General features: G+C 51.5%; 34 protein-coding genes (1 of these 34 running past the window's edge). 14 read left to right on the top strand and 20 right to left on the bottom strand.

The annotated features are described in order from the left end of the window. From J7619_RS01435 to J7619_RS01425, 3 genes are all read left to right on the top strand, one after another. Positions 1-427, top strand: the end of a protein-coding gene (locus J7619_RS01435; RefSeq protein WP_291193179.1) for a YbcC family protein. Its footprint begins 2,117 nt before the window's first position; only the last 427 of its 2,544 coding nucleotides appear in the window; its start codon lies beyond the left edge, outside the window; the stop codon is at positions 425-427. A gap of 3 nt (positions 428-430) precedes the next feature. After that, on the top strand, positions 431-2,293 hold the full coding sequence (locus tag J7619_RS01430) for a proton-conducting transporter membrane subunit (RefSeq protein WP_291193178.1): 1,863 nt from the start codon (positions 431-433) through the stop codon (positions 2,291-2,293). A gap of 328 nt (positions 2,294-2,621) precedes the next feature. Further along, on the top strand, positions 2,622-3,863 hold the full coding sequence (locus J7619_RS01425; RefSeq protein WP_291193176.1) for a PQQ-binding-like beta-propeller repeat protein: 1,242 nt from the start codon (positions 2,622-2,624) through the stop codon (positions 3,861-3,863). A gap of 96 nt (positions 3,864-3,959) precedes the next feature. Here the strand turns inward: J7619_RS01425 and J7619_RS01420 are convergent, their stop codons facing one another. From J7619_RS01420 to J7619_RS01410, 3 genes are all read right to left on the bottom strand, one after another. Next, positions 3,960-5,477 carry a SusD/RagB family nutrient-binding outer membrane lipoprotein gene (locus J7619_RS01420; RefSeq protein ID WP_291193174.1) on the bottom strand — a complete coding sequence of 506 codons (1,518 nt, stop codon included), beginning with the start codon at positions 5,475-5,477 and terminating at the stop codon, positions 3,960-3,962. 22 nt (positions 5,478-5,499) lie between these two features. Next, complete coding sequence (locus tag J7619_RS01415; protein WP_291193172.1) at positions 5,500-8,664, bottom strand: SusC/RagA family TonB-linked outer membrane protein; 3,165 nt, start codon at positions 8,662-8,664, stop codon at positions 5,500-5,502. 201 nt (positions 8,665-8,865) lie between these two features. Then, positions 8,866-9,942, bottom strand: a complete 1,077-nt coding sequence (locus J7619_RS01410) for a dihydrodipicolinate synthase family protein (RefSeq protein ID WP_291193170.1) — start codon at positions 9,940-9,942, stop codon at positions 8,866-8,868. A 290-nt stretch (positions 9,943-10,232) separates the two neighbouring features. Here J7619_RS01410 and J7619_RS01405 point away from each other — a divergent pair, with 290 nt between their 5' ends. Continuing rightward, positions 10,233-13,418, top strand: a complete 3,186-nt coding sequence (locus J7619_RS01405; protein ID WP_291193168.1) for a SusC/RagA family TonB-linked outer membrane protein — start codon at positions 10,233-10,235, stop codon at positions 13,416-13,418. A gap of 25 nt (positions 13,419-13,443) precedes the next feature. Further along, positions 13,444-15,006 (top strand): SusD/RagB family nutrient-binding outer membrane lipoprotein, encoded by a 1,563-nt coding sequence (locus J7619_RS01400; protein ID WP_291193165.1) that lies wholly within the window; start codon positions 13,444-13,446, stop codon positions 15,004-15,006. A 136-nt stretch (positions 15,007-15,142) separates the two neighbouring features. Here the strand turns inward: J7619_RS01400 and J7619_RS01395 are convergent, their stop codons facing one another. From J7619_RS01395 to J7619_RS01385, 3 genes are all read right to left on the bottom strand, one after another. Continuing rightward, the gene (locus J7619_RS01395; protein WP_291193163.1) at positions 15,143-16,153 is read right to left on the bottom strand and encodes a PorP/SprF family type IX secretion system membrane protein; all 1,011 of its coding nucleotides are present in this window, start codon (positions 16,151-16,153) and stop codon (positions 15,143-15,145) included. A gap of 5 nt (positions 16,154-16,158) precedes the next feature. Continuing rightward, positions 16,159-19,524, bottom strand: coding sequence for a PKD domain-containing protein (locus J7619_RS01390; RefSeq protein WP_291193161.1), 3,366 nt, complete (start codon positions 19,522-19,524; stop codon positions 16,159-16,161). 120 nt (positions 19,525-19,644) lie between these two features. Beyond that, the gene (locus J7619_RS01385; protein WP_291193159.1) at positions 19,645-21,819 is read right to left on the bottom strand and encodes a T9SS type A sorting domain-containing protein; all 2,175 of its coding nucleotides are present in this window, start codon (positions 21,817-21,819) and stop codon (positions 19,645-19,647) included. A gap of 446 nt (positions 21,820-22,265) precedes the next feature. Between J7619_RS01385 and J7619_RS01380 the strand changes: the two genes are divergently transcribed. From J7619_RS01380 to J7619_RS01355, 6 genes are all read left to right on the top strand, one after another. Continuing rightward, complete coding sequence (locus J7619_RS01380; protein WP_291193157.1) at positions 22,266-23,909, top strand: helix-turn-helix domain-containing protein; 1,644 nt, start codon at positions 22,266-22,268, stop codon at positions 23,907-23,909. 738 nt (positions 23,910-24,647) lie between these two features. After that, positions 24,648-26,993 (top strand): T9SS type A sorting domain-containing protein, encoded by a 2,346-nt coding sequence (locus J7619_RS01375; RefSeq protein WP_291193155.1) that lies wholly within the window; start codon positions 24,648-24,650, stop codon positions 26,991-26,993. 102 nt (positions 26,994-27,095) lie between these two features. Beyond that, complete coding sequence (locus J7619_RS01370) at positions 27,096-27,791, top strand: LuxR C-terminal-related transcriptional regulator (protein WP_291193153.1); 696 nt, start codon at positions 27,096-27,098, stop codon at positions 27,789-27,791. 63 nt (positions 27,792-27,854) lie between these two features. Next, a complete protein-coding gene (locus J7619_RS01365; RefSeq protein ID WP_291193151.1) occupies positions 27,855-30,467 on the top strand; it encodes a reprolysin-like metallopeptidase in 2,613 nt (870 codons plus the stop codon). Positions 30,468-30,628: 161 nt separating this feature from the next. Then, the gene (locus tag J7619_RS01360; protein WP_291193149.1) at positions 30,629-31,477 is read left to right on the top strand and encodes an AraC family transcriptional regulator; all 849 of its coding nucleotides are present in this window, start codon (positions 30,629-30,631) and stop codon (positions 31,475-31,477) included. Positions 31,478-31,551: 74 nt separating this feature from the next. Further along, entirely contained in the window at positions 31,552-32,742 is a 1,191-nt protein-coding gene (locus J7619_RS01355; protein ID WP_291193147.1) for an MFS transporter, read from the top strand. Between the two features lie 9 nt (positions 32,743-32,751). Here the strand turns inward: J7619_RS01355 and J7619_RS01350 are convergent, their stop codons facing one another. From J7619_RS01350 to J7619_RS01310, 9 genes are all read right to left on the bottom strand, one after another. Next, positions 32,752-33,678: an alpha/beta hydrolase gene (locus J7619_RS01350; RefSeq protein ID WP_291193145.1), complete on the bottom strand. Its 927-nt coding sequence runs from the start codon at positions 33,676-33,678 to the stop codon at positions 32,752-32,754. A 1-nt stretch (position 33,679) separates the two neighbouring features. Next, positions 33,680-37,603, bottom strand: coding sequence for a PVC-type heme-binding CxxCH protein (locus J7619_RS01345; protein WP_291193143.1), 3,924 nt, complete (start codon positions 37,601-37,603; stop codon positions 33,680-33,682). Between the two features lie 28 nt (positions 37,604-37,631). Continuing rightward, complete coding sequence (locus tag J7619_RS01340; RefSeq protein ID WP_291193141.1) at positions 37,632-39,245, bottom strand: RagB/SusD family nutrient uptake outer membrane protein; 1,614 nt, start codon at positions 39,243-39,245, stop codon at positions 37,632-37,634. Positions 39,246-39,264: 19 nt separating this feature from the next. Then, positions 39,265-42,609: a TonB-dependent receptor gene (locus J7619_RS01335; RefSeq protein ID WP_291193138.1), complete on the bottom strand. Its 3,345-nt coding sequence runs from the start codon at positions 42,607-42,609 to the stop codon at positions 39,265-39,267. Positions 42,610-42,858: 249 nt separating this feature from the next. After that, a complete protein-coding gene (locus tag J7619_RS01330; protein WP_291193136.1) occupies positions 42,859-43,959 on the bottom strand; it encodes a FecR family protein in 1,101 nt (366 codons plus the stop codon). A 137-nt stretch (positions 43,960-44,096) separates the two neighbouring features. Next, entirely contained in the window at positions 44,097-44,741 is a 645-nt protein-coding gene (locus J7619_RS01325; RefSeq protein ID WP_291193134.1) for an RNA polymerase sigma factor, read from the bottom strand. Positions 44,742-44,811: 70 nt separating this feature from the next. After that, complete coding sequence (locus tag J7619_RS01320) at positions 44,812-45,954, bottom strand: ankyrin repeat domain-containing protein (protein ID WP_291193132.1); 1,143 nt, start codon at positions 45,952-45,954, stop codon at positions 44,812-44,814. Positions 45,955-46,003: 49 nt separating this feature from the next. After that, the gene (locus tag J7619_RS01315) at positions 46,004-47,641 is read right to left on the bottom strand and encodes an ABC-F family ATP-binding cassette domain-containing protein (RefSeq protein WP_291193130.1); all 1,638 of its coding nucleotides are present in this window, start codon (positions 47,639-47,641) and stop codon (positions 46,004-46,006) included. Between the two features lie 93 nt (positions 47,642-47,734). Further along, a complete protein-coding gene (locus J7619_RS01310) occupies positions 47,735-48,136 on the bottom strand; it encodes a helix-turn-helix domain-containing protein (RefSeq protein WP_291193128.1) in 402 nt (133 codons plus the stop codon). 81 nt (positions 48,137-48,217) lie between these two features. Here J7619_RS01310 and J7619_RS01305 point away from each other — a divergent pair, with 81 nt between their 5' ends. Then, positions 48,218-49,138 carry an NmrA family NAD(P)-binding protein gene (locus J7619_RS01305; protein ID WP_291193125.1) on the top strand — a complete coding sequence of 307 codons (921 nt, stop codon included), beginning with the start codon at positions 48,218-48,220 and terminating at the stop codon, positions 49,136-49,138. A 179-nt stretch (positions 49,139-49,317) separates the two neighbouring features. Here the strand turns inward: J7619_RS01305 and J7619_RS01300 are convergent, their stop codons facing one another. Next, a complete protein-coding gene (locus J7619_RS01300; protein WP_291193123.1) occupies positions 49,318-50,325 on the bottom strand; it encodes a phytanoyl-CoA dioxygenase family protein in 1,008 nt (335 codons plus the stop codon). 620 nt (positions 50,326-50,945) lie between these two features. Here J7619_RS01300 and J7619_RS01295 point away from each other — a divergent pair. Continuing rightward, a complete protein-coding gene (locus J7619_RS01295) occupies positions 50,946-51,590 on the top strand; it encodes a peroxiredoxin (protein ID WP_291193121.1) in 645 nt (214 codons plus the stop codon). Between the two features lie 81 nt (positions 51,591-51,671). On the opposite strand, the gene J7619_RS01290 is transcribed toward J7619_RS01295, so the two are convergent. Then, positions 51,672-52,562 carry an alpha/beta fold hydrolase gene (locus J7619_RS01290; protein ID WP_291193119.1) on the bottom strand — a complete coding sequence of 297 codons (891 nt, stop codon included), beginning with the start codon at positions 52,560-52,562 and terminating at the stop codon, positions 51,672-51,674. Between the two features lie 119 nt (positions 52,563-52,681). After that, positions 52,682-54,109, bottom strand: a complete 1,428-nt coding sequence (locus tag J7619_RS01285) for a PLP-dependent aminotransferase family protein (protein ID WP_291193117.1) — start codon at positions 54,107-54,109, stop codon at positions 52,682-52,684. A 99-nt stretch (positions 54,110-54,208) separates the two neighbouring features. On the opposite strand from J7619_RS01285, the gene J7619_RS01280 reads away from it, so the two are divergent. Continuing rightward, positions 54,209-55,090 carry a DMT family transporter gene (locus tag J7619_RS01280; protein ID WP_291193114.1) on the top strand — a complete coding sequence of 294 codons (882 nt, stop codon included), beginning with the start codon at positions 54,209-54,211 and terminating at the stop codon, positions 55,088-55,090. Positions 55,091-55,137: 47 nt separating this feature from the next. Here the strand turns inward: J7619_RS01280 and J7619_RS01275 are convergent, their stop codons facing one another. Further along, positions 55,138-55,653 carry a T9SS type A sorting domain-containing protein gene (locus J7619_RS01275; RefSeq protein ID WP_291193112.1) on the bottom strand — a complete coding sequence of 172 codons (516 nt, stop codon included), beginning with the start codon at positions 55,651-55,653 and terminating at the stop codon, positions 55,138-55,140. Positions 55,654-55,896: 243 nt separating this feature from the next. Next, on the bottom strand, positions 55,897-57,671 hold a 1,775-nt coding region (locus J7619_RS01270; protein ID WP_291193110.1), incomplete at its 5' end, for a T9SS type A sorting domain-containing protein.

The following is a 57,671-nucleotide window of genomic DNA, read 5'->3' as shown; positions in this document are numbered from 1 at the left end:
AGGTATTAACCTGGAATATTACTTTTCCCGGATGGACAATGACCGGCTCGGTGCAGGCAGCAAGCTCCCGCATAATATTGTGGGATTGTTTGCAGTGGCCAACGGCATTGAAGGCGATCTGAGGACGGGACTTCCCAGTCAGATGGTCGAACTGCATGACCCCGTTCGCTTATTGATGATCGTAGAGCAGAGCCCCGAGGTGGTCATGAAAGTCATCGATCAGACGCCGCAACTGCAACAATGGCTTTTCAACGGGTGGGTTCATCTGGTAGCTGTCCATCCGCAGACGCGCGCACTGGCCAGGCTGACAGGGCGCCGCTTCACCGACTACCTCCCTTTGGGTGGGCCGCCGGACCGTATCGGCGACATGGACCGTTTGCTGGAATCCAGACATGAAAATATCCCCGTTCATTTGCTCCCGTCTTAATCTATGGCCGGTACACTCATATTGTTTATTCTGCTTCCTTTCCTCGGTTTCGCCGTCAGTCTGGTCATTCCCCACAACCGCGAGCGCCTGATATCGCTAGTGGCGCTGGGCACGATTGGTGTGCATTTACTGGCTGCTGCGCTATTGACTACGGCGTGGCTTGGAGCCGGCGCGGCTACTTTGCATCAATCTGGTACAACACTTTCCACACAAGGTCTTGATGGTTTGGGACTCTGTCTTATTTTTGACAAAATCACCGCGGTCTATTTGTTGACGGGCGCGCTGTTGACTATCCTCATTGTTAAATACAGCAGGTATTACCTGCACAGGGAGCCGGGGTACAAAAGGTTTTTTCGCACAGTGCTGCTTTTTTTCCTGGGTTATAACATCATTATTTTTTCAGGAAACTATGAAGTTCTTTTCATAGGCTGGGAAGTCCTGGGCATTTCTTCATTTTTGCTGATAGCCTTCTACCGCAATCGGCTGTTGCCGGTAAGGAACGCCCTGAAAGTGTTTTCAATTTACCGGTTGGCGGATGTAGGGATCCTGCTGGCGATGTGGATGAGCCATCACCTGTGGCATGGAGCGGTCCCATTCGACCGGATTACCAGCCTGCCCCAGACGCAACTGCCAACCCCGGAGCCGGTCGTGGTGTTTATTTCAATGATGATCCTGCTTGCTGCTGCGGCCAAGTCGGCCCAGTTGCCGTTTTCGTTCTGGCTGCCAAGAGCGATGGAGGGGCCGACACCTTCGACGGCAATCTTCTACGGCTCCCTATCGGTCCATATCGGGGTCTTTTTGTTGATGAGGACCTGGCCTTTCTGGCAGGGCCAGTTGCTGGTCCGTATCCTGATCGGGGCGACCGGCCTTTTGACCAGCCTGGTAACGACGTTGATCGCGCGTGTACAGCCGACCGTAAAGGGACAGATCGCCTATGCATCTGTCTCCCAGATAGGACTCATTTTCGTGGAGGTGGCGGCCGGTTTTGAAAATGCAGCCCTGATACATTTTATGGGGAATGCGTTTTTGAGGACCTATCAACTCCTGGTGTCCCCGTCGGTTGTGAGCTTTCTTGTTGCCAACCAGCCGGGGCCCAATTTTACCAGGCGGCCGGCATTTGCCACTCAACTGCCCACACGGTTCGGTATGACGTTGTATATGCTTGCCATACAGGAGTTCAACCTGGACGCCTTATTGAACAAATGCCTGTGGGTGCCGTTGAAGTCAATCGGCAGATCTCTCGGTTTTTTTAGTGCCCGTCTGTTGGCTCTGTTCTTTATACCGGTGTACCTGGGCGGTGTATATCTGGCGCACCATCAGCAGCTGGTTCACATCCGGGTGCGCCCTGTCCTTGCTCTGGCTTTTGCCATTGTTGCCCTGGGGATGACTGCGCGTGCATTTGCCAAGCAGCGGGATATTAAACTGGGTTGGGTGCTGCTGGTCATGGCCCATTTCTGGATAGCGCTTTCGGCATCATTCAACGAAAACTTTTCTTTTGCCCAGGTCTACCTTTATCTCAGCGGGGTTGTTCTCTCGGGGGGGATCGGGTTGCTATGTCTGAACCAGCTCGGTAAAACCCGGAGGCATATTGGTTTAAGCAGATTTCACGGCTACATCGAAACACATCCCGGAACGGCAGCCATCTTTTTTCTTTCCTGCCTGGGGCTCGCCGGATTCCCCATCACGCCAACTTTTATCGGGGAGGACCTGATGTTTTCGCATATACACCAGGATCAGCCGGTGCTGGCATTTCTTGTCTCGGCAGAATTTGTGCTAAGCGGCCTCGCATTAGTCAGAATTTACGCCAGGCTATTTCTGGGGCCGGACACGGGAGGGCAAAATGAACTTACTTACGGTTCGTCCTGACACGCTCGTCGGTTAGCGAACAGCCTCATTGGCGTCGCGCCTTTTTCCAGGAGAAAACAATTGGAGAATCGAACATAGTACTGTACCGTGTTTCGGTATCGGGTCTTAATGCTGGTTCAATATAGACGAACGTTTCGTAATAGTATTTAATAAACCGTCCTTTATAACGACTTCGCAAGGCTCTCCCTTGTACATGCAATAATGCGGCCCTTCGTGTTCATCCATGCAACCCTCCGGCCCTTTACGCTGGTCTTAGTGCATGATTGTTGTCCGCTTTTTCATCTACGCGGCATTTTCGTGAAATCCCAAACCTCATAGCGTTTTGATTATGAAATTATTTTCGAAGACATTTATTGGATTCGCATTTTTTGCGGTGTGGTCTTTATCCGCTTGTAAACATCAGTCCGAAGAGGAACCTGCTCCGGGGAAGGCGCTCGTTATCCTCAGCCCGGAAACTTCCGGCAAGCGTTACGCGCTTGATGGAGAAACAGGTCGTATCAAATGGGTGCTTGACCGGAGCAGTATTTTGGGCGGGTGGATCAATGATTTAAGTGCTCCCAGCGGTAAATTGATTCTTGCGAATCGCAGTTTGTATTTGCATGCACCATTTAACAACCCGCTAACTGCCCTCGGGGATACCGTTGAATTGTTCAAGTCCGGAAATGCCCAACCCAATTTGCTGGCACTGGATGCCGCTTCGGGGAATACAAAGGCAAAATTTAGTACGTTATCAAAGCCAGGGTATTCCCTGGGGTGTTGCTCCATCTGGCAACAGGCAGATCTGATCGGGATATATCAAAACCTGGCGGTGCTGGCCCAATATAAATCGGAGACCGAAATCCCGTACATCAATGCGGTTTATGCATTCGACATGTCGCAAAACAAAGTTATTTGGGAACTTGGGGCCGATGCAAATTCAAACAGCGTCCGGGTAGATGAGGGAAAGGTGTACATCAGCAACGCGCCGAAAAATAGAACAGATGTCCTGGATATTAAAACCGGCGCGCTCATCGCGACGATAAATAGTTTCGCTTTTGCTCCGGCAGGCCAGGGAATGGTGCTGGTGCCGAAAGAGCATAAACTTTCACTTGTTAACGAGCGAACCAATAGTATAGAATGGACATTTACAGCATCCGAACCTGTGGATGTTTCCCGCGTTGCCCAGTCAAAGGACTTAATATTTGTGACAGCTTCAATGGGGAGGTTGTATGCCGTGGATAGAAAAACCGGTATCAGGAAATGGGAGTTTAAAGCGGATAATGAGAACTATCATTTTACCGGACTGACAGTGACGGACAGTGGCATTTATTTCAGTCGTCGTAATGGAAATATATATGCACTGGATAAAAATACCGGCGAGCTTTCCTGGAAAGCCATGACAGGGGACGGTATTTGGCAATATCCCCGAAACGTACAGGTGAAAAATAATTTTTTGTATGTTTTGGTGAGTGAAAAAACGCTCCTGGCCTTTGATAAAAAATCCGGCGAAAAGCGATGGGAATTTATTTCTCCTGACCTGAGCTATCCTATTCTGCATGTGTTTGACGAAAATGACCTGGATTTTCAATAGGTGTGTGATGTAATTACCGGCAATAAAAAATGTCCCCGGAAAGCAGCCAGCTTCCGGGGACATTTTTTACTTGATTACTCAATAAGCAGCCTGCAACTATTTAAGCAGCCACATCTTCTGGTTGTAGTCGTCGTTGCCGCCATATTGCGATTGAATCGCCTTAGTCAGATTATCGTAATTGTAGTTGATTTCCGTATCCGGGTACATCCATCTAACGGGTATTTTGTCCTTGTCTGTATTGTTATTGGACAGTGGATTAACCGGGAAGACCGGATAGCCGGTGCGGCGGTTTTCGAAATAACCGTCAAATCCGGCTTGAAGGAAGGTTCCCAGATATCTTTGGGTAATGATTTTTTCAAGCTGCTGCTCGTTGGTACCCGATAACTTTACCTTCGGCGAGGCCAGATAGGCGGTGATATAATCAGCCGTGATTTTGCGATTATGGTGGAAATCGGCGTTATCGGGCGTATTGTTTGCTACAAACTGCATGCCCGTGCGGATCGCATTTTCGTAATAGCTACTCGCCGGTGCTCCGCTGATCCATCCTCTCAACGACGCCTCTGCCAGCATAAATTGCAGAACCGAATAGCTGATCAGATAAATCGGTTCCGAGTTGGCCAGTTCGGAATAGCGGGCATTCAAATTGGAATAATCTTTTGAAGACGCTACGGCGGTCAGGTCCGAATACACGGCCGATGGGTTGACGGCCCGATAGGCGTCGTAACTCGAGGGGTTGATGCCGGCCGCCACCTTAACGGGCGAAGGAGCGGCATAATAAAACAGGCGGTAATCTTCCAGGTCTTTTAATTTATCAACAATCATCGTCGACATCACCGGGTAGATAAGCCCCTGGTTATTCAATTTGTACCACGGGTAGCGCTGGCCTGCCACATCGGAGTACACTCTTTGAAAGTTATCGGCCGAGCTCTCAAAGATAGGCTTCGTGGTTGCGATCGTATTGAAGCGCGATTTGATGTTCAGGTCCGGATCGCTTTCTTTGGCCGAAAGCGTCAGAAGGACCTTCAACGCAAAAGTATTTACCACTTTTCGCCACTTCGTAACATCGCCGTTATAAATGGGATCTCCCGCGAATTTTGTTCCCTGAGAGAAGGCCTGATCGGCTTCCTCGAGTTCTTTCAGGATGCCGAGAAACACTTCTTTTTGCGTGGAATAGGCTGGTCTGATGGTGCCCGTTTCCCCGTTCAATGCGTCGGCATAAGGAATGTCTCCCAGCCGCATGGTCAATTCAAAAAACCGCCATGCGCGGACAAACTTCCCAAGCCCGGTAAAAGAGTTTTTCAATGCTCCTTCCGGTGCGAGGGCAATCATTTTCTCTACGTTGGTGAGCGCCACAAATCCGCTGTATTCCTGTTTTCCCAGATTGTTGTATTGCAATGAATTGGGGAATTCGGTGTGGTTAATCGCCTTGGAAAGCAATGCGGGGTCCAGGTAGCTGACCGACGTGATATTCAGGATCAGGTTGGTGGCCAGCATTTCCGGCGACACAGACGTGGCGGCGTTGGGATTGGTGTTAATCTCCTGGAAGTCGGAGCAACTGTTCAGGGTAAACAAGCCGCCCACTAAGAGCATATATGGGATAATGAATTTCTTCATAATACGGGTCATTTGGTGTTGATCAGAAAGTAAGTTGGATGTTACCACCTACGTAGCGTACGGACGGAGAGGTGAGCTGCGTGTCGTTCGCTTTGTCAGGATCCGCAAAGCGGAAATCTTTGGTCCACATCCACACGTTTTGTCCTGTAAATGAGATGGAAGCTGATTTCGCGCCGACATACCTGGCGAAAGAAGGCGGAAGGGAGTAGCCGATAGAAAGCTCGCGCAGCTTGAAGAAGGTAGCGTTAGTCACACCACGTGTCCCGTCGCCGTATCGGCGCGCGTAGGTTTCATAGGAGACCTTCGTCGTGTTAGGGGCGTATTCCCGGGTATCGCTGGTGATGTTACCCATATTGTCAAACACAACGGAGCCGGAAGTTACCACCACGCCTTGTCCTACATACGATTTGTTTTTGTTCACCACCTCGTCGTAACGCCATTCGTTATCAGAATCGGGATGCGCACCGGTATCCCACATTTTGTAAGAGGTGTAGTTATTCAGGAATCCGCCGATCCGGCCGTCAAATGCGGCAGTAAGCGTAAACCGCTTGTAACGGACGGTGTTTGAAAGTCCCCAAATGAATTTTGGATCCGTATAACCATACAAACTGGCATAGGTGCTGGCCTGCGTAAGACCGTTAGCCTGGTGGATCAGATTGCCTTGCGGATCTCTCAGCCAGGTAGCCCCGGTGTAGGTGTCGGTACGTCCGCCAGCCTTCGTCCAGTTGTTTTTGGCAGAATATTGCGGGTCCAGTGCTTTAAAGTAGCGGTGATTATAAGACCAGTTGGCGGTCGCATCCCATTGCCAGTCGCCTTTTTTCAAAATGTTCGCATCGAGCGAAACCTCCATACCCTTGCGGACGTAAGTCTGATCGATGTTGATCAGCGTGTTGTTGAACCCGGAAGCCTGCGAGATGGCAGCAGTGGTTTGAATGTTGTAATTATACTTGTTGAAGTAAGCCACGTCCAGCTTGAAGCGTTTCTTCAGGAAATACGCCGCCGTTCCGATTTCCCAGGTACGGTTGGTTTCCGCTACGACGTTTGAGGCATTGATGATCGTGCCGGGATAAGACGCCGTATTCAAGCCGTTCCACACACCCGTGGAGGTAGAATAGGTGTTGTTGGTCGCATACACACTCAGATCCGACTTGGCGAGGGTCCAGGAGCCGCGTACTTTCCAGAAGTCAAGCCAGTCGGGCAAGGACTGAAAAAATTCACTGACCACGACGCTGGCACCCACCGAAGGATAAAAATAGCTGTTGGTTTTGGCAGGCATGGATGAACTCCAGTCGTTACGGCCGGTTACGTCCAAAAAGAAAGTGTTATTATAAGCCAGGCTAATTTTGCCCAACAAACTGTTTACCTGTTTGCGGAAACGGGGGTTAGAGGCAGCCGTGTTAGGGTCTACAACACTCACATCGGGTCTTTCGACGGAATTGTTCAGCGAATAATAGCCTGGAATAAGCAATCCGCTTCGGGTTGCGCTGTAAAGGTAGTTATTGTCATATTTAAAGATCGTACCACCGGCTAAGGCATCAATCCCCAGTTTGCCAAACGTTTTGTTGTAGGTAAAGAAGGCGTCGCCGTTAAAGCTGTAACCGTTCCTTTTGGCAATCGAATACAATCCCGACGCATCCCAGCCACGGGTAGAAAGGATGCCCGGCGGGTTTCTTTTGGTTTCATTGTTTTGGTAGAGGTCGAATCCCGGACGGACCAGTATTTTCGCTCCTTCGAACAGATCCAGCGTAGCCGTGAAACTTGCGTTCATTTTGTTCTCTTCAATTCCGTTCAGCTTTTCGTATGCCATCATGTATGGGTTGTCATACCAGGCATTGTAATGCCAGTTCTGCTTTACATTCGGTGTCAGCCAGTAGTTGTTTTTATACAAGCTAAGGTCGTACTCGGGCCCCATCCAGATCAGAATGTTGTAAATGTAGCCCTGTGCGTCGTATCCGGAACCCGCAATCTGAGGCGCCGTGATACGATTGTAACCCACCTGGCTGTTCAACCTGAACTTCTCACCGACCTTCATCTCGCCGCTCACGTTAAAGCTCGTGGTATTGGATTTGAGGTTGGGATACTGGCCCTTATTGTAAATATGGCTCATCGAAACACGGAAACTGCCGTTTTCGCCGGTTTGTGTAATGCTGACGTTGTTGTTCGAAATCAAGCCGGGTACCAAAAAGTCGCGGAAATTGTTTTTCCCTACCGACCGCAGCTCCGAAACTTCCATTTGCTTGGTAACAGGGTTCCATTGGTTGGCCATGGTGCCGTTATCCAGCTTGGCTCCCCAGATATAGTCCGTTGGGCTATATGCACTACCCAATCCGGCGCTATATGAATGCTGGACCTTAGGCAGCATCAAAAAGCCTGCATTGAACATGTTGTTGCTGTTCACCGTGACGGATAGGCCTTTCCCGGCACCGCCGCGTTTGGTGGTAACGATGACCGCGCCGCTGCCACCTCTTGAACCGTACAAAGCAGCCGCTGTCGGACCTTTCAGGACATCAATACTTTCGATATCATCCTGGTTGAGGTTTTTCAATGAGATATTCACGTACGGTACGCCGTCGATCACCAGCAAGGGCGTTTCGCCGCGAAGGTCGAGCGTGGGGGCTTCGTTAAATTCAGTACTGTTTTTAACCCAAAGCCCGGAGATCTTTCCTGTTAAAGAGGTCGCCAGGTTGGTACCCTTCACAGTTTGAATAGCAGCCCCGCTGACCTTTTGGACCGAGTACCCGAGTGATTTCTCTTCACGCTTTACACCCAACGCAGTAACGACTACTTCGCTCAGCAGCTTGACATCCTGCGACAGTACAAAATCGATCGAGCTCTGATTGCCTACGGTGACTTCTTTGGGGACAAAGCCGATAAAAGACACGGAAAGAACCGCGTTTTCGCCCTGAACGGTCAGGCTGTATTTTCCATCCTGATCGGTGATTGTCCCGTTTGTCGTGCCTTTTTCGACGATACTAACGCCTGCCAGAGCATTTCCGGCCTGGTCTTTGATCATTCCCTTTACAGGTTTGTCAATGGGGGAGAGTACCCGGTTAGCGGAGCCGCCTGACGAAGGGTAGGGAACGGACGTACCGCCATATCCCGTGGTGGCCGCAACCACAGATGCCGCGCATAAAAGGCGGCGCAGCCAGCCAATGCGGCTGGGCGAGAGGGTAAATGTGTTTCGCATTTGGTTGAAGGGAAAAGTTAAATTCAAATTAGAGAGGTTTGAGCTATGCAATTTACTGTTCATTGTCATTTTAGTACTACAATGCCGTTGCTAAAATCATAATTTATTGCATCGTGTTATTACCGCCCCGGCGGGTTGCTATTCTTATTGTTTGGGAACCAGTGGTATACATGACGGTTGCATATATACGCCTTTCGGCTTCTAACCTTTTGCCGCCTGTATACCCAGTCGCTCGCACCAGCCTGCGAACGTGCTGTGCGCGGTGTCCAGCACTTGTTGTTGCTCGGGTGTGATCACTTTGCTATTCGCCCTGCATGTGAGCGCAATGGGCAGGCCCCGTTTTTTAAGGAAATACTTTGAGCTCAGCGGATAGGATTTGGAGATCAGCGGCTCCATCTTGCTAATCTCCGCCTGTATCCAGTTTGCATCTGTGGATTTGGCCGGATTACCGGCATTTTGGCACAGCCATGTATGTATTTCGGGGTAGAAATTTCCGGAAATAGGCGACATCCCTTTCCCTCCCTTTTGCAGCGATTGCAGGGCAGTTGCGGAATGCGCGTTGTACAGTTCCATCCGGGTGCCTTTCGCCACGGCCAGTTTTTGCCCGATTTTCCCGATATCTTCGGTCGTATCCTTGTGGTAGATCATGTTTTTGTTGGAAACCAGGAACCTGAATACCTCGGGGGAAAGGATGCGTTTATACGGTGACGGACATTCGTAGGTACCTAATTTCATATTTCCGGTAAGTGCAAAAAACTGCTCGAAATTCTGCATCAGCACCGCGTCGCTCTCATTTTGCCGGGCAAAATGGCTGGATATCAGGATGACGCCGTCCACGCCGGTGTCTTCGATCTTTCTGGCAAACAGGGCTTTGTCCGCAAGGGAATCGCCAAAGGAGCCAGTTGAGACGACCGGCACCTTCCCATTGACATGCTTCACCACATGTCTGGTGAGGTCAATGCGTTCCTGGTCGTTCAGGAAATACATTTCACTGCTCAGGCAATTGGCAAAGAACCCCTTTGCACCCGCTTCGAGGTAAAAGTCGATGATGCGGGAAACGTTGTCGTAGTCGATTTGGAGGTTGCCGTCGAACGGGGTAATCATCACCGGGACAAATTTTTTCTCGTCCGCCGCAGAAGCCTGGGGAGGCGCTGCGGCCGCTGTATAGCCATGTGCCGGGGCGGATGGCATGATCCCGCTGCCAGCCATGATTCCAAACGTCGCGGGCGCCATTTTTTTCAGGAAATCCCTTCTGCTCACTTTAATCTCGGTTTTCATTGGGTGTTAAGGGTTAAGGTGGATTTGTGACGTAAAGAGTACTTGAAAATATCACAATGGGTCACCTTTTCGTCCAAATATTTTTTCTGGCTGTTCCTTTCAGAGCAGGACTTTTCCGCGTGAATCTATTTCCAGATGTCGCTCCGAAATTATTTTGGAATTTATTTCTAAAAAATTGTATTCGTCGGAGGCCTGATTGTAATGGGAAACCGTACATGTAGTTGTATCCACCTATGACTTAGTTGCTAAGCTTCTTGTGGATCCCTTCAAAACTTAACCCAATTAAGTCCATGGAACAAAAAGTTTTACCGGAACATGGTACACGCTTTGCAAGTTGTTGTAAGCGGTGTTGCCTGTTAGCCGCCCTCGTAGGCCTGTCGATCTCCGCCCGGGCGGCCGGGCCATTCAAATCCGTAAGGGTCAATATTGTGAGCAACGGGAGTATCGGCAGGCCGGTCCTGCTTCAAACCGTGAAAGGGAAAGTCACCGACGAGAAGGGCGACGGGCTGCCGGGTGTGAACATTTTGGTGAAAGGAACGCAGCAGGGCACCAGTAGCGATGCGGGTGGAAATTTTACCATCGAAGCGCCAGGACCCGATGCTGTTCTGGTGTTTTCATTTGTGGGGTACCAGCCTCAGGAAATCACCGTCGGCAGCAGTTCGATACTGGAAGTAAAGCTACTCACCGATACCAAGTCGCTGGATGAGGTGGTGGTAACGGCCCTGGGGATCAAGAAGGAAGTCAAGGCGGTGGGGTATTCGGTGACCAGGGTGGAGGGGAACGCATTTACAAAGACGAGGGAAACCAACATTGGCAACTCGCTGGCCGGCAAAGTGGCCGGGGTAAATGTTTCGGCGGCGGCGACAGGACCGGCGGGATCAAGCCGGATCACGATCCGGGGCAATACCTCGCTGACAGGCGACAATGCGCCCCTTTTTATCATCAACGGCATTCCGATGAACAATACCAAGTTTGGCAAGACCCAGGGCGATAATCCCGACTGGGGTGATAACATATCCAGTATCAACCCCGACGACGTGGAAGATATGACAGTCCTCAAAGGAGCGGCTGCCGCAGCATTGTATGGGTCGAGGGCCAAAAACGGCGCGATCATCATCACCACCAAATCGGGGAAGGGTAACAAAGGTATCGGCATCGAATTCAACTCCAATAATACCGTGGAAGTGCCGTACTTTATTTGGGACCTGCAAAAGGAATATGGCCAGGGCTATAACGGGGTGAAACCATCCGGCGTCGGCGTGGCGGCGGCGCACGGGCAAAATCACTGGGGTGCACCTTACGACGGATCGATGGTGGTGCAGCTGGATGGCGTGGAAAGACCCTATTCGTATGTCAAGGACCAGGTTTTGAAGGATTTTTATGGCAATGGGTATACTTCTTCCAATAACATAGCTTTTACCGGGGGCGGGGATAAGGGGAATTTCAGGCTCGCCGTAACAGACATGCGTAACAAAGGCATTATTCCGAATGCGAAAATGCGCCGGGATAATGTCAGCCTGAGCATTAATCAGAATGCGACCAAAAACATCGCGATCAGTGCCAATGTCGATTACATCAACGAAAAGGTAGATAACCGTTACGTGCTGGAAACGAACAATGCCAACAGCGCGGGCACCATCTTGTTCGTAAACAGCAACATGCCCACCAGCGCGCTGGCACCCGGGTACGACCCCGTTACATTCAAGGAGAAAGTGCTGGGCACCGATTTGGGTGCTACCAATCCTTATTATGCGCTGAATCAGATCAAAAACAATACGCAGAAGGACCGGTTCATCGCGGCGATCAATGCGCGATGGAACATTACCGACTGGCTGTTTGTGCAGGGGAAGGTTGGGCAGGATATGTTTTCCTATCAAATCAACAAAATTGTACCCGAAGGCACCGGTTACCGTCCCAACGGGCAGATCGATCAGATCACGACCAATTTTTACGAGCGGAATTTCGAGGGAATGATCGGGCTTAATAAGGCGCTGAACAAAGATTTCAATTTGGTGGTCAATGCGGGTGGTAACCTCATGGCGCAGCACAGCAATGGCACCAATATCAGCGGTTCAGGCATCATTACGCCCCGTTTGGAAGTCATTAACAATACTTCGGTCCGGAACACGACCACGAGTATTTTGGATAATAAAATCAACTCTTTGTTCGGTACCGCCGAGCTGGCCTACAAAAACTACCTGTTCCTGAACGTGACCGGCAGGAACGACTGGTTCTCAACCCTGAGCCCTGAGTCGAACAACTACTTTTATCCATCCGCCAGTCTCAGTTACGTATTTTCAGACGCGTTCAAAATGCCTAAGGCCATTAGTTTTGGCAAATTCAGGGTGTCGTACGCGTCAGTGGGCGGCGCCACGGATCCCTACCAGCTCAATCTGACCTACGGCGTGCTGCCTTACAGCTACGACGGCAAACCGTTGGGTACCATCAACCAGGCGGTGGTCCCGAATAAAAACCTTCGTCCGCTGAGCGTGAATGAATTAGAGGCGGGTTTGGACCTGCGGCTCTTCAATGGTAAACTGGGTTTCGACATTGCGGCCTACAACCGGTCCACCAAAAACGACATTACTACCGAAACCGTCTCGTCGGTTACCGGTTATAATGGTGCGGTGGTGACGGTGGGCGAGCTGCGCAACCGGGGTGTTGAAATGCTGTTTACCGTGCGGCCCGTTACTACGAAGAATTTCAGCTGGGATGTCTCGCTCAATGTGGCTTACAACAAAAGCAAGATCCTGAAAATCTCCAATTCGACGAACGAGTTCCTGCTGGGGACGGCCACGAAGGTTTTCCTGAAACAAGTAGTGGGGAAGGAATATTCGCAGATCGTCGGACGGACGATTAAGCGCGACGCCAATGGCCGGGATGTAATGGATGCCAAAGGCTTGCCCATTGTGCCTACGGACGTGAAGGCATTCGGTTCGGGTATTCAGCGGTACACAACCGGTATCACCAACACATTCAGCTACAAGGCGTTTACGCTGTCGGCCCAGGTGGACGGCAAATTCGGAGGGCTGATTTATTCAAATACCAACTACAACCTGGAACACCGCGGCATGTCGCCCCGCTCATTGCTCGGAAGGGCAAATGGGGTGGTGTTGCCGGGCGTAACCGAGACCGGCGAGGAGAACAAGGTGCTGGTAACGGCTGCCCAGGTCAACAACCGCGATATTATCGTACGCCGCCGCGACGCGCTGGACGATTACCTGTACAATGCCAGTTTTATCAAACTCCGGTACGTATCGCTGACCTACAACCTGCCGCGTGCATTGTATGAAAAGATCGGTTTTGTAAAAGGCGCCAGTGTCTCGCTGGTAGGCAGAAACCTTCAGACCCTGCTGAAACACACGCCGGGGATCGATCCGGAAACGAATTTATCGGCGGGTAACGACCAGGGGATCGAATCGACGCAACTTCCCCCAACGAGAAGCTACGGCTTTAACGTGAATTTGAAATTCTAATCGGAACGGATCAAACCTGTTGAAAATGAAAAAGATATTAAGCGTTCTATTGGCCGGCAGCATGGTACTTCTGTCGGGCTGCGACGGCGACTTCGAACAACTCAATAAGGACCCCAATGCAGCTACCGCAGAGGGGTTTAGCCCGGCCTACCTGTTTACCTCCGCACAGCTGTTTTCGTCTAGGGGTGATGACGGGGCTTCCCTGCATTACACCGAGCCTTTCGTGCAGCATTTCGCGACGTTGAGCGACGCGGGGACATTCGATTTCTTTGGTGACAAATATGTGTATAACAAAGGCGGGAGCGAGAGTTTGTGGAAGAACACATTCAATGCCGTGAACGGGGGTAGCAAACTCTTGGAAGCCGCGATTCAATTATCGAAGGACAAGCCCGAACTGAGCAATCTCCACAATATGGCCAGGATCTGGAAAACGGTTATTTACCACCGCCTGACGGACCTGTACGGAGATGTGCCATATTCCGAAGCCAACCAGGGCTTTTCTGCACAGAACTACAAACCCCAATATGATACCCAAAAGGATATCTACTACAATATGCTCAGCGAGCTGGAAGACGCGACGGCCAAGCTGGACGCGTCGAAGGGGGCCGTCACCGCCGACATTGTTTACGGAGGCGATGTGGGGAAGTGGAAAAAATTCGGGTACTCACTCATGTTGCGCCTGGGCATGCGGTTGCAGAAAGTGGAACCGGCAACCGCCGAAACATGGGTGAAAAAGGCCGTAGCAGGCGGGGTATTCACGTCCGTAGATGACAATATGTATGTCAGGTTCCCGGATAAGACCGGCGCGAACCAATCATTGGTGAACGGGGAAAGCTGGACGTTGTCCGTCTCGGGCGTATCTCCCGGCAAGATCAGCGCGACGATCTTCAACTACATGAAAAGCCGAAACGACCCGCGTCTGAAATACATGGTTGCCGTATATTCGGATCCTTCCAAGGCATCTACCAAAAATACGGACCCTGCCGTACAGAAAGGAATGCCGAATGGCTTCAACCTGGTCACGATCAAAAGTGATCCAAGCTGGGACAACACGAAAGACCAGCATCAGTATTCCGGCATTAACCGCGACGTTTACGCCAAGCTCGACGGCCCGCGGATGTGCCTTACCTATGGGGAGGTTCAGCTGATGCTGGCAGAAGCAACGATCCGGGGATGGATAAGCGGTGATGCCGGGGCATTTTACAAAAGCGGTGTTGCCGGGGCCATGAAAAACCTCGCGAAATACGACGCATCGGCGGTGATCACGGATGCTGAAATCGATGCCTACCTGGCGGCTAATCCTTTTGTGGGCGTTGCGGATAAGGAAAAAGCGTACGAGCAGATCAACACCCAGTATTGGGCAGCCTGTTTCATGAATGGCCTGGAAGCCTACGCGAATGTTCGTCGCTCCGGCTATCCCAGGCTGACAGCCATCAATTATCCAAGCAACGAAACCGACGGTACCTACCCGCGCAGGCTGCGGTACCCGGAGGATGAGCCGGTATTGAATGCGACCAATTACAATGCCGCGGTGGCGCGGCAGGGCACCGACAATTTTAAAACAAGGGTTTGGTGGGACAAACAGTAGTCGTAAAGCGGGAGAATGGATATAAACCCCGAAAAATGCCTGCCGCTATTCCGGCGTTTCGACCATTTCACCGGTCGCGACGCCGGGATAGCCGGTAACATAGATAGAGTTTCCGCCTGTCTGCCGCATTCCGACTCTAGTAGCGGAGGCACCTCCGCGCCCTGCGGTCACTTGTTCTTTTGCCGGCGAAACGGAACAGCGCGTCGACGCCGTACCAGACTGATATTTCAAATGAGCCGGTATCCGGCCCCAGGGATGACACAGGCAGGTCGTAACTCGCCTGGATAAGCATATTGCCATAGGCCCATCCGGCCGTTCCGATCAGCGCGTCGCGCCGGGTACTTCCCCAGATCATCCCGCGGTACCACGCGCCCACCACCAATGGCGAAAAAATCAGGTTGAAGCCGGCATCGAGTTGCCGCGAACTTCCCTGTTTCCTTACCTGCAGTCCCAGGTTCAGGGCGCTTTCCCGGCTCAGGTCGCTGCCGAGATTGTTGCCAAATAAAGCTGGAATACCTATGGGGATTTTGGAACCAAGCTGGATGTTGATCCGCTGATGGTCGATGGCGACAGGGCTATTAATGCCCATATTGTGCCAGGCACCGCTGATCCAGTAAGATGCATAGTCCTCATGCCTGGGCATATATTCGAGAATGCCACCGACCGATAAGCTAAACCGGTTTTGTTGTATAGCACTTCCGGCGAGCGGGTCCGGGCTTCCCAGGAAATCGGAAACATAGGTAAGGTCCGCCCCGTTCCATCGGTTCAAAGCCCACGCGGCCTGGACACCGCCAATCAGCCTGAGTTCCTTTTGGCCATCGAGGTACACCAGTTTCGATAACTGGCCGGAAAGCTGATCGCTTTTCAACGCATGGCCACGCTGGTCGTGAAGTACCTGCACTCCGAGGCCAATTTGCTGGTCCTCCGCATAGGTGTCGAACGAGAACGCGGCAGTTTGAAATGCCGTGCCTACGGTTGCCCACTGATTACGATAGTTGGCGATCAGCCGGGGTGTGCCGGCATCCCCGGCGAGTGCGGGATTGGCGTAAACAGGGTTTGCGTAAAATTGCGAAAATTGCGGCGACTGTGCCCGGACCGAACCACAGAAACAATAGATCACGCTTGAAAGAAGTAGAAATCTTTTCATAAATGTCAGCGGGTCAGGTAAATGTTCCCTCGTAGTTTTCCGGATTTTTTTTGATCAATGTAGCGCACGTCGGCTTCGTAAACGTACATATCGGCCGGCATTTCCTTGCCACCGAAAGTCCCGTCCCAGGATTCTCCCGGTTGCTGGCTGCCGGGTTGGACATCTTTCATTTCAAAGACGATTTCGCCCCAGCGATTGCGGATCCGCAAAAGGCTGATCCTGCTGATTCCCGCTCCGAACAAGGTATAGCGGTCGCCGATGCCGTCGCCGTTAGGGGTAAAGGCCTGCGGGACGTCTATCTGGCATTCCCTGACTACAAATGCCGCCGCACGTTCGGTCGAATCCATGCAAACCCCGCCCTTCACCGTTACCAGTTTTACATCGTATATGCCCGGATCAAAGGGGAGTGCCGGCTCCCGCGCTTCGGCAGTCCGGCCATCGCTGAAATACCATAAGTAGCGGTCGGCTGGCTCGGACTGATTGCGGATAACCACCGGCCCGGGTGCGCAGAACAATGAGTCGCCCACGAAACCAAAATCCGCCTTGGCAGGGGAAACGACGGTTATCGTAGCTTTTTTAGCTATCACCTTGCAAGCCTGTGTGTTGCCGAAGAGGCTCAACGTCGCCTGATAGGTTCCGGCGCCGGGATAGAGATGTTCGGGGGAGTGGCTGAGCGAGTCAAGCGGGCTGCCGTCCCCGAAATCCCACACAAATCCGAACTCGGGAGGCGACTGGTTGGCAAACTTAACGGATGCATTGTCGCAAGCCAGGGAAGGGCTTTCAAAGGTTCCGGAGGGTGCTTCGCTCGTTCTGATGGTCAATTGAGTAGAATCGGAACCGCAGTCGGTGTATGCGATAAGCGTCACTTTGTACTCGCTTTTACCTTTGGAAAATGCGTGCGTCGGATTGGCCGTGGTAGCAATGGTGCCGTCGCCGAACCGCCATAACCAGCGAACGGGTTTGGGGACCGACGCGTCCGTGAATTGTACCACTTCACCCGGGCACACTTCCGATTTGGAAATGGTATAGAGTGCTTTTACAGTGCTGGGATACACGCTAATGGCCACCGAATCATTGTCCGCTCCGCATTCGCCGGAGACTTTCAATCTGACTATATAGGTGCTGACCTTGTCTTTCGCTGAAAACAAGTGAGACAGCGTGTCGCCGGCGGATGCCAACGTGGTGCCATCGCCAAACGACCACACCGATGTTTTTTTGTCATGCCCCGTGGAACGATTTGAAAACAGGAGCGAGGCAGGCGTGCACCTGAGCATGGTCGAATCGACACCGATCTCGGCACGTGTTCCTGGCCGTACCGTGATTTGTTTTACATCTGTTTGCCCTCCGCAGGCATTGTCAGCCGCTACGCTGATTTGATAGACGGAATCTTTTCTGCTCGTATTTTCAAGTAGTTTAGCTGGAAGCTGGAATCCCGTGAAAACAGTCTGGCCATTTACTTTCCAGACGTATTCGATCCCAGGCTCAGCATTGCCATTCACATTGAAAGATACACTTAAAGGAGCGCAGCCGGCTGTTGTGCTTGGTATGAAAGTGATTTTCCCCGGCGGACGGGTAATGGTGACTTCGCGCGTGAGCGTATCGGCACAAGCACCTGCACGCGCGATGAGGGTAATGGTTTGTTTGCCCGGCGATAATTGAAGTTCGGGACTTTCTTCGCTCGCAACGACTGCCTTATTGACCATCCACACATAGGTTTCCGCACGCAACGACGCATTCACCGGCTTAAAGGCTTGTCCGGCACACCCGTCCTGAATTGAAAACGCTGCTTTCGGGCTGCCGATCGTTACCTTCGCGAGCGCTTCCGCCTTGCAACCGGTCTTGCTGGCGACGCTATACCGGATGTCAAATTCGCTACCCGATAATCCGGCTGTAAAAAGGGTGTCTACTTTTATACAACCCGAACAGGAAGCTGTCGTCCACTGGCCGCCTGCCGGGGCTCCGGAAAGTTTGATCCAGGAAGTGCCTTCGCAAATGGACTTATTATCGGCGGTGGCCTGAATACCTTCCACAGACACCTTCACAGATGTGGTCATCAGGCATTTACCCGTGCCGCGGGTGTAAGTGACATTGAAAGTGCCCGGTGTTTTGGGAACAAAGAAGCTCTGCCCGTTGACAGTCTCCACGGCATCCCCGCTCCATTCACCGCCCGGGAGATTGGCGGTAAGCAAAATGCGCTCGGAGCTTGTGCAAACGAGGGTATCCTTCGGAATGGATACGATTTTTACCGGTTGGGCCGGCGAAACGCTGAATGTATCGCTCGCCATTTGTGTACCGCAGGCGTTCTGGATTTTGGCGACGACAATGTAAGGCGCGGACGCAAATTTTACAGGAATTTCCTGTGCGGGCGAGAATGGGGTGCCATTGATGGTATAAACTGCCCCCGGGACCGGATTGGCTACCTTGTAGGTTATTTCTTCACAAACATCCGGCTGCGGCGTAATGGATGCGGATGTGGTGCTGATTACCTTGTATTTTCTGGTGATTTTCCGCTCACCGCAACTGTTGTTTACGGTCAGCGTAACGGTGTATTCCTTCGCCTCTTCCAGTTTGACCTTAACGGTCGCATCGTTGGGCTTGGTCTTGCCTTGATAACTGTACTTTCCACCCTCGATATTCCACGCGTAGCCGGACTCGTCCTGCGAAATACTGCCGTCGAGGTCGATGACGCCGCCGCCGGTCAGGCACACCACGGTGTCTTTTTCAATGACCGACACACCCGCAACTTTAAAATCCGGAACAGGTGGTTTGGCGAGTTTAAACTCTGTCTCGGCGGTACTGGTACCACAAACTTTGGAAGTGGCTGTCAGTTTAACTTTGTAGGTTTTTGTAGGGTCTGTAAAAGAAAGATAGGGGTAGGTATCGGTGCTGGTTCTGCCGTCGCTGAATTCCCATAGAAAGTCGACACCATAAGTGGGGCAGCTTTCGTTTCTGATCGTCACAGTGGTACCGGCGCAAGCGGCATCGATCACCGGTCGGGCTTCCGGCCTTTTCTTGAATATCAGCAAATAGCCCTTGTTATCATTTCCGCAACTTACGGCGCGGATGTTGAAGTTGTATTCGATCTCGGCATCACTGCAATTCTTGGCGAACTGCCTGAGGTCGTACACGTGCGTGGCTTTCTTTTCGCCAGTCAGCGTGACGCGCTCCATTTTGCCGTCGCCCCACCTGATTTCGTATTCTTTCGAGTCGCAAAAACCGGGTTTAAGATTTAGACAGAGTTCGTAGGTCGAGTCGCTCGGCGTTACGCAGAGTTCGCCGGTTCCTGTGCAGAACTGGAAATCGACGGGTATTTGAGCATGCGCAGAGATAGCCAGGCATAGGAATAGCAAGGTCAGTAAAAGGTATTTCAATGCAACTTCATTTTAATAACACAGAAAGACAGAGGGTTGGGATCAAAGATCCGGGCTTTAAAGATAGCATTCTGCCGGAAATAAGTCACCAATTTTTTACTGCGAACCGGGCGCAAAATATCAACGGGTTACGGCTATTTTTTCCGTGCGGACCTGGCCATCCCGCATGGTTAGTTGCAGCAGGTAAAGCCCCGGGTGCAGCTCCCTGATGGCGATACCGTCACCGGTGAATTTGTGTTTTTCGAGAACAACTTTGCCGGCAGCGTCAGTCATGCGCAGCGATTTGAGATGATCTGTCACGTCTTTGGCGAAGTAGATCCTGTCAAAAGCGGGATTGGGAAATGCGGGGGCAGCTTCCAACCCGAAATCGAGCGTACGGATTCTCGAATACGCATAGGCCCCGTCCTGACCGTCTGCGGTGTGATCGATCATTTTCAGCCGGTACAGGTTCCAGCCTGAAAGCGGCTGGTTATCCTGAAAGAAATAATCCCTGTCTACCACGCTTTCTCCCGCGGATTGCACTTCTCCGATGCGTTTCCATTGCTTGCCGTCGCTACTGCGCTCAATGTCAAACTGCCTACTATTTGTTTCGGAGGTCGTCGACCATTTCAGCATCGCCATGCGACCCTCCCTGCTGACATCAAAATCCCGTAGGGTCACCGGCAATGCCGATTCCATATTGAGCGTCGCGAGCGGATCCCCGAGAATCACTTCGCTGTCGATGTAGGATTGCGAATACCGGTATGCATCGCTGACCGTGTGGCCTTGCGACATCAACGTGAAGGCGCCGTTGCCCATAAACTGATAACCCAATCCGCTGGCACCGTTGGAAGTAATGACGATCAGCAGATCCGCATAGGCGTGCACATTGATCACATTGCCTTTTTCAAGGTACAGGCCGGCCATATAGTTGCTGCTTTTGAAGTGCCCGACGTTGCATGATGCCAGGTGCAGGAGCTGGGTGTTTAGTTGTAATAAATTGTATATGAGGTCGTAACTGTAAATTCCAAAGGCGTGGTAAGTCGGGCTTCCATGCACGTTCATGCTAAAAATTTCGTGCGATCCGTTGCCCAGCCTGTTCAGAAAGTCGCTTTTCCAGATCGGATCGTCTCCTGAATAGTTAGGATCCTTAGGCCCGCTGGTCTCCAGTGCAATGGCTGAAAGCCACCGTCCATTGGCCAGCGCCGTCCCGATCACGGCATCCTCTTCGGCAAAGCCGTCGGCCAGCAATACCCTTTTTTGAAACGTGATTTCTTTATTTCGGAACCGGCGTAGCTTATTGAAGTAATCCACAATGTAGTTGGCCTTCCCGTCGTGGCTTAATGCGGGGTCGGGGATCACCATTCCCATAGAAATCAGGGAGTTCCGTTGCTGAAAAACAGGTTGCCGAACCTCCTGCGTTGCCCTGTAACAGGTGTTATGGTACATCGAACTTTCGAGTACATACGTCTCGGGACTGAACGAATAGTGCTGGTACCAGGGCAAAGTATAATGGGTAAAACTCACCGTGCCGGCGGTAAATATAACGTTACCTGCCTCGTCCAGCAGGTTGCGGCGCACCTCTGTAGATGCATTGTCGCCGATAAAAAACAGGTACGATAAATTGCTGTTCAGGTATTGCTGCCGGATGTGGTTATAGAGCAGCATCTTGGCCGTGCCGTTATTTTCGATATAGTATTTTTGCACGGTAAGCCGCGGGTTGCTGGTTTGCACATCGGTAATGTATTGATCCAGCACGCTCTGCACATAGCTTACATTTCGCCACACCTCATCGATCACCATCAGCATTTGCGTGGGTTTTGCAACGGCGGGGCCGGTTTGAAAAGTAACGGGTTCGGCCATATTGCCGCCGCACGGAGCGCCTTCCAGACCAAAAACCGACGTTTCAAGCCGGTAACGTTTTCCAGGCAGCATCCCGCCCATCGTCAGGTCGACAGTCCGGTTTAACTTGTCGATGGCGCTCGTTGAAAGCCACATTTCGCCTATGGCCTGCTCATTACAGGGGATCTGGCAATCGGGCCAGATCGTAAAAACAAGGGTATAAATGGAATCTATGTTTACTCCGGGGCCGATATCCATCCGGATATGGACCATACTTTCAGGTCTTGCGGCGCTGGGTGTGACGGTAATATCGATATCATAAGCCTGCACCCGGGCCGAAACGTTGGCATCCGCATTCCTGATCAGCTGGTACCTGCGCGATGCCGTATCATAGACCATTTCGCATTGTGTTTGTGCAAAGACCGCATTACAGCTCAGTAACACAGTCAGAAAAAGGTAGATTTTAGTTTTCATGGAATGAATGGCTGAGGTGAATGTCTGCACGGACATTTACCTCAGACACCATAAGTTACGCCGACCGTGGCATGGCCGCTTACTCTCCGGCCTGCACAGGAACAATTACCCCGTTTCCTATCACACCGAAGGTATAAACACCGGCCTGTTTATTCCATTGCTTTACTACCGGCACAATGTGCGTTCTGCGCGGACCTGCTATGGTTGCATCAGCCCAAAAATCTCCCGCTTTGCCTGCGTAAATGCCTGTGGTGCAGAAAATAAAAGAGACGATAAGTGAAAATTGATTTCATTTACCGATGGAGGGATGTTTAGTTTGAATGTCTTAAAGAAAGTAAATATGAATTGTCTTGGGAACAGACTTGTCAAAAGTTATAATTTTACCCCGGAAAGTTGCGAAAGCTTGTGTTCCATTGCCCTCTTCTTTCGATATTTTTTAGACTGGTATGATTACCCGAGCCATTATCCGCATTAGAAAGCGCATCTCTAATCCATTATTTTTTTTACTGCTGATCGCGGGCTTTTGCACGCAGGCGCAGGACCAGGCTTTTGACCAGGCATACGACAAAATATGGAAGGAAGCAGCCCATGCCGATTTGAATGCCGCGATCGTCGCGGCCGATTCTCTTTACAAGGCTTCGTCGGAAGACGTGCACCGGATGAGGTCGATGATGCTTATCGCCCGACTTTATCAGCAAAAGGAGGAGTTGGGAAAATCGGTTGAATATGCCGAGAAACTCGAACGGCTGGCCGTCGAAAGCGACAATTACACCTGGCAGGCGAGAGCCAATGCATATCTGGCAGGCCTATACCGGATGATGGAACTGTGTGGGAAATCCAGAAGCTACTCCCGGAAGGCTCTGGGGATAGTCCCCAAAATTGAGGACGCCGAACAAGCCAACAGCACCCGCGGATTGCTTCTTCAGGAGCTGGGGTTCGCAAGTATGGATGAGGAGGACCATGAACAGGCTATCCGGCATTTTAAGGAGGCAGGGAAGAGCTTTGACAAAATCCAGAAGAACAAGGATTTTAATATCATGAACAACGAGCGATTGATAGGTGACAATTACCGCCTGCTGACTCGCTACGACACTGCCCTGGTACATTACCGCAAAGCGCTCAAACTAAGTGAAACGCAGTCGCCTCACTACGTCATCGGGCTGATCTACAAAGGAATGGCCGAAGCGCTGATGGAAGCAGGGCGCCTGCCGGAAGCAAAAGTTTATCTGGATAAAGCTGAGCACATCGCCGAAGAATCTCAATATCTGCAATTGAAGGACGCGACATATGACCTGGCTAAGCGGTATTATGCCTTGGTAAAGGACCAAAAGAAATTAGCGGCTGCCAAAGAGAAGAGCAGTTCGGTAACCGATACTTTACTGGATAAACGGGCGCAGCTGCTCAACAGGATGTATACCCGATTGGATCGGGATGGGGCAAAGGCGGAGGCGATAAGCAGTGGTAAGGATGTTGTTATACTCTCGGGCTTGCTATTGATCGCGCTGGTGGGTATTCTCTTTACGGCTTACAGAAAAAAGCAAAAACGCCAATTAGCGCAGGTTAGGAGCGTCCTGGCCCAATTTCATAACAAGGAAACCAAGACCCATAACGGCCACACGACGATTGCCCCCGCGGCAGGAGAAGGGCTGCCCGATACGCTACCCGTGGGGGACATAGGAAAAGATGAGCCGGAAATTGGCGCGGGCAATCCTGAAAAACGGATCATGCCGATAGAAACGGAGCAGCATTTGTTGGAAAAGCTGACCGAGTTTGAAAAATCGGATGCATTTCTTGAAAGGGCATTTTCATTGCCTGCCCTGGCCGCGCAGCTAAACACCAATACGAAATATCTTTCCCATCTCATCAACAAGGATAAGAAGACTGATTTTAATGGCTACATCAATAAGCTGCGAATCGATTTTGTAGTCGGTATGTTAAGAAAGGATCCAACCTGGAGACAACATAAGATCAGTACGATGGCCGCAGCGTCGGGGTTCTCCTCCCACAGTCAGTTTGCCGCGGTGTTCAAGGACTGTACGGGAGTGTCCCCTTCTATCTTTATCAAACATCTTACTAGCGAGATAAGATAGACACGCCGTTGCTCCGACTAAAAGTACATTGGAAGAATAGATCGATGTATTTCTACTCTTAGTGCAGTTCGGTAGTATCTCTGTTACGTGGCTTTTCTTATTACTTTTACGGGTTCAAAACACATAATTGTCATGTAAAATGACAGGCGCCGCATGCAGCTTTCTCCACCTGGCATTCAAATGGGTCGTCGGCTTCGAATCGTTATATTTTTGTGTGTTAATCGTCCTATGTTTCGCGAAACTTGTATCAGAATTCAGGAATTTCGATACAGCAAGTCTTGAAGGTCAGGAGTAAGTCCCGTTACATTTGTATCAACAGACACCCCGCTGCTGCTCGCCATTGTGGCCTATGATACTAGATCTTTTTCTATGCTTATTCATGCTAACGGATAGTGACATCAAAACTAAACAGACAACCCAATGCTATTACACATAAGTCTTTTTGCAGGTAATTTTAGTTGGAGGCATTGTGTTTCTGGTTAACCCAAACGCGTGCCCCGGGTGTCTCGCAATTCGTATAGTGAAATCCGGAACTCCATCTGCGGACAAAACGGATTTCGCCGTAAATGATAATCGTTCAATACGCTAACCTGGTGATAGCTATCTGAGAACAGATAGCGTGATGAATCATATTGCCCATAAGGATTCCCCGCGCCATTACTCAATGGCGTATATGTATAACCGTTTGTTTTTTCTTTACGTAACCTTCTTTTTACTAATCTTCAAAAACAGCTACCTATGAAAACTCTTTACACGTTTTGTGTACAGAAGGGGGCACCCTTTTGTCGCTCCGTAATCCCTCCGCTATCAGCTAATTTCTCAAATATCAAAAGGGTATGCTTTTGCATTGGAGTCTTTATCATCGCTTGCTTCGACGACCATTTGCTCGCGCAGAATTGCACCGCAGGAGGAGCTAATCTGGGAAGGCTGACCGACTATTTGTTTGTTTTTACCGATGCAAGTGCAGATGCCAACTGGCAGGGGGCTACCAAGGGGTTCGTTGGTAATGTGGCGGTAAGTTCTACCGCCAGTTTTCGCACCTCGGGGGGAGTCCCGTATGCGGGTACCATATATACGAACGGCAACACGATCGGCGCCTGGAATAACATTGTATCAGACAATTCCGGCCAGGCTTCCGCATCCTTGAACCAAACGGCCTTGCTGACCCAGCTGACCAATGACTTTAACAATGCTTTAACCCAGATTAATGGCTTGACGCCAACGCCCGGCTACAGTGGCGTGAATTCGTCCGTGCTGGATGGGCTGAATACCCAAAATGGTATAGGGCAGACCTACGTAATACACATCAACGCAGGTATGGGAGTTTCCAGCCAGTTGACCGTAAGCGGGGATGCAAATGATTTTTTCGTGATCGTTTGGGACCAGGATAATAACCCGGCTAATGGTTACCAGGGACAGGTCAAGTTTCAAAGCGGTGGTGCTATCGTCCCTGCCGGGAATCTTTCCCCGGCTAATTTCATCAACGTCGCCGGCGATATCAAATCCAGTGGCGGAGGAAATACCCCTGCTTCGCCTTATCCGCAGGGGCCCCGGGTCAATAACGGTACAGGTGCATTAATTGCCGGAGGGGCTGATTTCAGCGGCGGCGGCTTTTTTACCGGCTACTGGCTTACCACGGGCGATGAGAATGGTAACACGTCCAGTCTGAGCAATGGTATTTTTGTTGGGGGATGGTATAGCTCTACCAATCAATTCTCTATGACCAGCGGCACCAGCGGGGTGTATGTGGCCCCATCGTGCCTGGCGTCCGTAAGTGGGAATATCTTTCATGATCCGGACGGGGCATTTGTCAACAACAGTGTAAGTCCTGCGGGCCCCAATGTGATCCCGGCCGGTATATCAGCTTACCTGGTTAAAGACGGGATCGCGGTCGCTAAAACGGCAGTAGGGACAGACGGACAGTTTCATTTCCCTAATGTCCTTCCGGGAGCAGGCTATACCGTGAAGATAAGCGCCACGGATGCAGCATTGGGCGGGGCGCCCCCGGTCGCAACCTTACCCGGCGACTGGTTGAGGACAGGAGCATATAATGGCGATCCCAACACCGGCAATAGCGGAAGCAGTGGGACGAGCCAATCCTTCCAGGTGGTGAATACGGACGTGATTAACATCAATTTTGGTATTCAGCGGCCGCCGTTGGCGCAGTCGCAAAGCTACACCTATCCAACCAGGCCCAAAACAGGTGAGCGTATTGTGCTCAGCGGAACAGGCACCGGCGTACCGGGTGATAATGCGTCGCCTGGCCCCTTACGCGGAAGCGACCCTGAGGACCTTCCCCTGAACGGCCCGCTTCAAAACCGTAAGGTGGCCATCAAATCCCTGGCGGACCACGGTGTGCTGATTTATAACAATCAGCCGGTCGTCCTTACCAACGGGCAGTACATTATCGAGAACTATGATCCCGCCCTGCTTGCCATCGAGCTTACCGACGGCACTTATGCCTCTATGAGCTTTCAATATGCTTTTATCGACAAGGCAGGTGCACAAAGCCCGCCGGCTACTTACACCATCGTAGTTCCAACGACACCGTTGCCGGTAACCCTGGTTGCTTTTCGGGTAACGCTTAACGAAAATCAGCCGCTGCTTAGCTGGGAAACCACTTTTGAATCCAATAGCGACTTTTTTGAAATCCAGCACAGCCAAAATGGCAAAGACTGGCATGTGGCCGGTCAGGTTAGTTCGCATGGAGAAAGTGCTTCGCTGCTCCGGTACCATTTCGTCCATACGCAGGCAATGACCGGTACCAATTACTATCGTCTGCGGATGGTAGACCACGACGGTTCATTCGCATTCAGCAAAATCCTTGCTTTGGAGTTCAAATCCGGATTGAAACTCTCAGTTTATCCAAACCCCGTCTCCGATCGGCTGAACATAGCCGTCGACCGGCCCGAAGCCATTAGCAGGATCCTGATTTATACAAGCGCGGGGCAACTGGTGAAGGACCTGACCTCTCTCCCGCAAAAAGGGATCGATGTAACCTCATTGGTTAATGGAATATACATACTAAAAGCACACTATGACGATGGAGGGAGCGTTGCCGGAAAAATCCTGATTTCCAGGTAAACGGCAGTCTTTTCTTGATCGGTCCGTTCAAAACAGGCTAAAAGGACAACCCGTATGATGTCAATACGGGCTCCTTTTTAATTGATTCCCTAACCGAGAACCATGATTCATTCTCAGCCGATGCATATTGTTATTATTGGTAAGGCTGCCCTGGAACGATGGGGGCTTGCCAAAATGGTAAGTGAAAAAATAGAAAATGCGGAAGTTGTCAGTCTGGAAGATCCCCAGGCCGTAGCATTGCAGGCGGTGCCGGCTGACATAGTTGTGCTATGTCTTTCCCAGATCGACTCCGACCATGAAAATCTTTCACGCTTGCAGGACACCTTGAAGAGATATGCCAGATCACGCATACTTATTCTGGAAAGCGTTTCAGAAAAGCAGCCGTTCAAAAACCTGTCTGCTTACCTGAGCAAGGGGATTAGCGGGTATGTAACCTCGATGGATTTGCCGGAAGTATTTGAGAAGTGTCTGAACAAGCTTTTGTCGGGCAACAAGTATATCTGTCCTGATGGTTTGGAGTGGCTGCTGGGCCTGGCGGTGCAAACCAAGGTTGAAACCGTTACGCTGACCAGGAATGAATTGAATATCGCCGAGCAGCTGTTGGTTGGGCGTTCGGTTACCCAGATTGCCCGAGAATCCAACCGGAAAGCATCCACGATAAGTACCATCAAAAAGACCATACTCCGGAAAACCAATGCGAAGAATATTATCATGCTGGGAGAGGTGCTGAAATCCGGCCAGAGCGATGTGTTGGTCAAAAGCCGAAAGCCCGCCGCAGTCAACATGGAGCATTCCTAAGCTTGGCTACCGAAAGTATTGTCCGTCAATTAAAACCATCATATTCACTTATTCTCACAAACCATGAAGATTTATTTTACGCTTTTACTTGCACTTCTTTGCCAGCTTACCCGAGCCCAAAAGGGATTTTTTGTCGAGACAAAGATCGACAACGTCGCCAGGGCCAGGGCTGCCGAGTACGTTACTAACTTCTCCGTTTACCGTATCCATTCCACAGGCCTGAGAAGCTACCTGTCGGCGGCGCAGCCCGAGTTCCCCAGAAAGTTTGTGGCGGGGATACCCCTGGAAGTGCCGTTGCCTGACGGCACTGTCGAGATTTTCGAAATTTTTGAATCATCGATCCTGGCGCCTGCGGTCGCCCGTAAACATCCTGAAATTAAAACGTATTCCGGAAAGGGAAAGCAGCACCCGGGTTATTCGATCCGGATTAATCTCACGTCCAGCGGCTTCAGTGCCATTATTCTGGGTGTGCAAAGCGATGCGGTTTATTTCGAAAAGCTCGATGACAACGCCGCGGACAGCTTGTATAAAAGTTACTTTACCCGGGATGCGGTAAGCCCGCAGAATAGCACGCAAAAAAACGCCAACAACCGCTGCGGCGCGCTGGATTTCGGGCTCCAACCGAATAACCTTCCGGTAGGCGGGGCTAACGAACGTACCAATGCCGCATTGGCAACCGGAGCTACATTGCGGACGTTTAAACTGGCTGTGGCCGCTGATGCCGAGTTTACTGCCCAAAAAGGAGGTACGCAAATGGCTGCCTTCAACGCCCTGACAAACTATGTGAACAACTTGAATGCGGTGTATCAGAAAGAGCTGAGCGTCGCATTGATGCTGGTAAGCGATGAAACCCTCGTTTATACGAATACCGCCACCGATCCCTACAACAACGACGACCAGGTAGCCATGCTTACGGAAAACCAACAGAACCTGGATGCAACCATTGGTAATGCCAATTATGATATAGGACATGTACTGGGTACTACTCCCGGATCGGGCGGCGGTATTGCGGTAAGGCCTTCGGTATGCGCTGCTGAGCTTAAGGGGCAAGGTGTTTCCGGCGTGGGTGACGGGTCGTATGCGGAAGTTTTTGACTTTCAGCTCGTAGCGCATGAGGTAGGGCACCAGTTCGGCATGTCGCATACGTACAACAGCAATGTACCCGTATGTACGACCCGCGCGCTGGAGACTTCGGTCGAACCCGGTGCAGGTACTACCATTATGAGCTACGGATTTACCTGCAACAACACCAACTCCGCAGACGGATTGGTTGGGGACGATGACTATGAAACGCCATACGCGCCATTCCTCAACTTTCACGCTGTGAGTCTGGACCAGGCCAATGCATATGTGGCTACCCTGGACTGTTTTAGTGAGACCCCGACAGGCAATGCAGTCCCCGCAATTGCATCTATGCAAACCACCTATACTATCCCAAAATCGACCCCTTTCGTGTTGGAAGGACTGGCCAGTGACGGCGACGCGGCGGATGTTTTGAGCTACTCCTGGGAAGGGACCAATATCAGCGACGAATCGGATAAAACATTGCTTACTGCAACGACTATTTCAGATCAAACGAGGCCCCCGTTTTTCAGATCGTACGTTCCGGTCCAATCCAATGAGAGCGCCAATCCGGGAAAAAGGTACTTTCCGAGGCTTTCGGCCATACTCGACGGCTCCAATTACGCCAAAGGGGACAAACTGCCTTCGATTGGTATCACCACGACGCACAGGCTTACCGTGAGGGACAACAAGGGTGGGGTCGCTTCGGAAAACGTGACGGTGGATATCGATGCCAATTCGGGACCATTCCTGGTGACCAACGATCCGTCGGGTACGTTAAAAGGGAACACTCAGCTCAATGTCGAATGGAGCGTCAACGGTACCACGGCGGCACCGGTAAATTGTACATTGGTCGATATTTTCCTTTCGATCGATGGAGGCAATACCTTCCCGCTGCTTCTTGCCGGGGGCGTACCTAACTCTGGTGCAGCAACCGTCACGCTGCCCGACACCAATTCCACCCAGGCCAGGATCAAGGTTGCTTCCAGCACCAGCAACGCCAATGGCAATTCTCCCAGCATCTTCTTCGATATTTCAAATCAGAATTTCAGCATCGAAAAATCTTCCATGCCGGTCAGGCTGATATCCTTCGATGTGTCCGAGAAAGAATCCGGTACCGCGCTGCTTTCCTGGAAAACAGCCGACGAGGTCAATAACTCGGGTTTCGATATTGAAATAAGCCTTAATTCGATCGACTTTGTAAAAGTAGCTTTCGTGGAAGAAAACGGCGGCAACCCTGTCAACTACTATCACTACACGGTGGATGGCCTTTCGGCGGGCAAGTACTATTTCCGTTTGAAGCAAATGGACTATGACGGTACATTTGCCTATTCCAAAATCCGCGCCCTGCAGGTAGCAGGCAACGGGCAGGAGATGGCAGCAATCTATCCCAACCCGGCCGGCGACAAAATCAAAATCAACCGCAGCTTCCTGGAAAAGGACGCCGCTATCGTGAAGATTTTTGATGCGAACGGAAAACTTGCCCTGACCATGCAGGGCAGCCAAACGGGGCCTGTCAACGAAATAGACATCAGCCAGCTTACACCGGGTCTTTACATTCTCAGCCTGCAAACCGGGGCCGGTTCGAAAAATTTGAAATTCTTTAAGTTGTAGCGGAAACAGGATAGTTCGCAATGAGCTACCAAAGAGAATAATTATAAGTAACGTTGAGGACTAAACGGTAAGGCTGCGGGCATTGTTCGCAGCCTTCCTTGTTAATTCGGGCAGATTGGAAATGCTTTTTATGACAGGATTTCTCTAGATTTGAAATGTAGATGAAAAAACCTGCTATTGACATACATCGCGACGAACTGGATGGCGTCGGCGTGGAAATTGTGCCGGTGACGTCATTGCAATGCGAAACCTATCCCGCTCACCGCGACGATCACTACATTTTCATTGTACAACAACATGGCCATTGTGTTTGGGAGCTGGATTTCACTCAGGTAGTGCTCACAGGTTCAATGGTGGGCTTCATTACGCCTGGCCAGGTGCATCAGAATCTAGATTTTAATGGGGCCGGCGGGTGGCTGGTGTTCGTGACGCCGGGACTGGTATCGCCCGAAAACCGCGAGATTTTTGACAATTTTACCCACGTACGGCAAACGGCTTCCATCGCGCCGAACAGCCCGCTTTTTCAGCTGGTACCGATTCTCGGAACAACGCTCGACCAGGCCACACTGGCACTCAAGGAGGGATTGGTGAGCTCGTTAACGGATTCCATCGTCACATTGCTGGCGTCGCATATCCTGCAATCGGAGTATTCGGCCGGGTTGATCGAGGGGCGCAAGTACCGCACCGCGGCACGTTTCAAACAGCTTGTAGTTGAAAATTGTAAGGAGTTGAAACAAGTAAAAGAATATGCCGCATTACTGAACATCACGCCATTGTACCTGAATGAAATTGTAAAGGAGGTTACCGGCTTTTCCGCCAGTCATCGCATCAATGAGGAGATTTTGCTGGAAGCGAAAAGAATGCTTTCCTATTCCCGGCTGGATGTGAAGCAGATTGCCTACGAGCTGGGTTATGAAGATCATGCTTACTTTTCGAGGTTTTTTAAAAAGCACACGGGCATGACGCCCGTCGCATTCCGGAACTCAAAACCATTATTTGTCCAATCATAGCCATGCACCGCCTCTCCCCCGGCAACTGTTGCACATACTAATTTTGCTGCCGTAAAATCATTATACGGTACAAAATGAACATCATTGCTGCAACAAGCGAGGACAAGACCTTCGCGAAATTCATCACGCCTATTATCACCTCAGTCTTTGCCATATACCTTACTATGGGTATGACGCTCGGCATACTTCCGGGCTTTGTCAAAAACGATCTGCATTTCGGAAGTCTCATCGTCGGCATCGTTGTTGGGTTGCAATCGCTGGCAACCTTGCTCACCCGGGCCTATTCAGGCAAGCTCACCGACACCAGGGGGGCTAAAACCAGTAATTATCTGGGTATTATACTTGTCGCCGTGGCGGGGGGAATTTACACTTGCACGGTTCTTTTCGGATTCGGGGGCGGCACCACGCTCGTTCTTCTCATGCTCGCACGCATGGTGCACGGCGTGTCCGAAAGCCTTTCGGTGACGGGATCGCTCACGTGGGGCATCGGGCTGGTGGGAGCGCCCAAATCGGGGAAGGTAATGACCTGGAATGGCATCGCCATGTATGCAGGCATTGCGCTAGGTGCGCCGTTGGCCATCTGGATCAGGCAGGCATATGGTATTCAGTATGTATTTGCCTCCACGATCATCCTGTCAGGTATCAGTTGGGCGGCCACTGCCGGGTTACCGGCGTTGAAGGTGGATGGAACACATATCCGCACGCCTTTTTACAAAATCGTCGGCCTGATTTCCACGCAAGGCCTCGGACTTGCTTTCGCGTCCATTGGTTTCGCCTGCATTTCATCCTTCATCTCCCTGTTTTTCAATTCCCGGAGCTGGGGAAACCCATCGCTCGCCTTTATCACATTTGGTGCTTGCTATGTGCTCACGAGGGTTTTCTTTTCCTCTTTCCCCGATCGGTTCGGCGGTTACCGGGTTGCGTTGGTATCGCTCGTGATCGAGCTGTGCGGCCAGTTGCTGATCAGTTTTGCTCCCACATCCGGGCTCGCCATTGCCGGGTGCGGGCTCACGGGCGTTGGCTTCTCACTCGTCTTTCCGGCATTGGGCGTGCTGGCGATTCAGAAAGTCGCTCCGCAAATGCGTGGCACCGCCCTGGGGGCCTATGCCGCGTTCTTTGACCTCTCGCTTGGATTGGCGGGGCCGGTTGCGGGCATTGTTGCCGGATGGACGGGATACGCCTCGGTCTATCTGTTCGGGGCGACGAGCTGTCTGCTGGCGGTTATGGTCCTGTTGAGCAAAAACAAGGATGCCGGCAAAGCATGACGAACCGCGCTAATTCCCGGTGCTGATCAGATATTCCGAGCGCATCCATTCGACCACGTCGTCGAACCAGACACGGAACGGCGGATAGGTGAGAAAACCATGCTCTCCCCTGGAATAAATGTGCAGCGCGCCTTTAACGCCGCTTTTTTGCATGGCATTGTAAAAGGAGACGCTGTTGGAAACCGGAACGACCACGTCGGCGCCGGAATGCGCGAGAAATGCAGGGGGCGTCGCAGGGCCGACTTGCAGTTCATTGGAAAATAAACGGATCGTTTCCGGGTCGGCATTTTTGCCGAGCAGGTTGTCGCGGGAGCCGATATGGCCGGTACTGTCGTTGAAGCTGATGACCGGGTTGATCAGGATCATGAAATCGGGTCGCAGACTGGTTTTGCCTGTCTCGTCGATATAACGCGTCCCGAAATGCGTCCCTGCGGTGGAGGCCAGGTGGCCTCCGGCGGAAAAGCCCATCATGCCGATCCGGCCGGGGTCGATACCGAATTCCTTCGCGCGTTCCCTGACTGTTTTAATAGCCTGCTGCGCGTCCTGGATGGGGCCCAAAGCCGTTTTTTTCATGATCTGCGCGTCCGGTAACCGGTATTTCAGGACAAACGCCGTAATGCCTAACCGGTTGAATGCCCGCGCGACATCGCTTCCTTCCCGCTTGGTTAGCAAGGTGCCGTAACCACCACCCGGACAGATAATGACCGCCGTTCCGTTTGCGCGATTTTGTTCGGGTAAGAAGACGGTCAGACCGGGGATTGAAACGTGCGACGTCAGTGAATCGACGGTTGCGTTGGCGGACAAAGTTTCCCTGTCGGGTGCTGCTATGGAATTGGGAATCGTTCCGGGATACAGGCGCATGTAGCGCTGTGCCACGCTACATGCGCTGGAAAACAGGATTCCGGCAATGAGAAAATACGGTGTTAATCGGTGCATCTCAGGGTATTTTGGAGTCTGTAACGGTCAGGATTCCCTGCATGACGCGCCAATGCCCCGGGAATGAACAGATGAATGGATATTCGCCCGGCTGCGCAGGGGCTTTGAATTCCAATCGGAAGGTTTTACCGGAATTGACCAGCGGGGTCGCGAACAAAACATCCGGTGTGGACGGCACGAAATGCTTCTCGAATCCGTCTTTCAGGCTCGCCATGGCATCGGCTGCTTCACCCACTTTTTCGGCAGTGCCGGGTTTGACAATGACCACATTATGCGGCATCAGGTCGGGGTTTTCGAAAACCAGAGTCACCGCTCTGCCCGCCGGAACGGTGAGTGCTTTTTTATCAAAAGCCATTTTGGCTTCGATCGCTACCAGCCTGATTTCGATCGTCCCCATGTTTTCAAGCATCGATAGCACTTCGTTCCGGTCCCTTTCCGGCACCGCATTCACCATGCCTTTCATCGTCCTGACTGCCGCTGCAAATGCCGCCGAATTCTGAACTTGCGCAGGTTCGCTTTTCAGCGATACTACCAGGTCTTTGACCGGCTGCGTTTTGGCTTCGCTTTCAAGTGCCATTTTCATCAGCAAAGGATACGAGATAGCCGGGGCGCGGGGCGCGAGTTCTTTTACTTTCCGGAAATAGGAAGCCTTCAGTTCAGGATCCGGTAACATGGAGATGCCTGCCAGATACGCGGCTGTTTTTTCCTCGATGGCTTTTTGCAGTGATTCTTCCGGCTGGCGGGCGCTGATCAACGCGGCAAAGCCGGTAGCCTGCATCATCTGGCTGGTGTCGGCGGTAATCAATCGTGTCAGTGCTTGTTCATTGGCCTTCAATTCGGCTGGTTCCGAAGTGAGCAGCAGTTTGATCAGTTCCTGCTGAGCGGTGCCCGGCTGGTTCGGTTTTCTGGCCTTTTCTTCCTCATGGATGGCATTCAGCAGGACCTTCACCTTCCCGGTTTGCTGAATTTTCGCAAGGCCGTTCACGGCTTCTGCCTTTTTAGAGGCATTGATGTCGGGTCTGGTCAGCATGGCTGTAAGTACTTCGGAAGTTTGCGGTAATGCGGCGAGCTCCTGCGCACTGGCGAGTTTGAGCAGGTATTGCAGCGTTTGTTTCGGTTTTTTTCCAAAACTTTTGCCTTGCCTGATGCCTGCGAGCCAGATCGGTTTCAGGAAGCGGAATGTCTCGTGCATCGCATAATCCATATAGTAGTCGCTCGGGTACTGGAAGATATCCGCAGCGGCGGTTACTGCCTGTTCGGAGTTGAAATAGCTCAGCGCGACCATCGCCTCGATCCGGACGCGGGGTGACTGGTCGTTCAGCCGTGCACGCATGAGTGCCAGCGAGCCGGGCATGCGATCGCGCCAATGGAGCAGCACTTTCGTAGCTGCGGCGCGTGCCTGAGGTTCTTTTGCTTGAAGCAGGGTTTTTAAAATGTCGGGTTGCATCACGTCGAAATCCTGGAAAAGCCAAAGCCCTTCCAGCAGGTTATGCTCGTATTGCGGGTCGTTTTTATCCAATGCAGCTACCCATTTTTTCAATTCCGGAAGCACTTCCGAGGCCTGCTTTTCACGGATCCGGGCCCGCGATCGGTACCTGAACCGGTCTTCATATTCTTTGAGGTTTTCCAGCAACTGCGGCACGCTCTGGCCCGACACGTCGATCACTTTTAGCGCCGGCTTGCCTTTGTAGGTGATCCGCCACACGCGGCCGTGCGATTTGTCGCGGGCGGGATCGCGCGGCGGGTTTTCACCGTGGGAGATCAGCGGATTGTACCAGTCGACAATATACAAACCGCCATCCGGACCGAATTCCAGGTCGATAGGGCGGAAATTGGGATCTTCCGATTGCAGGATCGCTTCCACCTCCTTGCTGCCGATGCCCGAGCCGCGTGGGATAATGCGGTGCTGTTTCGTGCCCTGGAAGCCGATATTGTTGTTCACCAAAAAGTTACCCTGCACGTCGTCGGGAAATTGCCTGCTTGAAACGATCTCAATGCCGGCGGTGGGCCGTACCCGCGTTTCTGTGAACATTTCAATGCGGGGATGTTTGTCGGGATAGGTGACATTGCCGGTCATGGGCGGAGCAAAATAGTTGGAACCGTCCGACGCGTCGCCGATCAGGTGGGTGCCCCATTTGTCGAAAATGCTGCCCCAGGGATTGTAATAGGGATAGGAGATGTAATGCATTAGTTTGGCCGTGCGCGGCTCGTAGCGGTAGGTCGCGCCCGCGTAAGAGCGCACGGGACCGTACGGCGTTTCGACCTGGGAATTCAGGAACGTGCCTTCATTGAAATACAATGCCCCATCCTGCCCGAACGTAAATGCATGCGTGGCGTGATGGCTGTCCTCCGAGCCGAAACCGGTCAGGACGACTTCGCGCAGATCGGCCTTGCCGTCCCCATTGGTATCTTTCAGGAAAAGGATATCCGGTTCCTGCGACACGTAAACGCCGCCATTGCCAAATTCGAAACCCAACGGGAGATACAGATCGTCGGCAAATACCGTGTGCTTGTCGGCTTTCCCGTCGGCGTCGGTGTCTTCAAGGATCACGATTTTGTCGTGCACCGGAATGCCGGGGAAGTATTGCGGATACGTAGGCATCGTCGCAACCCAGAGCCTTCCGCGCGCGTCAAAATTCATCGCCACGGGTTTTTCAATCGGGAAATCTTTTTCCGAGGCAAACAGGTTGATCTGGTAGCCGTCGGGCAGCTTGAATTTGTCGGTGGTGGCGGGCCACATTTTCTCGTGGTGGGCATGCGCTGCCGCCCTGGCCGCCTCGCCCTGGCGGCCGGTCATCGGTACGTCCGGTATCAGCATCGGGTCCACGGGCTTCCCGCGCCGATCAACGATTTCAATCGCCTTCTGAAATGCCGAGGCGTCATTACTCTTTCCCATTTCCCAAATCACCGAATCCAGCGAAGCGGTCATCTGGTTCAGTTTACGAAGTTCCGGCGGGAATGCGATCACACCGAAGGGTTCCCTTCTGCGGCCGTAAATGTACTCGCCATTCACAGCGCGCCAGCGGTAAAAGAAGTGGTCGTCCTTCATTTTGATGACGGCCAGCAGCTTCCTGCTGTTTTCCGTGTTCAAATCCGGCAGTTTCCCGAAACCCAGCGAGCGGGCCATCCATTCGGCCGCCTGTTTGTAACCCGCGCCGGTAAGGTGAATGCCGTTGATCGTCAGCTTAGGCTGGCCTTTTTGCTGCATTTGGGCGAGGGAGGGTGTGTAGAGGTCGATAAAGTAAATCCCTTTCGCCGACGCGGCTTTTTGCATGGCTTTGGTATACAACGCCAGGTTTTTATTGTGTTCGGCCGGGTTGGGGAAATGCTCACCCATGGCTTCGTGCGCGATAGGCGACACGAGTACGAGTGCGGGGGCCGAGCGGCCATTATACTGGTTCTTTTGCAGGTTTTGGATAAATACATCAAGGTCTTTTTCAAATTGCGGTAAGCCCTGCGGCCCTTTGAAAGCCTCATTCATTCCAAAACACAGGAAAATGATGTCCGCCTGCTGATCGTACAGGTCCTGGTTCAAACCTTCGAAATTCAATGCGACCGGCATCACGATCCGCTCTCCCTCGTGCGTAAAGCCCTGGAATTTTACTTCTTTCTGACCTTCCGTAAGCCGTTTCGTCTTTTCTCCGAAACCCGGAAAATTCAGCGGGCGCGGCTGCAAACCCACTTCGTCGGCACTCCATCCCATATTACGCAGGGTCAGCTGCCTGTCGGGGAAGTTTTTTTGAAGTAATGTCTCAAAATAGCCGTAATGCCGCATCCGGTCGGCAAAGGTGTTGCCGAGCAGAATAATGCGGTCGCCTGTTTTCGGCGCGAAACCGGGATTAGGCGCCTGCCCGGCTGATGGTTTTACAAAAACGACCGACAATATGAGGGTGGCCGAAAGGAAATGCTGAAATAGGAACTTCATAGCAAATGAGGTAAATGGCTGCCAGTCGTTACCAGCCGTTGTTTTGTTTCAGTTTCGGGTTTTTCTCCATTTCGCGCTGCGGAATGGGCATGAAATACATCTTGTCCTGGAAGACATAGGGAATGCCGTCCACCGGTTTGGGATTGTAGCTGTAAGTACCGTTGGCGTTTTTGGTAATGTACATCGCGTGGAACTGTTTGCCATTCAGTACCTCTCCGGCGATTTTCCAGCGCCTGAGGTCCCAGTAGCGTTTGCCTTCGAAGCTCAGCTCGATGTACCTTTCATGGCGGATCTTTTCGCGCATCTGCACTTTGGAAAGGCCGGCCGGCAGCTCGTGTGGAACCAGGCCCGCCCGCTGACGTACCGCTTCCACCGCCGCGTACACAGAGGCATCGGGCGCATTCAATACTTCATTTTGTGCTTCGGCATAGTTTAAAAGCACCTCGGCATAACGCAGCTCGATCCAGTTCTGGTCGCTGCCTGCGCCGCCGTAGTAGTCCTTGTTGGCTTCGTTCATGCCTTTCCGGATCAGGTATCCCGTGATGGTTGCGTAGGGGAGGTTGATGCCGTCGATGGGGGCGCCTTCGTACATGTAAATGGTCGCTCCGAAAAACGTAGCGCCATTATAAAGCACGGTCGCGTCGAATCGCGGGTCACGGTTTTTGTAGGGGTTTGCCGGGTCGTAGCCAGAGCCCGGCTCGTTGATCGCTTTTCCGTTTTTCATTTCAAATGCGTCTACAAATTCCTGTACCGGGCTGCGGTTCACGGCGTCCTGTTTGGATTGCGAATCGGGCTGGCCCCAGGAGTCCCAGCCATGCTCGCGGAACGGTTTCTGGAACTGTACACTGAAAATCTCTTCCTCATTGTTTTTGTCGAGCATGATATTCCGGAAATTGCCATGCAGCTTGTAGTTGCCGGCGTCCATTACTTCCTTGTTGATCTTCGCTGCCTGCTGCCACCGTGCCACGTCGCCTGCCGGATTGTACAATGTACTGGCCCGGTAGGTGAGCACGCGGCCCAGAAATGCCTTCGCCGAATGCTTGTTGGCCTTCCCCACGTCGATAGCCCGGTTTCCGTGCGTTTCCGGCAGTAGCGCAATGGCTTCTTCCAATTCTTTCACCACGAAGTCGAAGCTCTCGTCGGTAGTCTGCCTTGCTACGAAAAGGTCGTCGTCGAGCCCCTGCGGCTCGGTAATGACGGGCACGCCGCCGTAGCGCTTGATCATATTGAAATAGAGCATCGCACGCAGGAATTTTACCTGTCCTTTGAAGCTCGTTTTTTGTTCTTCGTCAATATTGGCCGCGTCGATTTTGTCTAAAAACATATTGGTTTTCCGCACCGGCCCGTAGGCCCAGTATTCCATCGGATTATTATCCGGGAACCACTGGCCCTGCACCACATTACGCGGGCCGCCGCCCCAGTAGCAGCGCGATTCGTCGGTGATGTTATCGTACAGGTTGCGCTCGAATGCCGGTACGTCGAGGTACATATTATTGACAAAAAGCTGGATCAGCGCCGGGTCCCGGAAGATATTCTCCTCGGGGATGGAGTTGGTAGCCTGACGTTCCAGGAAATCTTGATGGCAGGCGGTGGTCATAAGGATCGTTATAACCAGCAGTGTTTTAGCAAATATTTTTGTCATGACTGTAAACATTAACTGATTAAAAAGTAAGGTTGAGACCCAGGTTCAGCGTGCGCTGCTGCGGGTAATAGGTACCGGTGGTGTTCTCGATTTCCGGATCGAACATCTTCATTTTTGACCATACGAAAAGATTGGCCCCGGAGAAGTAAACCCGCACATTCCCCAGGCCCAACCGCTTGACCAGGCCCGTAGGCAACGTGTAACCGAAATCGATCGATCTCAACCGGATATAGCTTGAATTTCGCAGGTAAAGACTGGAAGTCAGTGAGTTGTTTGGGTTAGGGCCTTCCCATGGCCTGGGGTACAAGGCGTCGGGGTTCTCAGGCGACCAGTGATCCAGCAAATCCACGTAAGTGTTGCGCGACCCACCCTGGAAAAAGTCGCGGGCAGCGCCGTAAAGCACCTGCCGTACGCGTCCGGCGGCCTGGAAAAGTACATTCAGGTCGAAACCTTTCAGCGAGCCGCCGAAAGACAATCCACCGATCATTTTCGGGATATTATTATCCATCGATATGATCGTCAGGTCGTTTGCATCGACTTTCCGGTCACCGTTGATATCGGCATATTTGACGTCGCCGGCTTTTTGTCCGCCGTTGAACTGCGGCAGGTATGCGGCGACTTCCTCGTCAGTCTGGAAAAATCCTAACGCCTTATAGCCGGTAATGAACCCCAGCGGGCGGCCGGTTTGCAGCAGGTAATCCGGCGTGTTAGCCGGCTCGTCGAGCGTGATCACCTTGTTCTGTGAGAAGCTTCCGTTCAGTTTGATGAAGTATTTCAATGCCCGAAAGCTGTTTTGGTGGCTCAGCATGAACTCGATGCCCTTGTTATCCACTTTGGCATAGTTTTCCGCGGGCAGCTGTGCGCCCAGCGTGCCCGGTATCGAGCGGATGCGTGTGCGCAGGATGTTGGAAGTTCTTTTGTAAAATACATCGATCTCGAATTGCAATTTCCCTTTCCATAAGGAGCCTTCCAGGCCGAGATCGGTCACGGCGGCCGTTTCCCAGGTAACGTTCGGGTTCGGAAGAATGCCCGGTGTAATGCTGGATAGCCCTTCCGTGCCGGAAACGATGGTCCCCGACGGATTGTAAACCTGCGAATACTGGAAGGTTGGGTTACGAAGCAGATAGCCCGTGTACACATTGCGGTCATTGCCAACCAAGCCGTACGACGCGCGGAGTTTTAAATTGTCGATAAACGCCGTTCCCGCCGCGTTTTTAAGGAATGACTCTTCCATTATGCGCCAGCCGGCGGAGACAGCCGGGAAGAAACCGTACTTTTTGGACGCCGGGAATGCCACAGAACCATCCCTTCTGAACGAGGCCTCAAACAGATAGCGCTCCCGGAAGCTGTAATTCACCCGCGCGATGGCCCCGCGCCGTCCGTCGGTAAAGGATCCCCCGTTCGCATCTTTTTGGTTTTCACCGCCATATAGGAATTCGTCGAGGCCTAGCGCAGGGAAATTGGTACGAAAGCCATAGAAGTTATTGCCTTTGGCATCGAGCTGCTCGAAGAGGAGCAAGCCGCCCACCTCGTGCGGGCCGAAGTTGCGCGAGTAGTTCAGTGAGGCATTGAGTGTGGTGGTATTATACTCGCTGAAAGACTGGGTCAATGCGGTTTTGCCATTCCAGCCGCCATAGGGATATATTTCCAGCGTGTTGCCGTCCTGGTCCTGGCGGTTCATGAAAATGGGGACATTATAATGCTTGTTATTGGAATACTCGCGCCCGAACGACGCGCGGCCCGTCACGGAAAGCCCTTTGACAAAAGGCAGGTCATGCCTGACCGTAAGCGTTGCCTGCAAAATGTTGTTCCGCATGTGATTATAGCCGGTTTTGATCTCCTCCACCGGATGCTGCTCCCGGGTGTAGAAGATGGTCCCGTCGGGGTTGTAGGCCTTGTCGAGCGGGTAGGCGGCCACGATGTCATCGAAAATAGCTTCGGGCGAGTATGCGCTTTGGTTGGTATTGCGGTTGCTGGCGTCGATATCGGCCGATATGGTGAAGTTCTTGTTGATTTTCGCATCTACATTGGTGCGGATCGAATAGCGCTGAAAGTTAATGCGGTCGTACATCCCGTCCTGATCGAGGTAACCCAGCGAAAGGAAGTAACGGATCGCCTCGGACCCGCCGCTAACGCTGAGGTTCTGCTGCGTCTGGAAGGATTGTTTTTTCAGTGTATTGCCGTACCAGTCATATTCGGGAAGTACTCCCGTGCGAATATCTTCCAGCTCCTGGTCGGAATACTGAATAGGCTTGCCGAGGTTCCGTACCGCCTTGTTTTTGGTAACGGCATATTCATAGGCGTTCATTACCCGCGGATATTGCGTCGGCTGCTGGATGCCTGCGAAGCCATTGTAATGGAAGGTGGGCTTGCCTGTTGCACCACGTCGCGTGGTGACGAGGATTACGCCATTGGCCGCTCTCGATCCGTAAACGGCCGTCGCGGAGGCGTCTTTCAAAATGGAAATGCTTTCAACTTCGTTCGGGTCGATCTGGTCGAAAGTCCGGATAATGCCGTCGACGACGATCAGCGCGCTGTTGTCGCCGAAGGTGCTCGCCCCGCGGATGGAAATGGACGAGCCTGCGCCCGGTTTTCCGTTCCCATTCACGGCAATAAGCCCGGGCAGCCGGCCGACGAGTGAGTTGGTGATATTGGTAGCAGGCGTTTTAAGCAATTCCTTTCCTTCGACGGAAGCCACCGAGCCGGTGAGATTTACCTTTTTTTGCGTTCCGTAACCTACCACCACCACTTCCTGCAAAGCTTTCAGGTCGTCTTTCAGTACAATGTCCATTGTACGCTGGTTGCCGACGGGTATTTCCTGGCTGAGGTAACCCACGAAAGAGAAGATGATCGTATGCTCGCCGTCGGGAATGCTGACTTCGAAATTCCCGACGGCGTCGGTCAGCGAGCCGCGCTGGGTGCCTTTCACTACAATGCTCACACCCGGGAGGGGCGACCCTTTTTCATCTTTGACAGACCCCCGGATGCTTCGGTCGGCCGGGCGTTGTTCTTCCTCCGGCTGCTGAACGGCCGGTTTTGGATCGGCCATGATGCTGAGGACCAGCTGATTGCCCGATACCTCGTAGCCGATACCCAGTGGTTTGAAAAGCGTTTCAAGAACCGTACTAAGCGTCTCATTCTGAACATGCAATGTGACTTTGCGTTCGGCCGGGATCACCTGCGGGCTGTACATGAAACGCACGGCCGCCTGCCGGCTGATTTGCCGCAGCGCCACACTTACTTTTTGATCATCCAGGTCCAGTGAAATCCGACGGCTCAATAGTTCCTGGGCCCGGCTGTCGTTGGCTACGACCAGGGAGGTGCACAGGATTGACAGGAGCAGCTGATACATTGATATACGCATGATTTGGAATAAAATCCTGATCGGTTTCGTATTAATTTTCATAGATTTGTATGTATGCTTTTTTGAAAAAATGAGATACAAAAGTTCCCTGCTCCGGTTTTGACGAACCGGATTACTGGCAGCAATCAGATGGGGAATCAGGACAAGCCGGGGATGTTACAGCATCGTCGGCTTGTTTGCATCTGGTCAGGGCGGATGGCCGGATGGGATCATGAGCGTAGGGTTAAGGGGGCTGAAAAAGGTGAATGCTTATCTACAAGAACTTCCCTGAATGATGATCTGCCCATCGATCAACTCATAGCGTGCCTGAATGGCTTTACATATCATTCCCAGTTTTTCGAAAAGCGGTTCCTGGCCGAGTTCGGCGGTCAGCTGGCAACCAGCCAGCAGGTCGGCGTCATAAATGATCTGGACTTCATATTGCTTTTGCAGCGATTCAAACACCCTGGCGACCGGCGCATTCTCGAAAACCAGGGTACCGGCATTCGGCTGCCCGACGGGTGACGGGTTGCCGACGAGCGAGCGTTTCATTGTCTGTTCGTCGCGATGAAAGACAACCTGCTGGTTGGGCAGCAGCACGAGCTGGGTCTTTTCGGGCTCGCGGGTTTTGTTGCGTGCCGTGTTTGCAGTTACGGTCACTTTTCCTGTTTTTACCACGACGCGTACATCTTTATCTCCGTCAAAGGCCTTGACCGTGAAGCTCGTGCCCAAAACGGTCGTGACGATATCACTCGTGTAGACTTTGAAAGGGCTTTGCGGGTTTTTGGTTACTTCAAAAAACGCTTCACCATTCAGCAGCACTTCTCGCCCGGTCTTGACAAACTTGGCCGGGTAGCTGAACCTGCTTTTGGGCGAAAGCCGGACAGAACTGCCGTCTGGCAGGGAAACCGATTTCGTACTATTGCCGTCATTAGTGATTTCTATCCATTTTTCGCTTTTGTACACTTTGGAAGGAACGTGTGCGGTCCGCTCGCCGGTTTGCCAGCTCAGCGGATTGCTGAAAATGAAAAACAAGACGACCACGCACGCCAATGCGCCTGTTCCAAGCAAAACGGGCCGCAGCCAGCGCCGCGTCGGTTCGGAGTATTCCGGATCCCGGGTAGCCGATTTTCGGGCTGCCGAGAGGCGCTGTAATTCCGTTTCCAGTTCCTCGTCGCTCAGGTAGTTCTGCGCGTGGTGAATTTCTGAAATCAATGTTTTAGCCTTCGAAACAATACCCGCACGTTCCGGGTTATTGCGTAGCCAGTTTTCCCAAAATGCATTATCAGCCGGCTGCTGGCGAAGCACCCACCTGCAAAAAGCCTCATCGGCCAGGAAATCCTTGATGTCGTATTGCGCGTAGTCCTGCATTTTCCGGTTTCAGTAACCTATCTGCATTGAAATAGTACGTACCGGGAAGCTGATACCCTTTTTATGATAAAAATTTGAGAAATAATTTAAATTAAACCAGTGGATAGGTGATACGAAGATGTGTAAGGTGCTGGTTGCTAGGGTTGTAGTTCGGTGGATGCGGAAGAAAGAAACAGAAAGATAATTTGCGGCATGATCTGGGAGAATGAAGGCAGGTCGTTTTTGAGCTGACTGATCGCCCGGTGGACAAAGTTCGCCACTGTCTGCTTTTCAATATCCATTACTTTGGCGATCTCTTCGTTAGATAACCCCTCATAAAATTTAAGAAATATCACTTCCTGCTGACGCCTCGGTAGCCGGTTGATCGCGTTACGGATTTCGCGCTCATTCTGCGACATGGATTCGGAGCTGATCAGCATTGTTTCCACCGTGAGATTGTCGGTGAAAACATCGCTGCTGGCCGCAATATCGACTGAGTCGTCGAGGCGGGTGTTCACTCTCAGTTTTCTCAGAAGATTGTTCCGCAATGCGCAAATCAGGTAAACCGTCACGTAACTGGTGTCGGTGAGGCGCGCTCTGCGATACCAGAGTTCCAGAAACAGGTCCTGGATGCAGTCCTTGATCAGCTCGGTGTCTTTGGTGAACCGGGTCGCGTAGTTGAACAGGAGGCGGTACCTGCGTTTGGCCAGCTCGTCGAACGCCTGCTCATCATTTTCCCGGAAACGGTTCCACAGATCGCCTAGTAGCGGCTCGTCTGCGGGGACAGGCGTTGATTTCTTCATCTGCGGTTTCGTTGAAGCTTCTGTCAACCGAAGTCCGCGAGCGTTTTTTTCTACTGCTTGCCCAGAGTGTTTAAGGCCGTACCTGTTTACGCAGTTCGTTGATGGAAGCTTGCCAATTTTGCTGAACAACGGCGCCATGGGCAATCAGCAGTTCCATGATCTCCATATGTGCCGGCTTGCGATGATAGGAAAGGCACCACAAGGTCTGGCCCAGCGCGGTGCCTCCATAATCGTTCGTCATTTCCAGGTCCGCGCCACGTTCCAGGAGGAATTTGACCATTTGCAACTGGCCCTCGAAGGCAGCCGCAAGCAGTGGCGTTGTTCCACTGATGTATATGTTGACGGGAATGCCCTGGTCGAGCAAAAAAGCGGATACTTGCCGGTGGTCATATTGGCACGACCAGATCAGGCCCATAGCCCGCTTTTCAGAGCTGGCATTTGCGAAAAGCTCCTGCGCTTTTGGGAAGTCTCCGAGTGCGCAGGCCCCTTCAAAATCAATCCTGGCGCCATGTTTGGCCAGGTAGTGGATCGGTTCGTACCGGCCGTTGTGAATACAGGCCAGTACGAGCATTCCCTCGGTGTAGTCGGGGGCGACGGCGTGGTTGGGGTCTGCGCCATGGCGGATCAGGACATCCATGAGGTCTTGCTGTATGCCGGTAACCACCGGATGCACGCTGGTGGCCACCAGCCCCAGGGTGGATGTACCGCGGTACATATCTCCCCAGGCGTCGACCTCGGCTCCCGCCTCCAAAAGTAACTGAGCTATTTTCACAGCATTGTACGGCGTCCGCTGTCGCCAGAATTCAAAGCCATTGGCCCCAACGTAATTCAGGAGGGTCGCATGGTGATTTCGCGGCGAGCGCATATGGACCAATTCGGGAAAAGCTGCCAGCAAGCCAAGCAGTATGTCTGGATTACCATGTACAATCGCCTCCACGGCAGCTTCAAAGCAGACGGAGCGGGAATTCCTGTCAGATAAACCCGTCCGGAATGCAGCATAATCCTGCCAGGAATCGAAGCAATGGCGGTGACGAATGATTTCCCGGGCGTTGCTTTCAGTTGAATTGCCCGACTGATAACCGGTATCCTGGTAAATATCGGGCAACTGCTCCGGATACGGGAACCTGCCAAGCAGGGAAGACAATTCAATTTCATCGCCAGCCTGGATAGCGGCATCGAGTATCGCTGTGGTAACTTCCCGTTGTCCTGCCATGGTTTCCGTGTTTTTGGTACGATCAGGCTATTGACGCTATCACCGTTGACTACTTCGCAAGTTGCAGGTCGGCAATGCTTTTTATCCGATTGCGTTCGAGAAAGGCATCAATAGTTTCAAAATGCTCAATGACCCGTTTGTCTTTGAACTCAAAAACTTTTTGGGACAGGCCTTGTAAGAAATCGCGGTCGTGGGATACCAGTACCAGCGTTCCGTCGAAGTTTCTAAGCGCTTCTTTCAAAACATCCTTTGACTTCAAATCCAGGTGATTCGTAGGTTCATCGAGAATCAACAGGTTTACAGGTTCCAGAAGCAACTTCACCATCGCAAGCCGCGTTCTTTCCCCACCCGACAACACGCTTACTTTCTTGTCGATATCGTCGCCCTGAAACATAAATGCCCCCAGAATATTCTTGATCTGGGTTCTTACATCTCCTTCTGCGACCTCATCCACTGTCTGAAAAATAGTCAGATCAGGATCCAGCAGGGATGCCTGGTTTTGCGCAAAGTATCCGACCTTGACATTATGCCCCAGCTGGCAGGTCCCGTCAACATTGAGCTGGCCCATGATGGCCTTGATCATCGTCGATTTACCTTCGCCATTCCGGCCCACAAACGATACCTTTTCTCCCCTCGAAATAGACATGTTTGCATTTTTAAACACAACATGGTCCCCGTAGGATTTTGACACATCTTTCACGGTTACCGGATAGTCCCCTGACCGTGGCGAGGGCGGAAAGCGAAGTTTCAGGGCTGAATTATCAACTTCATCAATTTCGATGATTTCCAGTTTCTCCAACATGCGTTCACGCGAGGAAACCTGATTGGTTTTGGAATAGGTACCGCGAAAACGCTCGATAAACTGCAAATTATCTGCAATCATCTTCTGCTGTTCCTGATACGCCTTCATTTGATGTGCCCTGCGCTCCTCGCGCAACTGCAAATAATGGGAGTAGTTGGCCTTGTAGTCATAAATGCGGCCCATCGTCACTTCAACCGTGCGGTTGGTGATATTGTCGATGAAAGCACGGTCGTGAGAAATCACCATTACGGCATTTGCCTTGTTCACCAAAAAGTCTTCCAGCCAGATCACCGACTCGATGTCGATATGGTTGGTAGGCTCATCCAGCAAAATAAGGTCGGGCTTCTGCAATAATATTTTGGCAAGCTCGATACGCATGCGCCATCCGCCACTGAACTCCTTGGTTTGCCGTTGGAAATCGTCCGGCCTGAATCCCAGTCCTTTCAACGCCTTCTCCACTTCGGCGTCATAATTGACTTCCTCCAGCTGGTAATATTTTTCACCGAGTTCGGTCACCTGCTCGATGATGGCCATATACTCTTCGCTGTCGTAGTCTGTGCGGGTTTCGAGTGCGTGGTTCAGTTTATCCATTTCCGCACGCATCTCAAAAACCTGCTTGAATGCTTTTGCCGCTTCTTCGAAAACGGTACAGTTGTCTTCGGTCAATAAATGTTGCGGCAGATAAGCGATCACGGCATCTTTCGGCGCACGCACATGGCCCCGCGTCGCTTTTTGTTCGCCGGCAATAATTTTCATCATGGTGGACTTGCCGGCCCCGTTTTTACCCATAAGGGCAATTTTATCGGTAGGATTGATAACGAAGGAAACGTCACTAAAAAGGGTAGAACCGCTAAACTCGACGGCCAAATTCTCAACTGTAATCATCTTCTCATTGTTTGAAGCCGCAAAGCTACGATTATAGGATTGAAAGAGGCGAAAAAAGTCAACTTTTGGGTGTTCGCTGAGAATATGGTAAAGCTACTCCTCGCCGGGGAAGTCGGCCAGTTGCTTTTCGAATTGCTCGGATTGTGCGCCTCCGTGCCCGACGGCCCATTCAGCCATTGCCAGCAGTACCGGTCGCAATGCCTTGCCTTGCGGGGAAAGCTCGTAGGTGACATAGGGCGGGACGACCGGTTTTGATATCCTGGTGACAAGCTGGTCGGCTTCCAGTTGCTTCAACTGCTGGATCAGTACTTTTTCAGTGATACCCGGAACAGCCTTTCTCAGCTCGTGATAACGCCTGGTGCCTGCCAGGAGATTGAACAGGATAATGGGTTTCCAGTACCCGCCGATCCGTTCCACTACGAAAGTTACCGGGCATGCTGCAAAGGCATTGCTTTTGTTTTCCTGGATGACGGAGGTCTCTTTGATATTTGCCATAGTTGAACATACCATTGGGTAAGTACTTGTACAAAAGTAAGTTCAAATCTAGTTTTGGGCAAACATTTAAACAGACTAAAAATGATTGTAACAGTAACAGGCTCTTTGGGAAACGTAGGACGTATCCTGACTGAAAAATTGATCACGAAAGGACATACCGTTAAGGTTGTCACATCCAATCCGGCACGGTCGGAAGCAATTCGTGCCTTGGGCGCAGTGCCACTGGTCGGCTCCTTGGACGACTACGAGTTTGTAAAGCACTCTTTCGAAGGCAGCGACGCGGTGTACCTGATGATCCCTCCGGACTATCATGCACCGGACGTCAAACAATACATGATGACCATGGGCCGGCAATATGCCCGTGCGCTGAAGGAAACCGGGGTGAAGCTCGCGGTGAATCTGAGCAGTGTCGGCGCACACCTGGAAGACGGGCTGGGTCCGACTGGCCCGAACTTTTACATTGAGCAGCTGCTCAACGAGTTACAACACGTGCATGTCCTGCACCTGCGCCCGGGAATGTTTATGACCAATTTTTATGGTGCTATGCCGCTGATCCGGTACCAGGGCATGATCGGTAATAACTTTAACGGATCGGCGAGCCTGCCGCTCACGCATCCCAGGGATATTGCCGAAGCAGCATTCAGGGCGATCGATGACTTTTCGGTTTCAGGAAAGCAGGTTCGGTACGTGGTCAGTGATGTAAAGAACGGCGAACAGGTGGCGCGGGCGCTTGGAAATGCCGCGGGAAAGCCGGATGTGCATTGGGTGGAGTTTTCCGATGAACAGCTTTTGGGCGCGCTAATGCAGGATGGTTTTTCCCAGCCGATGGCGCAGGTTTATATTATTGAGATCGGGGTTGCCATCCGCGATGGAAGTTTTGCAGAGGATTTCCAAAAACAATGGAACCAACCGACTGGCAGAGTTACATTGGACGAGTTTTCAAGAGAGTTTGCCATGGCTTACCGCTCCGGCGACCTGAATACCGCGCCAACAACTTTTTGATGTGGTTACTGCCCGCCTTAACAAGCCATTGCGAGCTATTAAGGCGGGCAGATGACGACAGACCTGCCGCGACCGCGTTCAGTTAGTCGGTATTAGTAGAATTTGATAGTGGAGCAGCCATAGATTTACCCGGGCCCGTTAATGTATTAGCGGATAAATTTGAACTACAAAGTTTAGCTTTATTTAAATATATCCTCGGCATTGGGCAAAAGTGGGTTGTTATAAATGTATACCCCATTGTATTCCTGCCGGACGGGTATTTGGGTTGGGAAATTACGATGATAGGGTAATGCCTGCTCAGTAGAGTAATGGCAGACAAACGATTTCCGGGTTTGATCAGGGTTGGTAATCGGTGAACCTCCGTGCGCGAGTGCTGCATGCCAGATCAGGACATCGCCCTTTTTAATCAGTAATGTTTCTTTGGGCAATTTCAGGTCCGCACTTGTCTGGTCGAGGTATGAAGCGAATTCCAGGGGAGAGCGCGTAGAGTCGGGTTTGAAAAGAATGCCGGTCCCGAAATCGAACTTGGGCATTTTGTGAGAGCCAATGTAATAATACAGCGGCCCGGAATCGATCTTAATATCCTCTAAGGCAATCCATGCTGCGGCCAGGTGGCTCGGGATCCGTGCCGTAACCCACGGAAAATCCTGGTGTGTAGGTTGTTGGCTTCCGTACATAAAAACCAGGCTCTGCATCACCACGACTTTCTGACCGAATATCGCTTCGAGAAATGCGACGATATAAGGATGCGTCATCAGCTTTTTCCCGGCTACCGAGGAATTATGGAAATCGTTAATTTTAACATATTTGCCCAGCAATGCTTCTTTGGGGAAGTCCTTGATATTGCGTTCCTGATTGGGTTTGAATTCTTCAAGATCGATGCGAACGGACAGGTCGTATTTCTCGGGATTACCCACAAGTTCTCTGAAATCACCCCAAAACTTGTCGATCATTTCTTCCGGGACAATTTTTTCGAGCACAACATATCCATTTTGTTCCCAATGACTGAGTTTTTCAGCCATATCGTAGGGTACATTGTACCTGGGCGGGTTCGCTCGCAGAAAACGGGAGATTTCTGGATTGGGCCGGTCTATCCATGGAAGGGTATTTGGATTAAATTCCTTTAATGGGAAAAAACGGTCTTTGAGTTTTTCCGTTTTTCGTTTGATTCGCTGAAGAATGCTCATGTGTCGGGTTTAGTATAGTGGAAAAAAATCAGATACTTCTAAAATGTGTAGTTTAAAATAGGCCAGCCTGGAAATGTTCCGCTGATCATCATCAACTACTTTATTCCATTAAAAATGAAATGCAAAAGAAACACCTATTTCTGCCCGGATACACAAACCCATTCTTTCACTTATGACAGCATATGGTATTTGCAAAAATATCAAAATGTGTTTATTTCCAAACATCAATATAAAATCAAAATTTAATTGGCGTGGTATTTTCAGGGAGAAGCAATACCGTTAAATAATTCATCCATTAAAAATGTTTCAAAAAAATAGCTGTTCGGCGAAATAGCGGGACTATATAGTTCTACAAAGAATACGTTAGAAAATTGAAGAACCAGATCGGTTAAGGCTTTTTGCTGGTTTTATATAGATTTTGCGATTCTGGCGATGTTGTTATTCCGAGTGAGGAAATCTCAGCAGATGTTACACGCTTGATCTGGTCAGAAATCCTGTGCTTGGCACTCTTGCATTCGTCAGTAACCAGCATTGTTTACGGCCTTTTAACTTTCGTGGGGGCAACGAGAAGCTACAAGATATATGCAAACGATCATCACGGTATTTCATTAATACAGTCTATGAAACAATATATGCTTTTGCTGATCACGATTTTGCCTCTGCTGTCTTATTCGCAAGATGCGACAATCAAGACCTGTGGTTCGAAGTTGTATGAAACACAAAGGGCTATCTATGTAAATGACAGCACCCGAAAGTTGGGCCTGAATCATTTATCCGGTCGTTCTAACATGGCGATGCAAAGGGCTTCGAACGAGTGGTCGGAATGCGTCCGCGGAAAAAAGATTCCGGATTTGGAGTTTAAGACTATCAACGGCAAAAGATACCGGAATGCTGATCTGCGCGGTAAGGTATTGGTTATCAATTTCTGGTTTAAAGGATGTAAGCCATGCGTTGCTGAAATGCCATCCCTGAATAAACTGGTGGAGGAGTTTCGGACTAAAAATGTGAATTTCATCGGATTCGCCACGGACAACGAGCAAACCTTAAAACCCATGTATTATAATACCGGAAAGTTCCGCTTTGATATCGTCGCAAACTCCCAACATGTTGCTGAGCAGTTTGTTTTTAGCGGATTTCCTACAACCTACATTGTCGATCAAAATGGAATTATTGTGAAAGCCTGGACCGGTAATATGGTCAGCATGGGGCAACCATATGTGATTGCAAAGCCCATAATTGATCAACTGCTGTCTCAACGCAGATGATCTGTCAGCCCGGCAGGTACCCTCCATTTCTTTCGATCGTCAGCGGTGAGCAAGGGGTAGCGAACGAGGCACATCAAATAGTCATGATCGCAGCGAGCTTGATTGGGTCAGAAACTCCGTGATAAGCGAAAGTACCTGCTCAAAGTTGGTTTCCAGCGCCATATGACCGCCTTCCAGTATATGCAGCTGCGAATCGGGCAAATCGCGTTGGTAGCAAAAAGCTTCTTCGATGCTGAAAAAGACATCATACTTTCCCCAGAGGATGAGCGCCGGGGGTTGCTGATCACGGAAGTATTGCTGAAATTGACCGTACATGGCCAGATTGCTCTCGAAGTCGCAATTGAGCCGGAACTGCATGTCGATGTTTCCGGGCCTGCTCATGAGCGCCCAGTCCAATGTCCAAAGCTCAGGGCCGACCAGGGGCAGCAGATGCCCGGGCAAGCCTTCCGTGTATTGCGCGCGGGTGCCTTCTTCGGATAAAAACGCACTTACGCGGCGCTTTTTCTCCTCGGTCGGATGCCGCCAGTAATCGATAGTTTCGTCCCATTGAGGCCCCAGGCCCTCGCGGTATGCATTGCCGTTTTGGACAATGAGGCCAAGAATCTGCTGCGGGGACGACAGGCAAATGCGAAGACCGATCGAAGATCCGTAGTCATGCAGGTAAATGAAAAATTTGTCGAGACCAAGCGCGTCCATAAAGCCGCGAATCACCCCGGCCATATTGTCGAATGAATAATCGAAACTGTCGACGCCGGGGAATGCGCTGAAACCAAATCCGGGATAGTCGGGGGCGAGCAGATAATAGCGATCGGAGAGTGAGTTCATCAACCTGGTAAACATGACCGACGAGCTCGGGAAACCGTGCAACAACAAGATGGCCGGTTGTGAGCGCTGGCCGGCCTGTCGGTAGAATATCTCTACGCCGTTAACCCGGACCGTTTTGTGCAGAATATCTTTTTGCTGAGTTTCCATGGCAGACATTGTTTGATCATAAGCCGGAAGCATAAAAAATGCCTGCCATCGCTGCGGCTATCCCCGTCGCGTACGCCAGTCTGTTCTAAAGACCAGGGCGGCAAGAATGCAAAAGCGGATCAATGTCTACCGTTGGTCATCGCTTTTGCGAGGTTTCCGATGTGTTTCAGCTTCATTTTCAACGAGTCGTTCCACGGTAGCCCGATACAAAGCCGCATGCAGTTCTGAAATTGGTTTTGTAATGTAAACATTCGTCCGGGCGCGATACTTATTTGTGATTTCAAAGCCTGATTATACAGCTGCGTCGTATCGATGTCGTTGGGTAGTTCCACCCATAAGGCCAGTCCACCCTGCGGACGACTTGTCTTGGTCCCTTCCGGGAAATACTCGGCTACTGCATTGACGTAGTTTTGGTAATTGCTTTGCAACGTCCACCGTAATTGCCGAACGTGCCGTTCATATTTTCCCGTTTTGAAGAAATTTCCCACCGCTTCCTGAACAATCGAGGTAGACGATATGGAATGGGCAAGTTTAAGCTTCAGAACCCGGTCCATATACCGCCCCGGTGCGATCCAGCCAACCCGGTAGCCGGGAGCCAACGTCTTGGATACGGAGCCGCACCACAGGACATTACCGGTGGTATCGAATGACTTGCAACATTTCGGGCGCTGTGTACCAAAATAGAGATCCCCGTAAATGTCATCCTCGATCAGTGGAATGCCGTGTTCCGAAAGAAGCGATACCACCTCCTCCTTGCGTTCATCGGGCATGCAGCTTCCTAACGGTGTATTGAAATTAGGCACCAGAAGACAAATGTCGATCAGGGGCAGTACCCGTTTTAATGCATCGATCTCGATCCCCTGCGTCGGATGGGTAGGCAGCTCCAAAACCTTCAATCCAAGGCTAATTGCCAACTGAAAGATGCCCGGAAAGCACGGGCTTTCAACCGCGACAGTGTCACCCGGTTTGCCAACGGCCATCAGGCCTAAAAACAGGGCATTCATTCCTCCGCTGGTGCTAACCAGGTCATTTTCAGTCAGATTTCCGCCCCAGCCCAAAGAGCGCGTGGCGACAGCGTTTCGCAATTTTTTGTTCCCCGGCAAAGACTCATATTCGGTCCCTGCTTCGCGAAGTTCCCGGGTAGCGAGGACAATTTCCTTTCTCAGCTTGGCTACGGGAAGGAGGCCGCCGGAAGGAGCGCCAATGGAAAACAAGGTGAGCTGATCGTTACCCATGTTGGTGAACACGTTAGCTATCAGTTCGTCGGGTTCTTCGTTGCTCGCCTCAATTGAAGGACGGCTTACTTCCGGAAGGGCAAGACGAAGATAGGAGAGGTTACTGACAAAATACCCCGATTGGGGCTTTGATTCGATCAGCGATTGCGACTCCAATTCCCAATACACCCGCTTGGCCGTATTCATGCTCACATGATGCTCCTGACATAACGATCTCACAGAGGGCAATTTGTCACCCGCCTTGAAAAGCCCGTTCCGAATTTGAGCTGCAATGCGACCCGCTATGTCGCTGTACAGATATTCCTTGTTCATAAATCAACTGTGTCCATTCAAATGTATAAAAATGTAGCTGTATATATCCCGGGACACTGGATAATTTTGCCGTGTGTAAAAACCTTATAATTAAGTGTAATGACGACTAAGAACTCATTGGAAGAAACCAATAGCGGATGGTTGAATGGCTTTATCGGAGTCTTACTATTTAGCGGTTCCTTACCCGCAACCAGAGTTGCAGTGCTCGAATTTGACCCCGTTTTTCTGACCGTAGCACGCGCTGTGATCGCAACCTGCCTGGCTGGTGGTGTGTTACTGGCTTTCCGGGAAAAACAGCCGGCGCGGAAACAAATCTTCCCGCTCGTTATTGTTGCGGTCGGTGTGGTGATAGGCTTTCCGTTACTCACCGCCCTGGCGCTGCAATACATCACATCGGCCAATTCTATCGTTTTTGTGGGCATTCTTCCTATGGCTACGGCGGTGTTTGGGATTGTTCGCGGCGGTGAGCGGCCTAAGCCTGTATTCTGGCTTTTCTCTGTAACGGGTAGTCTCCTTGTGGTGGGATATGCGGTTGCTCAGGGGGCTGCCACATCACCCATTGGAAATGTTTTGATGATAGCCGCGATCCTATTATGCGGGCTTGGCTACGCCGAAGGGGCGAAGCTTTCCAAAGAACTGGGTGGTTGGCAGGTAATATCGTGGGCGTTGGTCATTTCGTTCCCTGTCATGTTACCGCTGGCGTTAATTTACCTGCCGGCATCATTTGAAGGGATCAGTGTCCGGGCCTGGGCCGGTTTATCCTATGTGTCGTTTTTCAGCATGTTTATCGCCTTCATATTTTGGTACCGCGGCCTGGCGCAGGGAGGAATCGCGACCATCGGGCAATTGCAATTATTGCAGCCGCTTTTTGGCCTTGCGCTGGCAGCCGTGCTCCTCCACGAGAAAGTGAGCGTTGGCATGTTCGCGATTACCATCGGGGTGATCCTCTGCGTAGCGGGAACGAAGAAATTCGCCAGGTAAGTCACCGACGCAAGTAACGTGAATCTGAAAGGAGCCAGGCGATTCCCTCAATCCTTAATGAATTTTGAGCTCCATCCATCACCGGATTTCAGCCAATAGGCGCCTACGGGAAGGTCCTGAATCGGAATAACTGTTTTTTCGCTTTTCACTGCTATTTGCCCCAGCTTTTGACCAGACAAACTGTATATCGTAACATCGCCATCTGTTTTTCCCGAAACGTTCAGGAAGCTGGTCGCAGGGTTAGGGTATGCGGTCGGGGCGGGCCGGGTATTCATTTTAACCATGCGGATCACAGAGTACTCGGCTTTTCCTTTGGTATCCACGATTTTCAACCGGTAATAGGAGGTGCCTTCCAACGGACCTGGGTCGCTCCATGAATAATTGCGGACCGTGTTCACCGTGCCGGCGCCTTTCAGTTGACCCATTTTTGTCCAGCTGCGCGCATCGGCAGATCGCTCCACGTCAAAGTAATCATTGTCGGTTTCCGAAGCCGTTGGCCATAGGGAAAGGATCTTAGTTTTACGAAGTATGGTTAACTGCATCGTGAGGGAAACAGCTGCCAAGTATTTGTAACTCAAAGAGCACAAATGTGGCAGCGGTCATAAAAATACCTTTCAGTAAATGGGCGATTTGTACCTATAAAAACGCATTATATGTCGAATTTTCACGACATAGAGGGTTAGGGATCTAAAAGTTGCAGTGGGAAGAGCCTTTGAATGCGGAGAAATTTTGGAACAGACGTTCCAGTTGGCGACCGGGATGCCGGCGCAACGGAACGTCTGTAAACCATTAATCAGCCTTATGCATTATTTAACGTGGACGAATTTGTGTGTGTGAACAGATCCGTCAGTGTGTGTGATGCGCAGGACGTACACGCCCGCGTCGAGCTTGCTTACATCTACCTTTCCGGAGTCGGCCGCTCCTGAGCTGTAAACTTCCAAACCTGCCAGGTTATTGATCCGGATGGATTTTACCTGTTTCCAGCTGGTCACTTTAAGCGTCAGTTCATTGCTTACCGGGTTAGGGTAAATGCTGCTTTCCAGCTTGCTGTCGAAGCGGACGCTTCGGATCGCGCTGAATGCAAACGTGCCGTCCAAATCCAGCATTCTCAGGCGGTAGAGGTTGGTCGCGCCCACCTCTGGTTGGTGATCAATGTGAACGTAGTTCTTTCTCACCTTGCTCTCGCCTTCGGCTTTCACACTACCAATTTGTTTCCACGTTTTGCCGTCGGTACTGCGCTGGATTTCGAAGCGGTCGGAATTGGTTTCTTCCGACGTCGCCCAGTTGAGCTCAGCGGCATTTTCACGTGCGGTAGCGGTGAAGGACACTAAGGTTACCGGAAGCGGCTTCTCCCAACTGATCGTATACGTTGCAGGCGGTGACTGCACGCCGGCTTCATCCACGTAGGCGTACTCGAAGGTAGTACTGGTGTAACCCGCGCCCGTAAGCTTGATCGCCAACGAGTCAGGATTATAGTTCGGGATTACTTGTCCCGGGGTTACCAGTACACCGTTGTAGTACAGCTCGCCGTTGTCGGGCAGGGTTGTGATCACCACGGTACGGTCTTTGCCTGAGCCATTCAATGTACCATCCTCTGGATCGGCACCCGTCAGCTGGTCAGGCGAGCTGGTGCCTGTACCTGTGCTTGTGTGCGAACCGTTGAGCGGAATAATCGCGTCGGTAATCGGCTGATCGATCAGGTATTCCTTCGGATCGGCTACCGGCGGCTGCTGCACCCCGAAGTTCGCATTGGTCACATCGGTAGTAGTTACGGTGATATTTGGCAAAATACCATTCACCGTTCCGTCGCTTCCTGCATTGGCACCCAGGTGCTCGCCGGTGTTAATCCAACCGGTTGGCAAACTAGGCGTCGTCGAGCCGGCTGCTGTCTGGTGCAATACCACGCTGTAAGTACCAGGCGCTACGTTACCGAAATCGTAAGAGCCGTCTGCATTCACAGGAACGGTCGCCACGGCTGCACCGGTGCTGTCCACTAATGTGACGAACAGACCTGTCGGGATGGTAGTTACGGAGCCCGTAGTGTTCACAGTGCTGTCTGTCAATGCATTGGCATCGTGGAATACATTACCTGAAAGGTGTACTTGCGGAGTGGTAAACGGCTTGGTCACAGAACTTTCGTTGCTTTCCAAACCACCATTGTCCGTCACGATAAATGGTACCTCCACGGTCGGGTTGCCGTCGATCGGGTCGATCAGCACTTCCAGATTAGCCACCGGAACAGTCACGCCCGAGTCAGGGAATACCTGCTGTCCTGCGCCCGGCGTCTGGCCAGGGGCCACATAGGTTGTTCCGTTAATGGTCACTGTGGTCACGCTGTCAGGGAATGCCGTAAAGGTGATGGTTTCTACCGTTCCATCCGGATCAGTAAAATTGAAATCATCGGAAATATCGACAGTTACCGTGCCGCCAGGATTAGGCGAAGAAGGCAGTGCCTCGTCGGTCGTAACCGGCGGCTGCTGCACCCCGAAGTTCGCATTGGTCACATCGGTAGTAGTTACTGTGATGTTTGGCAAAATACCATTCACCGTTCCGTCGCTTCCTGCATTGGCACCCAGGTGCT

The organism is Dyadobacter sp. (assembly GCF_017744695.1).
In the GTDB taxonomy this organism is placed as follows: domain Bacteria; phylum Bacteroidota; class Bacteroidia; order Cytophagales; family Spirosomataceae; genus Dyadobacter.
Note: the sequence above shows the minus strand (reverse complement) of the source record. Positions and strands in the feature narration are given on the sequence as shown.

Coding starts and splice junctions, on each gene's coding strand:
- J7619_RS01430 (WP_291193178.1), top strand. CDS start 431: ATGGCCGGTACACTCATATTGTTTATTCTGCTTCCTTTCCTCGGTTTC.
- J7619_RS01425 (WP_291193176.1), top strand. CDS start 2,622: ATGAAATTATTTTCGAAGACATTTATTGGATTCGCATTTTTTGCGGTG.
- J7619_RS01420 (WP_291193174.1), bottom strand. CDS start 5,477: ATGAAGAAATTCATTATCCCATATATGCTCTTAGTGGGCGGCTTGTTT.
- J7619_RS01415 (WP_291193172.1), bottom strand. CDS start 8,664: ATGCGAAACACATTTACCCTCTCGCCCAGCCGCATTGGCTGGCTGCGC.
- J7619_RS01410 (WP_291193170.1), bottom strand. CDS start 9,942: ATGAAAACCGAGATTAAAGTGAGCAGAAGGGATTTCCTGAAAAAAATG.
- J7619_RS01405 (WP_291193168.1), top strand. CDS start 10,233: ATGGAACAAAAAGTTTTACCGGAACATGGTACACGCTTTGCAAGTTGT.
- J7619_RS01400 (WP_291193165.1), top strand. CDS start 13,444: ATGAAAAAGATATTAAGCGTTCTATTGGCCGGCAGCATGGTACTTCTG.
- J7619_RS01395 (WP_291193163.1), bottom strand. CDS start 16,153: ATGAAAAGATTTCTACTTCTTTCAAGCGTGATCTATTGTTTCTGTGGT.
- J7619_RS01385 (WP_291193159.1), bottom strand. CDS start 21,819: ATGAAAACTAAAATCTACCTTTTTCTGACTGTGTTACTGAGCTGTAAT.
- J7619_RS01380 (WP_291193157.1), top strand. CDS start 22,266: ATGATTACCCGAGCCATTATCCGCATTAGAAAGCGCATCTCTAATCCA.
- J7619_RS01375 (WP_291193155.1), top strand. CDS start 24,648: ATGAAAACTCTTTACACGTTTTGTGTACAGAAGGGGGCACCCTTTTGT.
- J7619_RS01370 (WP_291193153.1), top strand. CDS start 27,096: ATGATTCATTCTCAGCCGATGCATATTGTTATTATTGGTAAGGCTGCC.
- J7619_RS01365 (WP_291193151.1), top strand. CDS start 27,855: ATGAAGATTTATTTTACGCTTTTACTTGCACTTCTTTGCCAGCTTACC.
- J7619_RS01360 (WP_291193149.1), top strand. CDS start 30,629: ATGAAAAAACCTGCTATTGACATACATCGCGACGAACTGGATGGCGTC.
- J7619_RS01355 (WP_291193147.1), top strand. CDS start 31,552: ATGAACATCATTGCTGCAACAAGCGAGGACAAGACCTTCGCGAAATTC.
- J7619_RS01350 (WP_291193145.1), bottom strand. CDS start 33,678: ATGCACCGATTAACACCGTATTTTCTCATTGCCGGAATCCTGTTTTCC.
- J7619_RS01345 (WP_291193143.1), bottom strand. CDS start 37,603: ATGAAGTTCCTATTTCAGCATTTCCTTTCGGCCACCCTCATATTGTCG.
- J7619_RS01340 (WP_291193141.1), bottom strand. CDS start 39,245: ATGACAAAAATATTTGCTAAAACACTGCTGGTTATAACGATCCTTATG.
- J7619_RS01335 (WP_291193138.1), bottom strand. CDS start 42,609: ATGCGTATATCAATGTATCAGCTGCTCCTGTCAATCCTGTGCACCTCC.
- J7619_RS01330 (WP_291193136.1), bottom strand. CDS start 43,959: ATGCAGGACTACGCGCAATACGACATCAAGGATTTCCTGGCCGATGAG.
- J7619_RS01325 (WP_291193134.1), bottom strand. CDS start 44,741: ATGAAGAAATCAACGCCTGTCCCCGCAGACGAGCCGCTACTAGGCGAT.
- J7619_RS01320 (WP_291193132.1), bottom strand. CDS start 45,954: ATGGCAGGACAACGGGAAGTTACCACAGCGATACTCGATGCCGCTATC.
- J7619_RS01315 (WP_291193130.1), bottom strand. CDS start 47,641: ATGATTACAGTTGAGAATTTGGCCGTCGAGTTTAGCGGTTCTACCCTT.
- J7619_RS01310 (WP_291193128.1), bottom strand. CDS start 48,136: ATGGCAAATATCAAAGAGACCTCCGTCATCCAGGAAAACAAAAGCAAT.
- J7619_RS01305 (WP_291193125.1), top strand. CDS start 48,218: ATGATTGTAACAGTAACAGGCTCTTTGGGAAACGTAGGACGTATCCTG.
- J7619_RS01300 (WP_291193123.1), bottom strand. CDS start 50,325: ATGAGCATTCTTCAGCGAATCAAACGAAAAACGGAAAAACTCAAAGAC.
- J7619_RS01295 (WP_291193121.1), top strand. CDS start 50,946: ATGAAACAATATATGCTTTTGCTGATCACGATTTTGCCTCTGCTGTCT.
- J7619_RS01290 (WP_291193119.1), bottom strand. CDS start 52,562: ATGGAAACTCAGCAAAAAGATATTCTGCACAAAACGGTCCGGGTTAAC.
- J7619_RS01285 (WP_291193117.1), bottom strand. CDS start 54,109: ATGAACAAGGAATATCTGTACAGCGACATAGCGGGTCGCATTGCAGCT.
- J7619_RS01280 (WP_291193114.1), top strand. CDS start 54,209: ATGACGACTAAGAACTCATTGGAAGAAACCAATAGCGGATGGTTGAAT.